Raw genomic sequence first — 54,693 nt, 5'->3', positions numbered from 1 at the left:
AAAAAATCTTCGAGATGGTGCACGAGGTAACTCTAAACACTTTAACAATGGGTCTTCAGCAGCGAAGCTCCGAACAAGGAGAACGTTCAACGACTATCCCGGAAGGGAGTAGGGATAAGTGTCCCGAAAAGGTAGGCTCTCTGTTTATAGATTTATGAATTTATAGATTTATAAATTTGCAGAGATGAAGATATAGTCTGCGCTCATACGAAAGTATGAGGAGTTCATGAGTGAAAGCTCTTAGAACCGGAGAAGAGTAGCGAACTTCTTTGAACATGCAAAAGACGAAGTAGTTCCAAATGTTTTAGTAAAACTTAACAATTCGAGCAGCACGCGGAAATGATGAAAATAAACATCTATCAAGAGCTATAGCAGAGCAGAATCTTTATGAGTTCAGGCAAGAACTGACTTATCAAGCAGAACGAAGAGGAATCAAGTTAGTGATAACCGATAGATTCTTTCCGAGTTCTAAGACGAGTTCTAAGACGAGTTTTAAGACGAATTCTCAGACGAATTCTCAGAATGGAAAGCGGAGTATTTTTATGTAGTTTTTCGGTGTGCTCGAATTTAAGCCTTAGGAATTATAACGTTTTTGCATCGGTGGCGACTTGTATAGCGAACTCAGGAAAAAAGGTGTTTTGACCGAAAGGGGAGAGGACGTTGGCCTGGATAAAAGCGCGGTTCGACTGCGTATAACCAGCGAGATTCAACCGTTATTGAATATCCTGAACCAAATTTAAACGGTATTCCTTGGTCTTAGAAAACCTTCCCTTGTAGCAGATGTGTCAAGCGTCAGGGAAAATGTCCAGTCGAATTATTCAGATCGAATTATTCAGATCAAATTATTCAGAAAATTCCCGGTGAGGCATTCAATACACGCCGGGAATTTGTTTCTGTCATTATGCCAATTTTTTTAAGTCGTTTTTTCCTACGGCGTTTTTCGACCCGAAATTTTGACAATGGGCAATGCCCTCCTTTGTCACGGAAGAATGCCCGTAAATCTGGCGATCCCTGCCCACGGGACAGACCATAGTACAAACGCCGCAGGGGTAGCGCAGTTCGTTTTTGAGCTTCTGATGATATTCCGCGCATTTATTCTTGTTCATATCCGCTACCACTGCCCGGGGGATTGTCGTGAAAGCGCCCACCGGGCAATTTTTTTTGCAGACGCCGCATTGAAAGCACAGATCTTTTTCGATCACTTTGTCCGGTGGCAGTTCTACATCCGAGAGCACTGAAACAAGTCTCACTCGGGGGCCGTACTCCGGGGTCAGGAGGGTGTGGTTGAAGCCGATGCTACCCAACCCCGCATACTTCCCCGCCAGAACGTGGGAGAAAGCAGCCTCCGGTTTTCGGACCAGCACCGAGATGTCGCCGTAACAGTCCCTGGGGAAAAAGAAAGCCCTGTGCCCCAACGTATTCAAGAAGTTCGCGAGTCGATAGGCGACCTCGTCCAGCAGCCGGTTTGTTGTGTTGTAAAGTTCGGAGTAAACTACCGAGGGCGTCGTCTCGATCATGGGAAGGAAAATTTGTACACCCATCACGATCACCACACGGCTCCAGGGCCAAATATCTGTTGGGAAAAAAGCCTGGTCCGTTTCCCGGTACTCCTCCCAGCGCTCCACGCTAGCCACGCCCACGAGGTTCATCCCCAACTTTTGGGCCTCACGCTTGATTTTTCGCTTTAGCTCTGATCGCTCACTTCCCGGCATAAAAAATCTGCTCCCTATATTCAAATTTTAAATTTTCTCCAAGGCCTGGGAAAAATCCTCGATAATGTCGTTTTCGTCTTCCAGACCGATAGAAAAGCGGAGCTGTCCCTGCGCGATCCCAGTTTTGTCCAGCTCTTCTTTGTCGTAGAAGCGATGAGACGTCTTGACTGGATAAGATACTGTGGTGGCAGTCCCGGCGAGGCTGGGAACAAAAGAAATCATGCTCAAGGCCTTGATCAGGGCGGATGCCTCCGCCACTCCGCCTTTCACGTCAGCGCTGAGCATTCCGCCGTAGCGCTCCTGGGCGAACTGACGCTTTGCCCGTTCATGCGACGGAGAGGAAGGAAGTCCAGGATAAAACACTTTTTCCACCTTGGGATGGAAGTCCAAGAACCGCGCCACGGCTAGAGCGTTTTTCGAGTGTTTTTCCACCCGCAGCTCAAGAGTGCGCAAACTTCTGGCCAGCAGCCAACAATCCATCGGGCTTGGCACGGCCCCGTACAGCACTTGAAATCTTTTGATCGTCTCGGCGAGTTCGGCGCGGGTCACCGCGACCCCGGCCGTGATGTCGCTGTGCCCCCCCAGATACTTGGTGGCGCTGTGCAAAACCACGTCCGCCCCCAGCGAGAGAGGTTTCACCAGCACAGGGGTCGCGAAGGTGTTATCCACCAACAGCAGAGCTCCTCCCTCGTGTGCTGTTTTCGCCGCCGCGGCGATGTCGGGAACCTCCATAAGGGGGTTGTTGATCGTTTCTGTGTAGAGTAGTTTCGTATTGGGGCGGAAGCTGGCAGCCAGATCCTCTCTCAGAAGATTGACAAAGGTGACCTCCACGCCAAAGCGAGGCAGCTCGTTGGCTAAATAATCGTACACGCCGCCATAGAGAACGTTGGACGCGATTATGTGATCTCCGGACTTGACGAAAGATAAGATTGAGGTCGTGATGGCGGCCATGCCGGAGGAGAACACGAGAGCCTTCTCTCCACCCTCCGCTGCGGCTAGAATCCGAGAAACCGCGTCCGCGTTGGGATTCGCCGATCTGGAGTAGATATAGCCATCCGCCTCTCCCTCGTAAATCGCGTCCACTGACGGCACGTCGTCGAAGGAGAAAACAGAAGTCAAGTAGATAGGGAACGTTTCGGGGACAGACGCGGTCTTCGCCAGCTCTTTACAAACCTGGCCGTCGCCGGTGTGTATCAGCTTCGTGGACAAATTTTGACTGTTCATGGTGTTCAACCATTCCGATCCTTTCAGCGTACTCATACCTACTTATAACCTAGCAGATACTTTTCGCATAGTATTTCTCGCATAGTATTTCATAGAAGGTTACAACTAGAAGGTCACAACTAGAAGGTCACAACCGTTCGGATAACTGGGTTAACAGCCACCGCACGGCCTTGGTTTTCGGCTATAACGTCAGCAGTTATTGAAACGCGTATGAATCATCTACCAGACTCTAGAAGCAATCGTCAAAAACAGAAAAAAACAGGTCAAAGAATCGTTCCGCCCCCCACAACTCGATCCTCGTCGTAAAGAACGACCGCCTGGCCGGCGGCGATGGCGCGTTGAGGTTCGTCGAACTCAACCCGTATTGTGTCCTCTCCGGTCCGCTCCACCGTAGCCCACTGTTCGACCTGTCTGTAGCGAGTCCTTGCTCGAACCCTCAGCGTCGATGAAGGCGGAGTGTAAATCCAGTTGAGCGAGTGAGCGAACAGGACCTTGGAGTACAAAAATTGATCTTCTCCCAGCGTCACCGTGTTCATCGCCGGGTCTTTGGCACAGACATAAAGAGGACGAGCAAAAGCGATGCCCAAGCCCTTCCTCTGTCCGATGGTATAACAGATCAATCCCTTGTGCCGCCCCAGGACGTTGCCCTCCAGGTCTACAAAGTTTCCTTCCTTGGAGGGGTTACCTCTGTAATGTCTGATAAAGTCCGTGTAGCTTTCCTTCGAGACGAAACAAACATCCTGACTCTCTCGTTTTCGCGCGTTGAGAAAGCCCTGGGCCAAAGCAATCTCCCGCACCTCTTTCTTCCGAAGCCCTCCCAGAGGAAACAGTGTATGGGCTAACTGCTCCTGGGTCATGGAGTAGAGAAAGTAACTCTGGTCCTTCGTATCGTCCAGGGCTTTCAACAAAAGGAATCGCCCCTCCGCGCCGTCCTTCTCGATTCGAGCATAGTGTCCCGTCACCAAGAAAGAGTACTCCAGCTCCTTGGCCCGCAGGAAGAGCTTTTCGAACTTGATATAACGATTACAATCGATGCAAGGGTTTGGAGTGAGGCCCTTCTCGTAAGCCTCCACGAATCTTCGGATCACCTGCTCGATGAAGTCTTTTGAAAAATTGAAGACATAGTGAGGAATCCCCAAGCGATAAGCCACACCGCGAGCATCGTCCGTGTCCTTCAGCGAACAACAGACGTCGTCTCGGTCGATCCCAATGTTCTCATTAGAGAACAGCTTCATTGTGACGCCAACGCAATCGAAGCCGTTCTCCTTCATTAAATGAGCAGCGACAGAACTATCCACGCCGCCGCTCATAGCGATCATCGCGTTTCGATTCATTCTTTAAAAAACGTTCTTTTAAAAAACGTTAAGTCACTCCGCGAACATGGGCGTTGAGAGGTAACGCTCCCCGGTATCCGGCAGCAACGCCACAATCGTCTTCCCAGCGTTTCCAGAGCGTTTGCCTACCTGGGTGGCGGCCCAGAGCGCTGCTCCCGATGAAATACCCACCAGAAGCCCCTCTGTTCTGGCAATCTCTCGCCCTACGTTGAAGGCGTCTTTGTCCTCTACGGCGATGATCTCGTCGTAGATGGAGGTGCTCAACACCTCAGGAATGAAACCTGCTCCAATCCCCTGGATCTTGTGGGCGCCGGGCGTCCCTTTGGAAAGCACAGGAGAGCCCGCGGGCTCCACGGCCACGATCTGTAGCTTCGGGTTCTTCGACTTCAGAAACTCTCCCGCTCCCGTGATTGTGCCACCCGTACCGATGCCAGAGACAAAAACGTCGATTTGGCCGTCAGTGTCCTCCCAGATCTCGGGACCGGTGGTCTCCCGATGGATGGCAGGATTAGCTGGATTGGTGAACTGACTCGGTATGAAGCCGCCAGGCGTGGACGCCGCCAGTTCATCAGCTTTGGCGATGGCCCCCTTCATGCCCTTGGCTCCCTCCGTGAGCACCAGCTCCGCCCCATAGGCTTTGAGAAGGTTGCGACGCTCCACGCTCATGGTCTCCGGCATAGTCAGGATGATTCGATACCCCCTGGCCGCGGCCACGGCGGCCAAGCCGATGCCCGTATTGCCGCTGGTAGGCTCAATGATAACCGCGTTGGGTTTCAGCAAACCCTTGGCTTCCGCGTCGTCGATCATGGCCTTGGCGATGCGGTCCTTGACGCTTCCGGCTGGGTTGAAATACTCCAACTTCGCCACGAGTCTGGCAGAAACTCCGTTTTGCGCTCCATACCTCGCCAACTCTAACAGCGGGGTTTGACCGATTAAATCCGTGATTTTAGAATATACTGGCATAAGAATAATCTCCTTTTGTCGCAACGACAGCAAATGCGGCTTTCATGATGCGCTCCAAACTAGAAAAATTAGAAAACTCATCCTTTTCGAGTCCTTCCTTCGAATCTTTCTTTCAGACCGCCCATTCAACAACATGGGGGGTGCCGGAAGCAAGGTCACCCGGACGACAACACCTTTGCCCGCTACAAAACCTGGATATTAACAGCTTTCGTAAAATACCCTGCATGCCGCCTTCCCTCGCTCTATGTATTTTAAACATATAAACTTAGTAAGATATAATAGGACTCTCTATGCTTCCTGTCAATGCCGCTAATATTGATGGATTTCGCATCGTTGGATTTCGCGTTGTCGCGACAAACGGCGGCCTCAGTGGCCTCATATGTAATATTGTCCACCATCTTGTTTGTGGTGTTCGTCTAGCATATCTTGGAGGGTGATGCCATCTAGATAGTCCGTGATAACCTTGCCTAATCCCTGCCAGACCTTCAATGTCATACATTCGTTGCTGCGGTTACAAACCTCGTCGTCTTCCACACAGGCCACGGGGGCCAGGCTGCCCTCTGTCAACCGAAGGATGGATCCCACAGTGTAGAAGTCAGGGGTTTTCGCGAGTTTGTAGCCACCTTGAAAACCTCGGGCCGTTTTCAAAACGTCGGCGTTTTTCAAAAGCGTTATAATTTGTTCGAGGTAATTTTTGGAAATGCCCTGTCTTTCTGCCACGTCCCTCAAAGCCACGAAATCGTCGTTTCCGTGCTCCGCCAAATCTAAAAGCATCCGCAGAGCGTAGCGGCCTTTCGTCGATATCCTCACGTCCATCACCCCTGCAAAAAAGTTAATAATAAGTTACATTATGCCATCGTTTTCCTAAAGATTCCAGATGAGAATCCAGGATCCGCGCGATGCTCGCGTTCTAGACAGGTAACGAGTGATGACTCGGAAGAAACCCTCGCCGCCCTCATGTATAATGGCAACGAGATGTGAGAGGTCGCGTTGATGGATTTCCGTCCGAGAAATACCGGAAAAAAGCGCGTGAATAGGGTGGAGAAAAGTGAATAGAAAATGAGACCGTTCGATCATTTGATAAAAGGAGGACTGTTCACATGAGTGTATCACCGCAAGCGGGAAAACCTGTTTCCCCGGAGATGTTGGTCAACATTCCTCGTCTCGTCAGCGAATATTACACGAACAGACCCGACCCCGCTGAACCGTCCCATCGTGTGGCGTTCGGAACGTCGGGTCATCGCGGGTCATCATCACGAAACAACTTCAACGAAGCGCATATTATGGCCATCGCTCAGGCGGTGGCGGAACACCGCAAAGCGGCAGGAATCACCGGACCCCTCTTCGTCGGCATGGACACCCACGCCTTGTCCGAGCCCGCCCTTCGCACCTGTGTAGAGGTGCTGTCCGCCCACAATGTGGAGGTAGTCGTCCAGAACAACCTCAGCTATACGCCGACACCGGTCATCTCTCGCGCTATTCTGGTCTGGAATCGGGAGCGCAAGGACAGCGGTACGGCCGACGGACTGGTGATCACGCCGTCCCACAACCCGCCAAACGACGGAGGTATCAAGTACGATCCACCCAGCGGCGGTCCCGCTTCTCCAGAGATTACGATGGCGATACAGAACCGCGCCAACGAGTTGATCGCCTCTGGAGAACAGATTCGCCGGCTGCCCTTCGAGAAAGCTCTTTACGCTCCAACGACCCGTTTTTACGATTATGTTCTCCCTTACGTCCATGACCTGCGCCACGTAGTGGACATGGACGTGATTCGAGAGTCGGACGTGCGTATTGGGGTCGATCCTATGGGTGGCTCTGGAGTAGGGTACTGGGAACCCATTTCCAGTATTTACGGGCTGAAAAACCTAGAGATCGTGAACAAAGGTGTGGATTTTACCTTTAGCTTTATGACCTTGGATCACGATGGCAAAATCCGTATGGACTGTTCTTCCCCCTGGGCGATGGCAAGTCTGGTGGCGATGAAGGACCGGTTTGACGTGGCTTTCGGAAACGACACTGACTTCGACCGCCACGGTATCGTGACGCCATCGGGTCTGATGAACCCCAACGCTTACTTGGCCGTGGCGATACAACATCTTTTTAAAACGCGCCTCGCCTGGAATAAGAACGCCGCGGTGGGAAAGACCGTGGTGTCAAGTTCGATCATTGACAAAGTGGCGAAATCTTTAGGGCGCCGACTCCAAGAGGTGCCGGTGGGCTTTAAGTGGTTTGTGGACGGGTTGTTGGATGGGACTCTAGGGTTCGGTGGTGAAGAAAGCGCGGGAGCTTCCTTCCTGCGCGGGGATGGAACCACCTGGACCACAGACAAAGACGGGTTTATCATGGATCTGTTGGCCGCGGAAATCACGGCGGTGACGGAGAAAGACCCGGCGCAACACTACGCCGACCTGACTCAGCTTTACGGGACGCCTTTTTATGAGCGCATCGACGCTCCCGCCACACCCGAACAAAAGGCAATTCTCAGCAAGCTCTCGCCTGAAATGGTGCGGGCGGACACTCTTGCTGGGGAAAAGATCCGAGCCAAATTCACTGAGGCCCCAGGCAACGGCGCCCCCATCGACGGACTAAAAGTCGTTACCGAGAACGGATGGTTTGCCGCGCGACCGTCGGGAACGGAAGATCTTTATAAGATCTACGCCGAAAGTTTTATGGGAGAAAATCACTTAAGACAACTGCAAAACGAAGCTCGACAAATTGTCGCCGACGCCATCGAGAGACATTAAGGCAGGTTTGACGAAAGCAGGTTTGACGAAAACCTGTAAACTCCCTTTCCCTCCTAAACGCAGAGGGAAAGGGGGTCGGGATTAAAATTGCTTTTATGGCATTTTCTGCTCGTCAGGCATAAGATTGAAAAACGCCTTGACGAACTTATTGTGCCGGGCGTAGAGATCGCCATCGGCGGGTAAGCTCCCAACTGACTCGCGAAGGCTATGTTCCTCGTCCACCAGTTTTCCCAACAGCCTCAGAGCCTCGGCTTTATACTGGACACGGGCTTCACTCTCGTTCGAGATCCTGCGGCGAAACTCCGCTATCTGAGTGGACATCTCGTCTCGTTCTTCCAGTACATGCTTGTAACGCATGCTCAAATGGTTGTATTGTTGCGTTATGTCGTTCAATTTCCGCGTCAGGTCCTCGCTCTGTCCCTGATTTGTTTCGATGGGTACTTCGATAGGTACAAGGCTAGGGAAGGATTCCACCTCCTGGGGCACGAGAATCCCCGCGTTCAATTCCTGCATTTCTTCTACAGTCAACATATGGCGACATCCTTTCCCGTTTTATGCCGTAAAACTATTAGTGATTTTTTAGTGTACTAATAACTACCTATAACTATTTAACCCTGCCAATAGGCTCGGTATTTTTTCAGAAAACCTATAGGGTTATAGGACTCCTTGGCCTGTCGGATCCCTGGAGAGCCCATGTCCTGTTCTCGGTTCACGGTATCAAAACCGGAGGTATGAGCCAGGAACATCTGATTGATGGCCTGGTACACACCCTTGTAGCTGTCCAAACCCTTTTCAAAGTGGATGACCACTGTGCCGTTGCCCAAGTCCTCGGCGACGGTGTAGGCGATCGTCTTGCCCTCGATCGAAAGGGAACCGCCCAAAATGCCGGGTAAGTTTTCCCATTGATCCAGGACCCGTGCGATCGCGATGTTTTCCGCTACCAAGCCTGGCGACTCCTCACAGCCTCGCCACTCGCACCACTCCTGCTGCATGTCACGTATGGCCCCGATACACTTGAAACAGATGGGGGAGTAGGTGTAGTTGTAGAGTTTTTGAAACTGGTTTAGCAGATTTTTCTTTTTGTGCATCTTATTGCCGGAGAGAGAGACCATTTTCTCGCAACTGTAAAGGTATTCCCACTCGGAGCGTTGCTCTTCCAGGTGGACGCGCCCTTGGAGCCGCTCTGTCCAAATGTCCGCCAGGCCCTGGGGAACACGCTCGAAAACTGTACCGGGAGCGACGGTGTTGTCGAGAACATCTGCCCAATCGGAACGGTTCCAGTCGCCCACCGGGGCCCAGTAGATGGGTTCCACGCCGTTGGCCAGTCGCAGCCAACAGAGGTCGTGATCGAACGCCCACTCATACCGCCGCTCTTCCGACCAGCCCCATATATTGATGAAAGAATAGTCCGAAGCTTTTTCACTGGAAAGCGCGAAGAGCGCGGAATATTCTTCTCTGCGGGCCATAGAAAGCGGTGTGAAACGTAACCCCGAACCGAGTCGAAAAGCCCCTGGCTCAATATTCAGCTTAACGTCCTGCCGAACGTCTTGCTGGACGTCTTGTTCAATGTCGATATCCATATTTTCGAGACTCCTCATTTGTGGGCTTTCGTACACTCGTAGAGAAAAGCGGGAGGAACGTTGCGCAGGACGAAAGATATTTTCACGCTTCCAAAACGTTTCTCAAAGTAGGGTTTCATGTGCCTGGAGTATTGATAAGCGACCAGCTTTCCGCCGGGCTTCAGGCATTTGTCCACAGCATCGAGAATGGAGGCCGTCACGCGCGGCGGCAGTACCGCGAAAGGCAAGCTGGAAACGATGTAGTCCAACTGCCGGATATTCCGTTCCTCCATGATCTCCGGCAATTTCTGGGCATCGTCGTAGACTTTGAGACTGTCGTGTTCCTTTTCGATGATGTTTCTCAAGGCCGGATCGATCTCGAACACCAACACGTTCCCCCCCGATTTCAGATTTCGCACGATGGCTCGGGTGAAAACTCCCGTGCCAGCGCCCAGCTCCGCTACATACCGTGCGTCGTCCCACACAATTCTATCCATCACCGCCCTTGTCAAAAAGGGCGAGCTGGGTATGACGCTACCCACTTGGCGCGGAGCGCCCACGAAACGCCGCAGGAAAACCACTCCTTCAGTCATCCGTGAAGTCAATACCTTGCTTTGCTTTTGCAATTTTTCATAATACCCTATCACTTCGCTGGAAACCTCCGCCTATTCGGAATGTATGGATAAATCGTAAGCGTTCAAACCTCATACCTTGGCACAATCAAAACTCCTTGGACTCGAACATTTACAATAAATCCTTATAGCATTATACTCCATTGGCGATCTTCTCCAAACTTGCCCCTGTATGATTGGGGTAATGCGCGGCAGCGCTCCCGATTGTCACCTGAGTCTTGCGGTGAAAGATATCGCTGTAGCCTTCGATGAGGTCTATGATGAGGTCTATGTGATATCATCAGCTTGCTTGAGTCCGTTGAGTCCGTTGAGTCCGTCCGTTGAGTCCGTTGAGTCCGTCCGTTGAGTCCGTTGAGTCCGCTCAGATAGTGTAGAGTGACAGAAAAACGGCATCGCCTACTTGTCGATAGGGGGGGTGAAAAAAATGCCAGTTAAAACAAGAAGTAATGTTCAGAAGATGGTTTTAAAAATGACAAATGACTATGTCATTCCGGCTGCTGAATCGACGCTATATAGAGATATATTCGGCAAAACTTCATATGAGATTATATTGCCAACCTATAGCCATCGAAACGGTTTGCTTTTTACTCACAATAGCGTTAGTTGGCTAAAAACAATTTATGATGAATCTATCGATGTGTTATTTGCCGATCCGCCATATAACATCAAGAAAGCCGATTGGGATAAATTTGATTCACAGGAAGAATACATTGCTTGGTCAATACAATGGATTAAAGAAGCCTCTCGTATTTTGAAGCCTGCCGGATCATTATATGTTTGTGGTTTTAGCGAGATCCTTGCCGATATCAAGCATCCCGCCATGAAGTATTTCGCGGGTTGTAAATGGCTTATTTGGTCTTATAAAAACAAAGCAAATATGGGAAATGATTGGGGACGTTCCCATGAAAGTATATTGCACCTTCGCAAGTCTAAAAACTATAAAATGAATGTTGACGATGTTCGGATTCCATACGGGGCACACACATTAAAATACCCGTCACACCCGCAGGCTGAAACGAGCCAATACGGAAATGGACGCAAAACCACAACTTTGTGGAGGCCGCACCCTATGGGAGCGAAACCGAAAGACGTTTTTGAGATACCCACAATCTGTAATGGGATGCCAGAAAAAACAAATCATCCAACACAAAAGCCAGAAGAACTTCTTAGGAAAATTTTGTTGGCATCATCGAATCCTTTCGACGTTGTACTGGACCCTTTTTCCGGATCTGGAACCACCTTAGTTGTCGCCGAGCAGTTAGGTAGAAAATGGATTGGTTGTGATAATAATTTTGAATATAACGAATGGGCTATTGAGCGGTTAGATAATGTCATGTATCGTTCTGTTGAGGAATGGATTGAATTTGATAAAGCCAACGCAAAAAGGAGAGAGTCGATCAGATGACTTTATCTCAAATTGTCCATTGGGCAGGCTGAATCCTCTCGACGGAGTTTATTACTGTGATATGCGCCCCAAACTGTGATATGCGCCCCAATATGAGAACTGATGGGATTTTGAAGAAGCATATCAAAACTCTCGACCATTTGCTTGTCGATGACATTTGGGCTTTCCGATGAGTCCGGATGAGTTCGGAGGTATGTCTCAATTGTATATCATTGTATATAATCCTGAATTCCAGATAATTTTTTAAAGAGGTAAAATAACGGGTATAGTCACGAATGCCGAAAAATTTTTTTGCATAGGTGCCCATCACGGCACAGGAGGTTGGGTTCATTTATGGATGTTCTGCAAAAGGTTTTCAATGAGGTTTTTAATCAAGACGATAGGGAGATCCACCGGAAGCACGAAACATTGAAAGAATATCTGTTCCAGTTGGGAAGCGTGGCCGTGGCCTTTTCTGGAGGTGTGGACTCCACTTTTTTGCTTAAGACGGCTCACGATGTGCTGGGTTCCCAAACTATGGCCGTTACGGCGCGCTCCTGTTCCTTTCCGGTTCGCGAACTCAACGAAGCGAAGGCCTTCTGCGAGCGGGAGAACATCACACACGTCATCTGCGACTCCGAGGAACTCGATATCGAGGGGTTCTCACAGAACCCCACCAACCGCTGCTACCTTTGCAAAAACGAGCTGTTCACGAAAATATGGGAGGTTGCGCGGGGACACCATATTGCCAATGTCGCCGAGGGTTCCAATATGGACGACAATGGGGACTACCGGCCGGGTTTGATCGCGGTTCAAGAGCAAGGAGTCAAAAGCCCCTTGCGCTACGCGGAGCTGGCCAAGGCAGAAATCCGCGCCCTCTCCAGGGAGATGGGGCTTTCTACCTGGAGCAAACAGTCTTTTGCCTGCCTTTCCTCCCGTTTTCCTTACGGGGAAAGCATCACCGAGGAGCGGCTGAAGAGAGTGGATCAGGCGGAACAACTTCTTCTAGATTTGGGACTCCGCCAGGTACGTGTAAGACATCACGACAACTTGGCCCGCATCGAAACCGATGAAGAAGGGTTCGGGGTTCTCCAAGATCGCGCGGTTCGAGAGACGTTGTACGCTCAGTTCAAACGGATCGGCTTTGCCTACGTCTCCCTGGACCTGCTGGGGTACCGCACAGGAAGCATGAACGAGACATTATCATTATAAAAAGATCGGTAATTGTTCAAGCTCAGGAGGGCGGAGCCCGTTGGTTCAGGGAGGGCGGAGCCCGTTGATTCAGAGAAGGCGGAGCCCGTTGATTTAGGGAAGGCGGAGCCCGTTGGTTCAGGGAAGGGCGGAGCCCGTTGGTTCAGGGAAGGCGGAGCCCGTTGATTTAGGGAGGGCGGAGCCCGTTGGTTCAGGGAGGGCGGAGCCCGTTGATTCAGGGAAGGCGGAGCCCGTTGATGAAGAAACTAAGCGATTCGCACAGCTCCTTCGTCGCTGGCTTTCTGCTTATCGGCCAAAAGCAGCCTCACTGGCCCCCCGATACCTCCCTAACAAGATCGTTTCAGAGCTCGCTGTTTTTTATATTCTCCAGGCGGCGGATTGCTTCCGTGGTGGAGCGCCCTGGAAGGAGGGGTAGAATAACGACTTCCTCCACCCATTGGCGTCCAGGAAGCTGGTCCGCCTTGTAATCTCCACCCTTGACCAAAAACTGAGGCTGGAGTTCGGACAAAAGTTTTTCCGGAGTGTCCTCATCGAAAACGACCACCAGATCCACGGCTCGCAGCGCGGCCAAAACGTGGGCTCGGTCTTCTTCTCTATTGATGGGGCGTTTTTCCCCTTTCAGAGCCTTGACGGAGCGATCACTGTTCAACCCCACGATCAATCGGTCGCCCAGTTCTCGAGCGCGCTCCAAGCTCTCCACATGTCCGGCGTGGAGGATGTCGAAACAACCGTTGGTAAAGACCACCCGTTTGCCCTCTTTTTTCCACTTTCGACAAATTTCGGCTGCGAACTCACGGGACTCACAAAAAATTTTGCTTCTTGGCGCGGCGAGCAAGTCGGTCGCGGCGATAGGATAGGTTCCTGCTTTGGTGACGACGATCTGAGCGGCCTCGTTGGAAAATCGTACCGCCTCATCCATGGTCAGTCCACCCGCCGCTCCAGCCGCGACACAAGCGATGACCGTATCCCCCGCGCCGCTGACGTCGAAAACCTCTACGGGTCGCGCTGGTACGTGGATCACTCCGGTTTCGCCGATCAGTGTCATGCCCTGAGAAGATCGGGTGACCAAAAGCCAGTCCAGAGCCGTTTTTCGTCGGATGTTTTCCCCAGCCCGGGCGACGGCCATATTTTCATTGGGAACAGGACCACAGACGGTGGCCAGCTCCGACAGATTGGGTGTAACAACAGTAGCGCCTCGGTACTTGCTCCAATCATCGCTCCGCGGGTCGACGAGCACCGGAATATTTCGGCTCCGAGCCGAGCGTATCGCCGCGGCGGAAAGCTGAGGCGTGCAAAATCCCAACCCGTAATCGGACAGAATGAGGACTTGTACAGCGTTTTCTTCCAGAAGGCTCTGGAGCCAGAACACCGCCTCCTCCACCATGTGATCGTCGAGGGGGTCGGGTCTCTCGTGGTCGAAACGCGCCACCTGTTGACCACCGCAGATTAGGCGAGCTTTGGTCAAGGTGGGGGAATCTCGCTCAAAAAGCCGGGATTGAATCCCTCCCTCCTTCAAGTGGTCGCGGATTCGCGCGGCTCCTTCGTCTCGTCCCACCGCCCCTCCCAGGAAAACGCGGCATCCCAGTCCTCTCAAGTTCATAGCTACATTGCCCGCCCCTCCCAGATTGTCCGTCTCCTCTTCGCAGACCACAACGGGAATGGGGGCCTCCCGAGAGACTCGTGTAGTGGAACCCGCTAGATAGCGGTCCAGAACCACGTCACCTAGTATCGCCACGCCCAGTTCTTTCACGCGACCGAAGCGTAACAGATCGAGGGCTCGCTCTGGAAGGTTCGACATGAGTTTTTAGTTTAGCTCCGTCGGACGACGGGCCGTCCGATGGAGTAGTAATCGAAATTCCTTCTCTTCATCTCGGGCAGAGAATAGAGGTTACGGCCGTCCACCACCACCGGCTCCTTCAGGAGTCGTCCAATTCGGTCGAAATCGGGCTGTTTGTAAACGTCCCACTCCGTTACCACCACCAACGCGTCAGCCCCGTTGACGGCGTCGTAGGGGTCATGTACATAAAGAAGCCCCTGACGCTCACCCAAGATCGCCCGCGTTTCCTCGATGGCGCGGGGGTCGTGAGCCTGAACCCGTGCGCCCTGATCCAGCAACCGGCGGATCAAGGTATGAGCTGGAGCCTCCCGGGTATCGGAGGTCTTGGGTTTGAAAGCCAGTCCCCAGAGGGCCATGGTGCGCCCCTCGATTCCTCCCGCGAAATGGGAGGTTAGCTTTTCGTACAATACCTCTTTTTGACGAACGTTGACCTCGTCCACGGCGGTCAGGATCTGGGAAATATACCCGGAGGACGCGGCGAAGTCGCGAATCGCCCGAACGTCTTTGGGGAAGCAGGATCCGCCGTAACCACAGCCCGCGTACAGAAACTTGTTACCGATGCGCGTATCCATGGCCATAGCTTGGCGGACACTGTCTACGTTGGCGTTCACACGCTCGCAAATGTTCGCCATTTCGTTCATAAAGGAGATACGTGTGGCCAGCATGGCGTTGGAGGCGTATTTCGCCATTTCCGCTGAGGCAATATCCATGTAGAGGATCTTTTCGGGCTCCACAAAAGAGTAAATTTCCTTCATCCGCTCTGTGGCGTCGAGGGATTCCGTGCCTACCACGACTCGGTCGGGTTCCACAAAATCACGGACCGCCGCGCCTTCGCGCAGAAACTCAGGATTCGACGCCATGCTCAACGAGAGATCGGTGGACCGTTTGTCCAGTTCCTCGGAGGCCCACGCTTTGACTTTGTCGTTGGTTCCCACAGGCACGGTAGACTTGACCACCACCAGAAGAGGACCTTTCATGACGCGGCCAATATCGCGGGACGCGGTCTCCACGTAGCGAAGATCCGCGCTTCCATCCGAGGCCGAGGGAGTTCCCACGGTGATGAAACAGGCCTCCGCGTTTTCCAAAGCCCAGGAAAGATCTGACGAGAACTCAAGGCGTCCCTCCGCCATGTTGCGGACCATCATGTCCGAAAGACCGGGTTCGTAAAAGGGGATCTCTCCTTTGCGCAGGGTTTCGACCTTATTTTCGTCCGTATCCACGCAGACCACGTTGTTTCCGAACCGCGCCAGACACGTCCCCGTGACTAGGCCCACATATCCCGAACCGATGACTACCAGTTTCATATACTCCACTCCTCCAGTTTTCGCCCGGCGTACCACAATAATTAAGACAAAACATCCACTGAGACAAAATATCCACAGCGAACACCATGCCTTCTTTCCTATATCACTTTCCTATATCACTTTCCTATATAATCTCCCCATATAACAGCTCAAACTGGGCTATTATAACGGATGAAGAGTAATTATACCTGTCTGAAAATCAAATTTTCAGTTATACTTTTTGGTATCTTACGATAAAGTGATTCTCATCCACCGACTTCAGCCGTTGGATGAGAATCGTAACGTCGCCAACGGTGGCGTTTGTTTTGTATTTGATTTCTTGCCATATATCTACTTTTATGTTAAACTCCTTTTATGGCTTATCAACGCGAGATGTGGGGCGGAACACGACCGGGATATTAATGCGGCTGTAAATATTCTCAGAGTGGGGGCATCCACTCTTAAAGGAAAAGACGTAAGGAGAAGACGTAAGACCGGTTTCAGTCGGCTGTCTTTGTCGATCTTAGAATCCCATGACTTTAGTTGTGGGAGTATGTCAATAAATTCTTGTTTTTTGGGGGTAATAAAGTTATGAAAAGCGTCAAAGGAACGAAAACAGAAGGTAACTTGATGAAGGCGTTCGCTGGGGAGTCACAGGCGCGCAACCGCTATACCTACTATGCATCGGTGGCCAAAAACGAGGGATTCAAACAAATCGAATATATTTTTACGGAGACGGCGGATCAGGAGAAAGAACACGCTAAACGCCTATTCCGCTTTATGGAGGGGCCCGGTGAAATTGAAATCACCGCCAGTTTCCCCGCCGGACCGGAACAGAATACTCTGACCAACCTCAAGGACGCGGCGGCGGGAGAAAACCACGAGCACGTCATCATGTATCCAGAGTTCGCGAAAACGGCGGAAGAAGAGGGTTTTCCCCAAATCGCAGCCGTGATGCGCGCCATCGCCGTGGCGGAGAAGTTCCATGAGGAGCGCTACTTGGGCTTGGCCAAAAACATCGCTGAGGGTAAAGTCTTCAAGAAGGACACGAAAATCCGTTGGCGTTGCCGCAACTGCGGATATGTTTTGGAATCCGCCGAGGCCCCCAACAAGTGTCCCGCCTGCGATCATCCTCAGGCCCATTTCGAGATGTTGAGCATCAATTGGTAAGAGCTTAATCGGTAAGAGTTTAAAATGGACGCCAACGCGCTCGTCCTCATTGATCCGCAAAACGACTTCTGTGATCGAAGGGGAAGTCTTTATGTGGAGGGGGCGGAAGCCGACATCGAGAGATTGTCGAGTTATATCGCCCAAGCGGACAAGGCGGCGATATCGGCGATTTTCGTCTCTCTGGATTCTCACGACGACGTGGCGATTTTTCACCCGACGTTCTGGATTAACGAAGCGGGGGAACGCCCGGCGCCTTTTACACAGATCGCGCCGGTGGGTTTCGGGTCAAAATGGAAGGTCGCCGCGCTAGAGAACGAACCTTTTGCCAGGAGGACCTTCGAGGTCATCGAGGCTAAAGGTCTTACGCTTATGATCTGGCCGGAACACTGCGTTGTCTCCACCTGGGGGCACCAGGTGGCAGAGCCTTTGCTGAAGGCGTTCAAAGGCTGGCGCGAGAGGACGAACTTTCCGATTCGCTACGTCTTCAAGGGAGAAAACCCCTATACGGATCAGTTTTCTGTTTTCGAAGGTGTGAACAGCGCGTACCCGGAGACTGCGTTCAATGAAAACTTTTTTGCGCGTCTCGCCTCCTTCGAGAAGGTGACGTTCGCGGGCGAGGCCCTCAGTCATTGCGTGGGGGAGTCGATTTTGTCCTACCGGCGTAGGTTAGCATTACAAGGGAAGATGGAACAAAGAGTTCGGCTGCTTGTGGACTGCGCCTCGCCGGTGGGAGGCTTTGATCGAGACGCGTCCCTCCGATTGCTCCAAGACGCCGGAGTGGAGTTTGTCACGTCCGAGAGATAGCAGTAACTTAACATACTCCCACGACTAAAGTCATGGGATTCTAAGATCGACAAAGACAGCCGACTGAAACCGGTCTTACGTCTTCTCCTTTAAGTCTCCTTTAAGGGTGGATGCTCCCACTCTGAGAATATTTACAACCGCATTAATATCCCGGTCGTGTTCCGCCCAGCATCTCGCGTTGATAAGCCATAAAAGGAGTTTAACATAAAAGTAAACATATGGTAAGAAGAACAGGAAATGACAAACGCGACTTTAGAGAGGAGATTTTTTATGTTTATTACATTAATACTGGAGATTGTGTCAGACTCGGAGGGAGTCTTGATACAGTAAATCAGCCTTCCTCCGAATTGCGGCCAAACACTACAATTTAGGAGGGTAAAGATGTATACAAACTTAAAGAAATATGGTCTTTCTGATCACTTCGAGCAGGAAGCGGCGATGTATGGTGGATTTGTTCTCGCAAGAATAACCGAACAGCACCGCGACATGTACAAAGCGGTATGCGAACAAGGCGAACGCGCCACCGTTGTTTCAGGTAAGCTGCGGTATGCATCCGACATTGCTTCAGATTTTCCAGCTGTCGGAGATTGGGTCATGCTCGACGACGCCGGCACCAATGTGAACGCCGTCATCCATCATATCCTGCGGCGCAAAAGCGTATTCGCAAGACAGGCGGCCGGGACAGGCAATAACGTGCAGATTGTGGCGGCGAATATCGACACCGTTTTCATTTCTATGTCGCTGAACGCCGATTTCAACCCACGGCGATTGGAACGTTACTTGACTGTCGCTTGGGATAGTATGGCCTTGCCGGTCATCGTCCTCACGAAGTCAGACTTATGCGAGGATTTGCCCAGCAGACTCGTAGAAGTTGAAACGGTAAGCGCAGGTGTTCCAGTGATTGTCTGTTCGTCCGAAAATGGTGATGGTTTTGAAGAGGTCAACGCTATGATAGGCACGGGAAAAACAGTCGCGTTCATTGGTTCATCCGGCGTGGGCAAGTCCACGATAATAAACCGGCTCCTTGGCGAGGAATTGCTTGCTACTCAAGCCATACGGGAAAACGATGACAAGGGCAGGCACACCACGACTCACAGACAACTACTGTTGCTTCCAAGCGGCGGCGTCGTCATAGACACGCCTGGTATGCGCGAGTTGTCGCTCTATTCGGGCGATGTTTCAAAAACGTTTGTGGATATTGAAGAACTCGCCATGCAGTGCAGATTCAACAACTGCAGCCATACGAAAGAACCCGGTTGTGCGGTTCGCAGGGCAATCAAGGACGGTTCTCTTTCCGAAAAGCGCTTCGAGAATTACCTGAAGCTCGAACGTGAGGTGAACTACGAGGGGCTAAACTCTCGCCAGCGCGAACAGGAGAAGTTGAACCGAATGTTTGGCGGTAAAAAGGCTCTGAAGCAGTTCCAAAAGACCCTCAAGAAAAATTGACCACTAGCAAAAACGGTGAATACGGTGGATGACGACTGAACTGTCGCCCATCCACCGTACTTCCGGCTATTTAGTGAGCAGAGCCTCGATGCTGGTGAGAGGCGCCACGGCTTCCCAGTCGAATCAGTCGAACCAGCCGGACTAGCGTTGCAGCTCCACGTTTCCGATCAGCAGGCGCTGGACGAACTGACGAGCTGTTCTGCCCGTGAAACTTCCTTTCTCTAGTTCCCAGCGCATAGCCAGTTTTTCCAGTTCCGCGCTGTCCATCGACAAGCCGGACTCTTCTGTCAGCGCGCGGACTATCTCCATATACTCTTTTTTACCTACCGATCCGTACCAGATGGTGATACCAAACCTATCCGCCAGAGAGAGTTTTTCCTGCATGGTGTCCCCTCCGTGCACGTCGTCGCTGGATTTCTTGCGGTCAGTCCAGATCTCCCGGACGATGTTCCGTCTGTTGGAGGTGGCGTAGATCACGGCGTTTTCCGGCTTGGGCTCAATACCCCCCTCGATGATGGCCTTCAAGTGCTTGTAATCCGTCTCGAATTCTTCGAAAGACAGGTCGTCCATGAAAATGACAAATCGATAGTTACGAAACCGCACCGCGTCCAGTATCTCTGGGATATCGGTGAACTGATCCTTGTGCACCTCAATCACGCGCAGACCCCGTCCCACGAACCCCGGCTCGTTCAAAAGCGCCCGGACGGAGGAGGACTTGCCCGTTCCACTGTCGCCAAAGAGCAACACGTTGTTGGCAGCTCTGCCGCTCAAAAAGAGTTCGGTGTTGTCCAGTAGTTCTTTTTTTTGAGCCTCGTAGCCGACAAGAGATATCAAAGCCAAAGGATCCAAGTCCTTCACTGGCGTCAAACCCCTCTCTCGCGACCAACGAAACGCCCTATTCAGCGCGTAGAGCCCTGAACCACAGGATCGGTAAAAAAAGACCAGCGCGTTGTACATTTCTTCCGGGCTACCGGCCTCCTTGAAGGCGGCCGATAGACGAAAAAGAGCGGAAAGAGCCTCATCACGGACTCCTGCGGGCTGAAGAAAAGGAATCCCCCCTTTCGAGGGGATGTAATCCTCCAATGAACGCAAATGCCGGAACTGTTCGTTTTGGCGGATCAAAGCCCGCAAAGCAGCCACCGTCCCGTGGAGACACCACAGCTCTTCCGAAGCGATGTTGACTAAAGACCCCAAGGGGGCGTCACCCAATTCCGAGGTCCAGCCCAGAGGGTTCTCGTCCTCGGCCAGAAGCAACGCGAAAAAGGCTTCCCAGAGATCTCCCTTTAGGGAATAACGCTCAGCCTCGGTTACGACCTCCGACGCGGCGGCGGTGATGAGCGCGAAAGCCTCGTCTTCTCTTCCCCCGGGCAGACTCAGAGCCTTCTCGAATTTGGCGAAGGCGTCGTATCTGTCAGATCGATTTTTAAAAAACAACACAGCGGCATCTCGCTTTCTTTTAATTTCAAACTCAATTCAGCAACATCTGGGAAAGCGACTCTCCAGCGGGGACGATGGGAAACACGTTCTCCAACTGTGGGATGGGGAAATGTACCAGCACCGGCCCTGGGATTTCAAGAGCCCGTTCTATCGCGCTTTCGATTTTTTCGGGCGAATCGACGGAAAAAGCCTCAACACCCATGCCCTCCGCTATTTTCACAAAATCCGGATGGCGCTGGTAAAGGGTATGCGAATAACGGCAGCCGTAAAACAATTGCTGCCACTGCCTCACCATTCCCAGACAACTGTTGTCGAAGAGCAGCACCTTGACGGGCAGATTATACCGCGCGTAAGTGTCCAGCTCTTGAATGTTCATCATCGCGCTGCCATCCCCCGCGACGCACACCACGGGCAGGTCAGGGCGCGCAAAGTGCGCTCCCATAGAAGCCGGGATACCAAATCCCATGGTCCCCAAACCTCCGGAGGTCACGAATCGCCTCGGATAAAGCGCTTTATGATATTGCGCCGCCCACATCTGATGTTGACCGACCTCCGTGGTGAGAATTAACTCACCCTTCGTCATCTTGTCGAGAGCCTCCAAAATCTGCCAGGGGTGGATTTTTTCATCTCCAGAGGAACGCTCCTGAGGTTCTTCGGTCTCCATCTTGCGAATTTTTTCCATCCACGTTCGTCGGGAGGTGATATTGTGGCCTCCAGCTTCCTGAGCCAACAGGTCGAGGATTTTGCCCGTTTCCCCGAGCAGCCAAACGTCAGCGTTGACGTTTTTGCCAATTTCGGAGTTGTCGATGTCGATGTGGAGAACGCGAGCGGATCGCGCGAAATCCTCGCTTTTGCCCGTGCTGCGGTCGCTGAAACGCGTGCCCACGGCGATAATTAGGTCCGCCGCCATGACGGCCCGATTCACCGCGGCGTTGCCATGCATCCCCACCATCCCGATGAAATTGGGGTGGTCGCTGGAAAACACTCCTTTGCCCAAAAGAGACGTCGCGCCCGGCATCTCCAACTTTTCGCAAAACAACCGTAGGGATTCGAAGGCCCACGAGAGGTTCACCCCGTTGCCAGCGATGACTAGGGGCCGTTCCGCGTGACGTATCAGCTTCACCGCCTCCTCGAATCGCGTCAGATCCTCCGGCGGGTTGGCGGAGTATCCGGGATAACCGCCCCCTGGATTAGAGGGGCGCCGATACTCCGCTGGAGCTTTCTGAATGTCTACTGGCAGGTCCACGACGACGGGACCGGGGCGTCCCGTGGAGGCAATGAAAAACGCGTCTTGCACCATACGAGGAATATCCTCCGCCCGCCTGACCTGCATACTGTGTTTCACGATGGACAGGGAAATACCCATCATATGCGCTTCTTGAAACGAGTCCGTTCCAATGGAACCCGTGGCGACTTGCCCCGTTATGGCCACCATTGGCGACGAGTCTCTGTGCGCGGTGGCTAAACCCGTCACCAAATTTGTCGCCCCGGGACCTGAGGTGGCGATGCAAACGCCAACCTCCTCGCCCACCCGCGAGAACCCGTCCGCCGCGTGGGCGGCCGCCTGCTCGTGACGCACGAGAATATGCTCCAGGGACGAATCGTAAATTGCGTCATAAAGAGGAATCACAGTACCACCTGGCAGGCCGAAAACGGTTTTAACCCCTTCGTCCTCCAGCGATTTGACCATGATCTGAGCGCCGGTCAGTTCCACTTCGACTTCTCCTCTAATACTCCGGAGCTTCTTTCTCTCCAAGCCAGGGCATCATTCCGCGCAGGTCCTTGCCCACCCGTTCGATCAACTGGCTACGCTCGTTGGCGACCCATTTCTTCATCCCAGGACGACCCGCCATGTTTTCCAGAATCCAGTTTTTCGCGAAGGTGCCGTCTTGGATCTCACTCAACAGCTTCTTCATGGTCTCGCGCGTGCGTTCGTCGATGACGCGCTTGCCCGATACGCTGTCTCCGTATTTGGCGGTGTCGCTGACGGAATAACGCATCCACGAAAGTCCTCCCTCGAAGACCAAATCGACGATCAATTTCATCTCGTGCAGGCACTCGAAGTACGCGATTTCCGGTTGGTATCCCGCCTCCACCAGCGTCTCGAAACCGGCCTTGATCAGTTCCGACAAGCCGCCACATAAGACGGCCTGTTCGCCGAAGAGGTCGGATTCCGTTTCCTCGCGGAAGGTGGTTTCTAAGATACCGGCTCTGCCCGCGCCGATGCCCGATCCATAGGCGAGGGCAATTTCCATAGCTTTTCCCGACGCGTTCTGATGAACGGCGACCAGAGCGGGAACTCCCTTGCCCTCTGTGTACATGCGACGGACGATATGCCCCGGTCCCTTGGGGGCCACCATGAAAACGTCGTGTTTTTGGGACGGAGTCACTTGGCCGAAGTGGACGGCGAAACCGTGGGCGAAAGCCAGCGCGGCGTCTTCCTTCATGTTGGGCGCCACAAGTCGATTGTAGACATCCGCCTGAAGATGGTCCGGGATCAGGAACATGACGATGTCCGCGCGAGAGGCGGCCTCCGCCACAGAATAAACCTCGAAACCGTCTTTGCGGGCTGTTTCACGAGATTTACTGCCCTCGTGCAACCCGATGACAACCGAAACTCCGCTGTCCTTCAAATTGAGGGCATGAGCGTGCCCTTGGCTACCGTAGCCCAGAATCGCCACGGTCTTACCTCCAAGAACCTTCAGATTCGCATCTCTGTCGTAGTACACTTTTGCCATTTTGACTCTCCTCTCATGAATTACGCATTGACTGCATGCGGGTAGGATTCTTGGGGTTGGCGCTCGAAGGCTCCCTCGGTCCGGAGTTCGGCGCGTCCTAGCGCCACGGAGCCAGAGCCAGCCGTTTCGATAATACCATAAGTGCGGAATGCCTCCGTGCACGCCTGAATTTTCGCTTCGTCGCCCGTGACCTCGAACGTTAAAGCGTCTGTGCCGAAATCGACGACGCGGCATCTAAAAACATCGGCTATCTGGAGAATGTGGGGTCGTGTCTCTAGCGTGGCTCTGACCTTAATCAGCGAGAACCACCGTTCGACGAAACGGCCTCTGTGGCTCAGGTTTTCCACGGAAATCACCTCCACGAGTTTGGAAAGATGTTTTTCGACCTGTTCGTGGGCCCATTCGTCCGCGTCGATCATGATCGTAAAACGCGAGAATCCCGTCTGATCCGTCTGACTGACGCTCAGGCTCTCGATGTTGTAGTTTCGCCGATAGAACAGACTCGCGATCCTCATTAACACTCCTGGGGCATCCTGCGTCACAACGCTGAAAGTACACCTCATTGCCGTTTCCTCCATTCAGGTTTCTTCATGTCAGGTTTCTTCATTACAGTTTTTTATTCAGATTTGCTCATAATAAAAAAACCGGGCCCTTTTCGGGTCCCGGTCTGGAGTTTTCTTTCGAATCACGGCACCTAAACGCCGACCACCCCAACAGAGGACCCGCGAATAAGTAACTCGATAATAACGACGAGGACAAGGCTAGCATAACTATATATAAATAACCTACTCATTCTACAGATTACCTCCTTTCAATTCAATAGCACACTTTAATAGCACACTTTAGCACACTTTTCAATAACATACTAGATAACGCACTAGATAGCGCACTAGAATACTATCTAAATCAATCTTGTGAAATTCTATCTCTCGATATCCGTTTTGTCAACCTCTGGCTTCCCTGTGCGGAATAAACGCATCAGGAAAAGCGTAAAGAATTGTATTTTAGATTAAAATGAGTTAATGAGTTATGTTATAATGCAAAAGATCATATATCGCGAGAGTGAGAGGTGATTTTTTTTGAATGAGATGGCTGAACGCATTGGCGTCTATGCGGCAAGCCGAGTATCCGCGCAATTGCCGGGTCTGATATTCCGAGAACAGAGGAGCGGAGATACCGGTTTGAACGCGCACTTGGAGATTACGGAGGACTTCCCCAAGATGGGAAAGTCGATCGGCCTTCAGATACGTTCAGATGAAAGCGCGTGGATGGAACGAGGCGCGCGGGGATATGTCTGCCGAGGGGAGATGTCACACCTGGCTTATTGGCTTCAACATACTATTCCCGTTCTCGTGATGATCTATGATCGCAAGAATGATCGTATTTTGTGGGAATTTGCCAGCGCGGATACGATCGAGGTCGATGGCCCAAAGTGGGAATTGGTGATCCCCAGTGACCAGGTGTACGGCCCCGAGGCTGTGCCCGCAATATCAGCTTTGCCCTGTTATAGTCCCTACCTGTCCCGTCTGGCTCTTGACCGACCTTGGATGGAGCTTGTGGAGGCAGGCAGAGACGTGACCCTCGAACTGGACGAGTGGATCAATAGACCCTCCACAAGAGGAGCATTGAGGCTTTGCGTCTGCAACGTGGACGGAACTCGCGAGGCTGTCTATGATTGGACGTTTCAAACAGACGCGGACATGCCTTATACGATGCGGTTGCCCGCGCTTTTTCCCTGGGCCAATTTATCCGTGGACGAGGAGTTTTACCGAGAAAAAGCCGTGGCAACGGGACGAGAAGAGGGCTTCTCCGCCGATTCCGCTCTCATACGCCCTTGGGTCATTGAAGCGGGGGAAATCGCCCATTTTTTCCTGAAACTCTCCTTGAACGAATTGGGGAAGGCGTTTTTGACCACCGAGCGCTTTTTGAGGCGCGGCGAGTTTCCCCGACCATCCATCATGGGCAAGATCGACGGCGGTTACGAGGAAGGCATTAAATATAAACTTCATAAAATACCCTAGAAAAACTGAAGGAACTTGGCGAAAATACACAAAAGATCGCCGGGGGAGAGACCGGCCACATGAAAGTCACACATAAACGATGCTTGTAGAATATTTTAGAATATTTCTACGAGCTTTGTAAGATTTAGCTTTTTTTGGGCTTTGTACTTGAAGAAATACTATGCGAAACCTACCTACTAGTTATAAGTAGGTATTAGTACGCTGAAAGGATCGAAAAAGGGATGCCCTCTGAAGATGAAGCCGTTCAGCGACCTCTAAAAAGACGCATCTCTATAGGTGAGTTAAGCGAATATACCCAGAGCACCGCCCGAGTAGCGGAGGATGTGCTTTCTTCAAGCGGGTCCATTCTTTTACCTTACGGTACGGAACTGAGTTCTTTGGCCGCCTCCGCTCACAATTTGGAAAAAATTTTGCGCGGCTGGGGAATTTTCTCAATCCTAATCACCCTTCAGAATGTTCTGGACATACATGATCTCGAAGAGATCTTGAAAAGCTCAGAAATCAACGTATCCACTGTTGATCCAGAGTTGGCCAAGCAAACGATTGAACAAGTAGCACAGGTTTATGGCCGTATTGCCAAGGGTGTGTGTGACCCAGAAGATATTTCTCATCTTATTATGCAGGGGCGGATCCTCGCTCAGGAGATCGCTCAGGCGCCACAAGTGATGTTGTGCCTGGGGCGAGTGCGCCGTTGGGATGAGTATACCTATGTGCACTCCTTGAATGTAGCACTTTTGGGAGGGTTTCTTGCTAGCCGGCTTTTTCCGGAGCAATCGGAGGTCGTGGAATGTTTGTCCGTTGGAGGGCTCCTCCACGACTTGGGAAAGGCACTTATTCCTCAGCAAATTTTGAACAAGCCGGGTCACCTGACGGATCAGGAATTCGAGATAATGAAAAAACACACCATTTACGGAGAGAAAACGGCCATTCAAAACGGTGTTTCCGACCGTCGGATTTTAGCGGTGATTCGCGGGCATCATGAACGCTACGGTGGGGACGGTTACCCTGACGCCCTGTTAAAAAAACGAATTGACATAGAGGCGAGAATAGCGGCCGTGGCGGATGTTTTTGACGCGCTTACGGCGAAACGGATTTACAAAGAACCCATGGAGAGCCGGAGCGCGGTTTCCCTTATGATCGGCAGCATGGAGTCACATTTCGATCCCTTTATAGTGCGCGCGCTTTTGGTTTCGATCGGCCTTTATCCGCCGGGAATGGGGGTGGAGCTTTCGGATGGAAGTCTAGGAGTGGTGGTTGGCGCGCGAGGTGACGATCTATTACGTCCCCAGGTTCTCTTGCAAATCGACCACCTGGGACACAAAGTCAACGGTCTCAAAATCCTCGATATGAGCACAAGCGATTCTCTTTTTGTACGACGATCCCTCCAAGACGTGGGTAAAGTTGCTTTTTGAACGAGGCTCTTCCCGCTCCGACTGTGTACTGTCTTCTTTTAATGTTTTTTGTAAATACCGTGAAAACATACGATTGCGCTGAAAGCGAATTGAGGGGAAAATACAGAAGATATAAAGACCGTTAAGGGGGTGTACGGCTGTTGGCAAAAAAATTTAAAGTGGGGGTCAATAGTGCGTGGTGTAAAGGATGTTCTTTATGCATTGGGGTGTGCCCTAAGTCCGTTCTGGAGTTGAGCGACCGTATGAAGTCCACTCCAGCGCGAGAAAGTGATTGTATCGGGTGCAGACAATGTGAGAACATATGCCCCGACTTCGCGATCACGATCAAGGAGGACGAACAGAATGTCTAATGTGGCCTTTTGGCAGGGGAACACGGCCTTGGCGCACGGCGCCCTCCTGGCCGGGTGCAATTTTTTTGGAGGGTATCCGATAACGCCATCCACGGAAATCGCAGAGGTCATGGCGGAGGAACTGCCCAAAATTGGCGGCAAGTTCATCCAGATGGAGGATGAGATCGGGGGAATCGCCTCGATTATCGGGGCGTCTATCGCGGGGGCCAAGGCTCTTACCGCCACTTCGGGGCCTGGATTTTCGTTGAAGCAGGAAAACTTGGGACTGGCTTACATCGCGGAGATTCCCATCGTTGTGGTGGACGTCATGCGTGGTGGTCCTTCCACGGGGCTTCCCACGAAAACGGCACAACAGGACGTGATGCAAGCTCGTTGGGGAACTCACGGCGACCACGCGACGATCTGTTATTCGCCCTCTTCCGTACAGGAGTGTTATGATTTGGCCATTAAAGCCTTCAATATGGCCGAGCGGTTCCGTCAGCCCGTCCTGATTCTTTCCGACGAGGTCGTCGGCCACATGAGGGAAAAAGTGACAAAACAGGATCCGAACAAGGTGAAAATCGTCAACCGGATTCGACCCACCGTGCCACCCAACCGCTTCACGCCCTATGAGGCGGACCCCATGACCGAGATTCCCCCTATGGCCTCTTTCGGCGACGGCTATTCCTGGCACGTGACGGGATTGACCAGCAACGACTGGGGTTTTCCCACCAACAACTCCCCGGAGATCGCGAAGAAAATGCTACGCCTCATGAACAAAGTCGAACGATCCCGAAAAGATATCGTCGAGTACGAAGCGGAGTACATGGACGGGGCCAACGTGGTGGTGGTGGCCTACGGTAGCGTCGGCCGCTCGGCACTGCGGGCCGTCCGGGACGCCCGATCAATGGGGCTCACGGCGGGGTTCTTCCGGCCCATCACCCTCTGGCCCTTCCCAGAGGAAGAGCTGAGAAAATTGGCCTTGGGCGCCAAGACCATATTGGTCCCCGAACTGAACTGTGGGCAGATGGTGTTGGAGGTGGAGCGCATTTTCAAGGGTAGGAGCGATGTCCGTAAAATGAGCCTGGTGAACGGGGAGCTTTTCAAGCCTTCGGAGATCCGGCGGGTTATCGAGGAGGTGGCGTGATATGCCGAGCACAGAAGTTCTGAGCTGGATCCGAACGCGGTTCATGCCGCATATCTGGTGTCCGGGGTGTGGTCACGGCGTTATTATGCACGCCCTTATCCGGGCGCTGGTAGCGTTGAAAAAAGACAAGACCCAGACGGTGGTCGCGTCGGGAATCGGTTGTTCCAGCCGTATGGCAGGATACATCAACGCCTGTACACTCCACTCCACCCACGGGCGTTCTTTGGCTTTCTCCACGGGCATTAAAATGCACAGGCCGGAGCTCACGGTGGTGGATGTCATGGGTGATGGTGACTGCTCCGCCATCGGAGGCAACCATTTCATACACGCCTGCCGGCGCAACATCGACATTACGGCGATCATCATGAATAACAATATCTACGGCATGACCGGTGGCCAGGCTAGTCCCACGACACCCGTGGGAGCGTGGGCTTCGACGACACCTTATGGGGCCATCGACCCTCCCTTCGATATCTGCAAGCTGGCGGAGGGGGCAGGGGCGTCCTACGTGGCGCGAACCACCATCGCCAACCCCAAGCAAGCGGAGACTTTCATTATGAACGGCATCCAAAAAAAGGGATTTGCGGTAGTGGAGGTTGTCACCCACTGCCACACCCAGTTCGGGCGTAAAAATGACCGCCGACTGCCGATGGATAACTACAACTTTTTCAAAGAAGCCTCTGTTTCCTTGGCTAAGGCCCAAACCATGTCTCCTGATGAACTCGTGGGCAAGATCCTGTGCGGTGAGTTCGTGGACAAAAACGTGCCGGAGTACACGGAGCAATACGGCAAAGTCATAGAAAACGCTCGAAAGGAGTAGGGGACAATGGCGAACGAAAGATTCGAGATTCGCATCGCGGGCTCTGGCGGCCAAGGGGTGATCCTCGCCACAGAATTGATCGGACAGGCCATCACCCATTACGAAGAGGGGCTCTACGTGGTCCAGTCTCAGGCCTACGGCCCGGAAGCCCGGGGCGGCAAATCGAAAGCCGAAGTGGTTGTCTCCCGGAACCTCATAGACTATCCCAAGGTGATGGCCCCGAACCTCCAGGTGATCTTAACCCAGGCCGCGGCGGAGGAATTTTCGTCCGATACAACCCCTGGGGGTCGGATTGTGTATGACGACTTTTTCGTCATGGACCTACCCGGAATGAACACGACCTACGGAGGCGGAAGCATGGAGGAGATGCGCAATATCGACGCCAGGGTCTACACCTTGCCCATCGTACGTACCGCGCGCGAGAAGCTGGGCAGGGAAATTGTCACTAACATGGTGGCTCTGGGCTGCGTGGGGCGCGTTTTGGATTTAGAAAAAGTCGCGTCGTCGGACTCGATCCGTAAGGCGATCCGCGACCATTTCCCCGCGGGAAAGATCGCGGACATGAACGTTCAGGCTTTCGACGAGGGTTACTCGATTTTCAAGCAAAGCCCCCTACCTTAAGCTAATCCGCGAAACGAACAACGAAACGAACAACAAAACAAACGATGAAACGAACTACGATGGAACGGGTGCTTACGAGCCGTAAGGTTTATGCAGGGCATATTTTGAGCCTGCGGGTCGATGAGGTGGAGATGCCCAGCGGGCGCAAAACGAAACGCGAAGTGGTAGAACACGGTCCGGCCGTGTGTGTTCTAGCTTTGACGAAAGACGGCGCGCTCCTGGTTCGCCAGTTCCGTTATGGGGTCGGGGAGGAGATGTTGGAGGTCTGCGCGGGTCTCGCGGAGGAGGGCGAAGACCTGAAAGAGGCTGCTGCTCGCGAGATGCAGGAAGAACTGGGGTATTTCCCCAGCGATTTGCGGGAAATAGGGCATTTTTACGTCTCCCCAGGCTATTGTACGGAGGAGCTGACGCTTTTCCTCGCCACAGATCTGCGGGCTTCCAGCTTGCCTCAAGATGACGACGAGGATGTCCAAATGGTGGAGGTTTGCTATGAGGAAATCCCCGCTCTTTTGGCGGAGGGCAGGGTAAGGGACGCGAAAACCCTTGTCGCTCTCTCGTGGCTCATGGCCTGGAAGGGATTGAAACCCCAAACACCTCTTTAATCAAAAACCAAACGCCTCTTTTAATCAAAAATCAAACGCCTCTTCAAAAAGAGTTTAAGGAAAAAGTTAAAATTAACCGTTCGGACCCTGACTGGCTTTCTCTTCACAGGACTCGAACGGTTTTTTACTTTTTACCTGAACGCTGCCTTTTTACCTGAACGCTGCCTTGAAATCCTCGTAGCTCATGGCTCTGTAGGGCTCGGCGGGCTTGCCGGGAACGTGCATGGCGCCGGTAGGGCAAAAACCCACGCAACGCTGGCACGACTCACAAACTTTGGGATTGATGACCGGTCCCGAATCCTCCATTAGGATGGCTTTTGCAGGACACTCGTCGATGCAACGTCTGCACCGAATGCATTTGGCAAAATCCGCCGCGATGGGGAAAATTTTGTAGAAAAAATCCCAGGGCTTTCGCGTCTGACCCAAGTTGTAGCCCAGGGAAGAGACAAGAGGAATACCCTCGCCCCATCTCCTTCCGCCTTTCAAAAGGTCGTAGGCGAAGGAGCGAGCTTCTAGTGTAGCTTTTTCGATGCGAGCGGTGTTCTTTTCGAGCAACAGAGTCTTGTTGTTGTAGTTTCCCGGCATGACAAAAATTCCGGCCGCTACAGGCTTATAACCTTTTTTTAGGAGAGACTTGCGCAGAGGACCCTGCATACCCACCGCAGCTCCCCCGCACGTGCCCAGCATGAAGACCTCGCGGCCCGCGCCCATCGGCATGGACTCCACGAAACGCCACACCGTCGGGTACGTGGAAAAGCAAGCGACGGGGAAAGCCAGCCCCACGGCGGATTCCTCGTGCAAGATGTCGGGACAGGGCGTATCCATACTACGCAGATGAACCGGCTTTCCTTCCTGTCTCAGTGTCTCCGCCACGGTCTGGGCGATCAAGAGGCTATTCCCCGTGCCCGTGAAGACAAAAAGCTCCACCGGGCTGCCATAGAGCTTTGCGGGCACGGCTTTGCCCTTGACCTTCACATCGAGTCTGTAGGGAATGGAGAATACCCCGTTACTTTCTTTTCGTGCCCCGCTGCGGACAAATCCGGCCCTCTCGTAAAAATTCGCCGCGCTATCGGTAGCGTAAACGGTCATGTACCTCGTTTTCGGCGCGATCGCCGCGCAACGCGCCACCGCCCGGGTGACCAACCGCGAGCCCAAGCCTTTATTAGCGTAGTTGGGGTGGATATAGAGCATGGAAATCCGGTCTGGCCCTCTCAGCTCGATCATTCCAACCAAAACCTCTGACACGTAGGCCAGCTCGTGAACATACCCCAAGCTGCCCCTGTGCTCCAACGCCTCCGGCGAGGCATAGCGATCCAGAGCCACCCGTCCCAAGGGGGTAAAGTCTTTTTCCTCTTGTTTGTCCAGGACTTGTTTGTCCAGGACCTGCCGTACCAGATCGCATACCGCCTCCCCCTGACCCGGCAGCATGTTTTTGAACTCCAAATTTTGAATGTCAGCCATTTTTAGCTCCCCTCACAAAAACGAACACGCGCCCCATTAGTGCTATTTCCAGTCAGGGCTTCGTTCGAGCAACGCCTCCACCTCGTGCCGCCAAGGCAGAGAGGGGTGAGCACCGAATCGAGTGCAAGCCAAAGCTCCGGACGCGGAGGCGAAGCGCGCTGCTTGTTCGAAGGACATTCCTTCTGACAGCCCCACGATCATCCCAGCGCAAAACGCGTCGCCAGCCCCGGTGGAATCTAGAGCGTCCACTTTGAACGGCGCGTAGGCAAAAGTTCTGTCCTTCGTCACGACTAGCCCTCCCTGAGCGCCGCGGGCTACAACAACTCCCTTTGTGCCCGCCTTCACCAGGCGTCTCGCGGCATCGGCCGTGTTGGCGCTGTCCCCCATTCCCTCTGCCTTCGAGGCGTAAAAAGCGAGTTCCGTTTCGTTTAACACAAGATAATCGACCATCGGCCAGAGCGAGGGCGGAAGGTCCGTGGCTGGGGCTGGGGTGAGGACTGTTTTACACCCCGTTTTTCGGGCAAAGGCCAACCCCGCCATCACCGCCGCGACGGGAATTTCTAACTGGAAAAGCGCCGCGTCGGCCTTTTTGAAAGTGTCGGAGGCGCGTTCGATGGTCTTCTCGTTGACGAGGGCATTGGCCCCCGTCGCCAGGACGATCGTATTATCCCCCGCGTCGGTCACCGTAATGACCGCCACGCCGGTCCCCGCTTCTCTCGATACCTCCAGATGGCTACAATCGACTTTCCCTTCCATGAGGGTGCTGCGCAATCTCACGCCAAAATCATCGTCTCCGACACAGCCAATCATATGGGACTCTGCTCCCAGCCTGGAACAAGCTAAAGCCTGATTGGACCCCTTACCTCCTCCTGTGGTCCCGAACGAGCGCCCCATGAGAGTTTCCCCCAAAAGCGGCTGACGAGGCGCACAAATGACCAGATCCATATTCAACGACCCGACGACCGCTATGACGGACACGTCTACCACCTTCTCCTATGATCCGAAAATATTATTATCTCTTCATGATACCATAGACGCAGAGTGCCCGACGCAAGGGTTTTGCGGACGAAGAGTTTTTGTTCGAGCTTGGGAGGTTGAAAATTTTTCAATGGATTACGCACAAACTCAAAAGATAACTAGTGGAAGTTTTCCCTACCGTAGAATAAAAAAAGTGGAATAAAAGAGGAGGTTCATGTACGATGGAACAGAACATCACAGAACGGTTGGTAGAATTTTTGCGAAACAAGAAGGTGGATTTTATTCTCCTGAGCGGATTGACCGCGCCATCGCCATTGAGAAAAGCGTTGGGGCTCAATAGTAAATCGAAGCCAAATGAAATAGAGAAAAACATTGGGCCGTATCTGGGGGAGAAGATTGAGATCCGAAAAAAGGGGAAGTCTCTTTATCTTTGCTTGGTACAGCCGCTTGATGAGACGGTTTTGCACGCGTTGAGCATCAAAGGCGGCGAGTCGGTTGGTCAATTTGGAAAAAAGGTTCCGATCAAAAAAGATATGTTACACGAACCCATCAATGTCTTGGTGGACAAGGGTTTAGTCCAGATCAAATTGAGCAAGACCCAGTTGCCCTGCCTGTACCGCGTGAGTGCCAAAGCGCCGCGGAACACAGAAGAACCAAAAGAAGAACCAAAAAACGAAGAACAAAGAGCCGAACAGTTCCACACGGCTTTTTGGGAGTTGGAGCGTGGGGAGGTCTTCGTGGATATCTATGTGTTACGCCGGCGCCTTGGCTGGTCTCGTGATGTTTTCGACACCATATTGCAGAAGCTGCGCAACGCCGGAACGATTCAACTGCATGCGGGAGATACCACGACCATGACGGCGGATGAGATCGCGGATGGTTTTGTCGATAAAAACGGCTTTCGTATGGGAACCATCACCTGGAAGAAGTGATTTAAGACGGGATCATCATGGATATTCGAGAAAAACTCATGGATATTCGAGAAGAAGTCATGTATATTGGAGAAGAAGTCATGGATATTCGAGAAGAACTGTTGAACAATAACCCATTTTCTTCTAACGCGGCGGCAAACCCATGGGACAACGCGTCGCCCGACATTTATTCCTTGAATAAAGACGTGTGCGACCAAGTTTTTCATCTTGTGCAAAACAAGGCGCAACATCTCCGAAATCCTATGGCCGGTTTGATTTTGGGGGAAGCCGGGTCTGGCAAAACGCATATGCTGAAGCGGATCCTCTCCCGGATCAAACAAAGTAATATCGACGCTATTTTTGTTTACGTTAGAGCTTTTGAGACGCCTGAAAGAGTGTTTCGAGAACTGTGGCGAGAGATTTTTCTCAATTTGAGACGAAGCTGTAACGACGGGATCAGCCAATTCGATTTCATCGTCAATAAGATGATGAACATCTACCGTGAGCACAATGTGGCAAAGGGGAGTTTGCACTTCGACAGCACGGAAGGCATTCAACATTTTCAGACGTTGCTGGCGGGTGTCCGTGTGGATTTTTTGAAAGCCCTTTTCGCCTATTATGATCCGCGTGACGAGGAGAGACGTCACGCGGCCGAAAGGTGGCTTCAGGGCAACATAGACGACGACCATCACAGTCTTTTGCGTGTGGAAGACCGCTACAACATGTCCCCTCGTGAGTTGGAGTGGGAAGCGCGGGAGCTGATTCTTTCTCTGGGCCTCGTTCTCGATTACTGCAAAATGCCCACGGTCATCTGCTTCGATCAACTCGATGGTATGGAGGATTCCGTTTTAATCAACGCATGGGGCAAGGCCGTCGCTTTTGTCATCAACGACACGTTTAGCCTGTTACCTTTGGCCTTTCTGAGGGATGCCAGTTGGAGACGGCGTTTCAAAATAAAAACGGAAGGCCTAGATGACGCCGTCGTGCAGCGTTTTGAAGGAAACAGGCTTTTCCTCGAAGGTTGTTCGTTGGAACAGGCGCGCGACCTAATACGGGCCCGTATAACCTCGCTATACTCAGAAAACGCGGAAAGCAAGGTGGAGTGGCTCCTCGAACGACTGGAGGGAAAACTGGAACGTGGTTATTCGCCACGAACGATTCTGGAACTCGCCAATCACGTCGTTATTCATCGAGGGGAAATCGTGCCAATGTCTTCTGTCACGGAAATTTTAGACAAGGCTTATCGGGAGGAATATGACAAAGTGGCGGCCGACTTTGACATGTGGCCTCCAGACGCTGGACGTCTTGTGTACGCTCTTGAGGCCTACTTGACTAATCACGCGTCCTTTGAAGGCATCAAGCGTCCGAAGGATCACAAATTTGTCTCTCTGATAGGGCAGTGTATCGAGGAAAACGCTAAAAAAGACTGCGCTTTTATTGTCAACACGGCGGAGCACAACCAGACGGTGAGAGCCGCTCTGAGACGAGGTGTTTCTTTTTTAGAAACGTATCCCGGAAGGGTTTGTTACTACATTAGCGACAGACGTTGTGTTTTTCGTGGTCCAGAGCGCTGGAAAACGGTGCATGATGAACTGGGAAAATTCAAACAATTGAAGGGTATCACGCTCTTTTTGGACCGAGGACAGGCGACGAGCTGGTACGCTTTGACCTCTCTTCGCTCCAAGCTGAACAATGGGGATGTCACCTTCCTGTCCTTTGACGGAGAGCGTACTGTCGGAAACGAGGAATTCTCACTGCATTTGAAACAGGCTTTTGATAAAAACCTTTTGGAACTCGACCCGATGGCGATGGATCCTTGGAGTAAAGAAAAAAGTAGAGGAAAAAATATCCAAACGAAAAAGGGAAAAAATGAAAATCTCCCCTTGTTCGACAGGACGATCTCTCCTCCCGAGGTGGATGAGTTGGTAGGAAGAATCCGGGAAAGTCTTCTCGACGTTCCCATGCATCTCATGAAAGTGGATCTCTTGTTCGGTCGTTTATCCGGCCAGAGTGTAGCGGTGACGTATGAAGGGTTGTTGGAGTTCATTCGGCAACAAAACGACGTCTTCGCTTTGTACTTGTCCGGTGATGGCAGTTTCGTACAGTTGTTGAGCGACTGAGCGTTTCCTGGCTGGAGCGTTTCCTAGCTGGATGGAGGAATCAAATGAACAAGAACGAGGTGGATGTTCTGACGGTCCTAAAAGCGACGGCGACCGAGTTGCACCTTTGTCAACGTTGTCCAAGATTGTTGGCCTATTTGAAAAATGGTCGACAGAACGCTTGGGCGGTGGGAATTAGGGGGAGCAACATCAGCTACGGGAAGCTGTTTCACAAGGCCATTACCGGCGCTTTTCACGCGAGCGCCGCGAGCCCCGACTCTCCTCAGCGCGCGGCGTTGGCGGAAGTTTTCCAGGACGCGTCTTCCGACTTGAACTTGAAAGAACGGCTGGAAAAAATGGTTCGCACGTATTATTTCAATCCTTTTCTGGCAAATAACAGCGCTAAGTTGCTCGACAAACAGATTATGGCACTTGCGAAGGCCACGGATCTCTGGGTCGGGTACTTGGCAAACTTTCTGTCATGTATTCCCTCGCTGTTCGCCTCTCCTGAAAAATGCATGGGCAAGGTGTTCCATCAGCCTGAAAAGACTTTGTACGCCACCTATCTTTATCCCGACGGACAGACGCTTTTGGTGAGCGGCCGGTACGACGGCCTGCTTTTCAATCCTGACGCGACTGAAACGGTTTTGTTCGAGTTCAAATGTTTCGAGTCCTCGGATGTTACGGTGGAGCTGTCGCAAACTCTAGTCTACGCATGGCTTGTCTTCGTCGCGACGAGCATCGTCCCCTCCATCAAGCTGATCTACTTGGAGGATGAAGCCCCTATCGACGTCGTCGCCTCAGATGTGAAAACGATGATGAATAACTTGCCCCCTCTTTTTCGCGTAACACGACAGGTGCTGGAGAAGCGCCTTCCCCTTCCAGTCGCGGCCGATTCTTTCTTGTGCCGGGACTGCCCCTACGACGCGCAGTGCGACAAAGACTGGGGAGAACGTCACGCCTCCAAAGCGCCGAGCTCCCCAGTGCCGAAAACGGAGCCATAGGATGAGGAGAAGACGGCGCGAGACAAAAGGCAAAAGCAAGGCAAAGGACAAAAGCGCATAACCCAACTGCTGGAAGCGCTGCGTCAGCATCGCCTCATCGTGATCGTGGAAGGCAAAGGAACATTAAAGGCCCACGTTTCATAGGACCTACAGGTTGCCGTTCCGTCAGACCCATTCAAATCTGTCTAAACAGATTCAAAGCTGACTTCCTGCTTCACTGAGGCCAGTTTCACCACCATCTCGTGACGATGGCCAGAGCTTTCCTCTCCACAAGCTAACACCGCGGAACTCACGGCGTAATTTCTTAAATTGATCGTTGCGTTCACGTCTCGGTCACGATGTACGCCGCATTGCGGACACGTCCACTCCCGAAGCAATAGCGACAACTACTCTAATTTATTCATAATTATGTATATTAACATAGATTCAGTCATATTTCAATCGAACTGTTTACACCCTTGCCTTACCCTCTGCCTTACCCTCTCCGTCGCTGATTCAGGCACAGAGCGATTATGTCAGCGTGGACGTGCCCCGAAGCGTCCGTCAACCCCTGAGTTTGGTCGATTTGGTCGATATGATGAAAATGGCCGCTCCGACTCGCCCGAAATCCGAAGCCACGTTTCTCCTAGGCTTGGACATCGACGGCAGGGTCTTCTGGGTGGATCTGGCCGAGCCGCCGGGATACACCTGATTCTGGTGACCCAGCGCCCCGACGCCAAGGTGGTAACAGGCATAAGGCGAATCTGCAACTACGCGTTGCGTTGAAGGTGACCAGCCAAGCCAACAGCCAGATCATTCTGGGAGAGGGAGTGGGGCAGGCGCAATACCTTCTGGGACACGGCGACCTGCTGGTGGGAGGCAGCGTTCCCCTACAACACCTTCAAGCTCCTCTGGCCTCGGCGGATATGCTGAGAGCGGAGTACTGGAGCCAACAGGGCTAAGAGATATCTCACTGTCCGCTACGGATCAGGCATATCACGCGCGATTTGTTCTTCTACGGTTGTTTTCGTTCGCAAGAACGCCTTGCGCGTGTTTTTTATTAACACTTCGACAACACTTCGACGGTTTTCATATTGATGATTTTTACTTTAGGGCAACATCGTACCGTTCCGGACAATGGATTTCCCGTCTCAAAACAATTTCTCCAACAACCTCGTCGCTCGTCGTGACGTTTTTTGCCGATCACTATGGGGCAGAGGCCGTAAAAGTGTAGCCGCTTTCTGGGTTGGGGGTAATCTCTCCTACGCCGGGGTAGGGAACGTGCATTCCCGCCACGGGAATTTTTTCCTCCGAGACGTATTTCAGAACGGTCAACCGTGAGGCCACAGCTTCCTCTGGGTTAACGTCGTATGTCATAGCCACCTGTGGCACGGGCATCTGAATCGCCATAGCATGAGTCAGGTCCCCCCAAATCAGAAGCCTTACCCCATCGGACTCTATCATATAAAGCGTGTGACCAGGCGTATGACCAAAAGCCGCGATGGTTTTGATGCCGGGCAGAAGAAACTCCGGTTCGACATCGATCCCACGGGGGTCGAAGGTCTGTACGGCGTTGCCATAGGCCGTTAGCGCTTTTTGGCTGTTCTGAAAACCACCCTGCCGGTCTTCCGGGAAGGTCTTCATGATTTCCTCGCTGGCCCAGTAGTCGCGCTCCTGCCGCGCCAGGTAGAGTTTGGCATTGGGAAAGGCGAGTTTGTTCTCCTCGGTCAACAAGCCGCCGATGTGGTCGCCGTGCATGTGAGTCAATAAAACAGCGTCGATCAATTCTGGCTCTACACCGACGCTTTTCATGTTTTTGAAAAGCTCTCTCCCGAATCCTGTGTCGATGAGAACTACCCGGTCCGGCGTGCGAACGAGAAAAGTGTTGACCGCCGTAGGGTAAGTCCCGCTGGGCATGTATTTTTTCATCATTTCATCGTCGGTTCCGATGAGGGTTCCGCCGCTTCCCTGGGACTGCCCCTCGGACAAAAGAATCACTTCAAAGGCTCCGAGCTGGTATTTGTATACATTGGGAATATCCGCCGCAAACGCCTGCGTGTTCATCGAAAACAGAATAATCGCCACCGCGCACCACATAAAAACACCACTAAATTTCATGTTACAACCGACCTCCCTTACTGTTATATATTCAATATTATATACTTTTCATCCGCCGAGCGAAGTCGTCGATGAGCTTTCGTGAGATGCTGAGGGCTGGTGGGATGTCGGGGAACTCGTTGGGGGCGAACCAGCCAGCGTCGTCCAACTCCACACCATCGGGGCACAAATCCCCGTTCTTCCATCGTGCGGTGAAACCTAACATCAGCGAGCAAGGAAAAGGCCACGGCTGGCTTCCAAAATAGCGAACATCCTGGACTTCTATCCCAACCTCCTCCATAATCTCCCGCCGCACTGTCTGTTCCAGAGACTCACCAGGCTCAACAAACCCCGCAATGACGCTGTAGCGCCTCGATGGCATACGGGTGTTGTGGGCGAGAAGGAGCTTTCCGTCGCGTTCCACGGCGACGATCACCGCCGGGTGAAGGGGGGCGTAAATCACACGGCCGCAGTTCTCGCACCGCAACCCTCGCTCTTCCTCCTTCGGTGACAAGGGGGCGCCGCAACTGGAGCAGAACCGAGAGTGTCGCAGCCAGTTCATGTATTGATAGGCCGTTCCTGCCCGAGCAAAGGTCTCCTCCCCCCACCTCTGCCAGACATCCCGCAGGTCCACCCATTCATTTTCGCACACTAGGTTCTCTTCCCATTCCTTCACTTCGCACCAAGTGGGTAAGGATAAGTCCTGCCAAGCAGGTGGAAGCTGACGGGAATCTCTCACCACGTTCGAGGTTGGGCTCTCCAGCTCACAAAAATCACCCTGCGCCAACAGCTTGTCTCCCTTGAACACGAACACCGGCTCTACCGTCCCTTCACGACGCGGATATCTCCCACCCGGCGCGTGTGGCCCTGGGAGTCGAAGTACTCCAGAATAGGAAGGATAAACTTACGGCTACTGTTTGTGGCGTCGCGAACGGCGGCGAGGGTCACATCGCTTTCGATTTTTCTCAAGACTTCTATCATGTTATTTTCCACCTCATTTGTCAACAGAAACTCGCCTGGCAACAGCACAAGCCTGCGGGTATTTTTTAAATCTTGATTTTTTAAACTTTGAATCAAAAGAGAGAAAGCGCGGGGGTCCATTTTCAGCTCCGTCCGGGCCTCTTCCAGCGTGGGTGGTTGAAAGCCCTTTCTCCGGCAGTAAGCGAAAAGAGCTTCTTCGTTTTTGCGCAAAACCTCATCGTCCCTGGGCGTGAAATCAGGCAGACGCGCCCTGCCGTTTTCCAGGACAACGATTCCTTTCTCCACCAAGAGAGAGATTAGGGAGCGCGCTGCCTTACCATCTCGCACTTTTTTGAGAATAAGTCCCGACAACACCAGTTCGTCGAAAAGCATTCCATCCTTCGAACTGTAAGTTTTATGATAAGCTCTCAGAATATCCCTCGTCGTCGAGATCAGTTCCTCGAAAAAAGACGGGGACAGGTAGATGGGCTTGTTTCCTTTCAGCTCCAGGACCTCGTCCTTTTTCAGAACCCGACCGGCTATGGTGGACAATTCGGCCGGAGACTCCTGAACTAGCACCGAGGCGCGGTCGAAATCCAGGATCCCAGCTTGCCCGACCAAGAGCGAAAACCGTTCCTCGATGGAGGTGGAGACTCCCAGAGCTCGTATCCGGCGCGACATCAGAGCGCGGGCCGCGGTACCTCTAGGTTTGCATCCGTAGGGAAAGACCACTCGACCGCCGCCGATGGTGACGAGGGGACTGTAAAACCGGACGATGAATCGTTGATTCGCGATGCAGACCACATTCTCCTCCAGCACTAACTGAGCCGGAGCCTCTTCGCCGGGCAAGATACGCTTGCTTTCCAGAAGGGAAACCCGCGCCAGTACATCGGAGGTCCCGATGTAGACGCGAACCCGTTGCCAGTGCTTCACGGGCTCCACGGCAGAGGGCAGAATCCTCAAAATAGCGTCGAAACAACGCGTGTCCAGGTAAATGCCCTTGCGGCAGATCACGTCACCTCGAGCCAGGTCGTCCACCGCGATGTTGGATAAGTTCGCCGCCACACGCTGTCCGGCATAGGCCTCTTTCACTGTTTGCCCATGAACTTGAAGGCTTCGTATCTTCGCCTCCCGCTTCTTCCCGTTTTTTCCATCTCCACCGGTGGGAAAAACCTCCACCTCATCTCCCGGATGGACGACGCCGCGATAAGCCGTCCCCGTCACCACCGTGCCGAAACCCGATATGGGAAACGCTCGATCAATGGGCAAAAACAGCGCTCCTTTTCGCGGGCGCGGGTGTACCCGATTCACCAAGGTCATCAGCTCCTTTTGGAGAACATGGAGGTTCTGTCCTGTCACGGCCGAGAGTGAAACAATTTTTTTTCCCTGAAGGAAGGTCCCCTTGACAAACTCTTCCACGTCTTCCTCTACCAGCTTCAACATTTCGGGTTCGACCCTGTCCGATTTAGTGATGGCGATTAGACCGTCTTTGACGCCCAAAAGCTCCAGAATCGCTAGGTGCTCTCGCGTCTGAGGCATGACGCTCTCGTCCGCCGCCACCACCAACAACACGGCATCCACGCCCGACGCGCCCGCTACCATCTGGCGGATGAAGCGCTCATGACCTGGGACGTCGATGACGCTGATGACGCGACCGTCTTCAAGGCGTAATGGAGCGAAACCCAGCTCGATCGTGATGCCTCGCTTCTTTTCCTCCAGCAGCCGATCGCAATCCACACCAGTCAAAGCGGCTACCAGCGCCGTTTTGCCGTGGTCGATGTGGCCGGCCGTGCCGATAACCAAAGATATTTCCCGTGATATTTCCCGTTCTTCGCTCATCTTGCGTTTTGTCTTTCAGGGGAGTTTTCTTTGTTTTCTTTGTTTTTTTCGTTTGACATCGCGTTCAGCTCGTCAAAGGCTCGCAAAATTTCCCTTTCTCCTTCCGCTTCTTTTTCTCCTTCTCCTGCTGCATGCAGAGTCCGCATGTGGATCACCAGGGCATCCTCCCGAGCCCCGCACAAGATGGGGATCTCTCGGTCGCGCAGGAGTTTTTGCAAATGTCCGGCGTTGCCCCTAGGGTGTTTCGTCACAGTGACGCCCCAACCCATCAGAGGCAAGGCAGGGCAAGAACCACCTCCCACCGCGTCTTCTACGGCTATGACCAAAATTTCGGCTTGGGGTCCAATTACTTTGCGAAGTTTCTCAGCCAGGCGCTCCGCTTGGTTTTTCATGGATTCTGGAGTCCGGCGCAGCATGGCCAGAGTGGGTATCCTGTCGTAGTCGCCCTTTCTATAAAGGCGTAGGGTAGCCTCGAAGGCCGCCAAGGTCAATTTGTCCACGCGAAGGGCCCGTAGCAAAGGGTGTTCCCTCAACCGGTCCACAAAGTTTTTCTTGCCGACGATACCGCCGATCTGGGGGCCACCCAGTAACTTGTCTCCGGAGAACGTCACCAAATCCACGCCCTCTCGGAGGCAGTTTTTCACGTCCGTTTCCCCTTCGAAAACCGGACCCAGGATTTGTTTCTCTACCAGAAGCCCGCTACCAGCGTCCTCCATGAAGATCAACCCTTGTGTGTGAGCCAAGGCGGCCAGTGCCTTTCTCTCTGGAGCCGCCGTGAAACCCTCCATTCTGAAATTAGAAGGGTGAATCTTCAGCAGTAGGGATGTCTTTTCCGTAATGGCCTTGGTATAGTCCTCCAAGTGCGTTCTGTTAGTGGTTCCCGTCTCCACCAGGATGGCACCGGAGGACACTATAATGTCGGGGATGCGGAAAGAACCGCCGATTTCCACGAGTTCGCCTCGCGACACAACGACCTCCAACCCCTGAGCCAGGGCGGAAAGACAGAGCAACACGGCCCCTGCGTTATTGTTAACCACCAGGGCAGCCTCTGCGTTCGAAAGTTCGCAAAGGAGTGCTTCCACGTGATCATTCCGGTTTCCCCGTGTTCCCTCCTCTAGGTCGTACTCCAGATTGCTATAGCCCTGGGCGACCTCCCGCATCGCCTGAATGGCGTCCTGGGCCAGACAAGAACGTCCCAGGTTTGTATGCACCACCACTCCCGTAACGTTAATGACTGGCCTCAGATGTCGACGCGCCTTGACCCTCAAAAGAGACTCAAGGGTTTTCATCAATGTATCCATCAATGTATCCATCAATGTATCCGGCGAGACATCCGCGTCATTTCCCGCCAGAAGGCGCTGCCGGACACGCGCCAGTTCTTCGTTAAACGTTCGCTTGACCGTATCCCGCCCCAGCTCGTTCTGCCATGGGATAGTCCATTCTTTTTCGAGAAGAATGTCCATGCCTGGGATCATGCGCATCTTTCGTTCGATTCCATCAATTTTTTCGTCATTATTTTTTTCATCATTATTGCCGCTCATTATCGATGCTCCTCGCCAATTCGATAGCATAATACAATCGAAGTTCTCTTGATTGTCGCTCTCACTTCGATCGTTCTATAATAAACCCAAATGATAAAATCACGCGGAACATCACATGGAACAGCAACAGGAATCCCAACAGGAACAGCAACAGGAACACCAACAATATATTTGGGAGGAACGAGCAGAATGAAGAAAATCGACGCGAGAGGTAAACAGTGCCCGGAACCAGTCATCATGACCAAGACCTGCGTGGATCGGGGCGAGGAGGAGTTGGAGGTCCTGCTGGACAACCCGGTCTCGGCCACCAACGTGCGGCGCTTTCTGGAGAGCAAGGGTTTTGGGGTTCAACTGAGAGACGATGAGGGGCAACTCACGATTTCGGCAAGGAGACAAGTAGAGCAAGCGCCATCAGAGCAACCCGACCAGGCTTTAATTGAGACTGCGGCGGCTGCGGTTGCCCAAGCCTCCGGTGACTGGCCTCTTCCGTCTCGTGCAGAGTTCGCTCCCTGTCCCTCGACGAAAGAAACCTTTTCCGTCCTCATCACCTGCAATATCCTTGGGCGCAACGATCAGCAGTTGGGAGAAGTCCTGATGAAAAGTTTTTTGGGGACTTTGTCGCAGTTGGACGAGCCGCCTTGCGCGGTGGCGCTCATGAACGAGGGAGTCAAGCTGGCCCTTTACGATTCCTCCTCCTGCGATCACTTGAAGAACTTAGTAAAGAAGGACGTGATTCTCCTCGTCTGTGGAACCTGCGTCAGTCACTTCCAGATCGCCGAGCAGATTGGAGCCGGAACAATCTCCAACATGTTTGAAATCGTCGAGACCTTGAACAGAGCGAACAAGATTCTCACACTGTAGAAATCGTGAGTGTGAGTTATGAGGATAATTAAAGAGCGCGATGTGTAAAACGGCCTGAATGCTGAGAAAATAAAAAGGGTTTTTCGAGAGCAAGAAAACGTTTCTTCCTCTCGAAACCCCTTCTTCTTCTTCAACATCAACATCAACATCAACATCAACTTTCCAGAGGATTATCGCCGATTACTGAATTGATGTTACAAATGTTCTTTGAACCACTTGATAATCTCTTGGAGCCGTGCCAGACGAGACTTGGGACGACCTCCGCGGCTGAGTTCATGGTTTTCGCCCTTGAAGACACAAATCTTGCTCTCCACGCCGTTACGCTTCAGCGCCGAAAACATCTGGAGTCCCTGGGATACCTCACAGCGATGATCCTCGTCGGAGTGAATAACCAAAGTAGGAGTCTTGATCTGATCGGCGTACTTCAGAGGAGAGTGCCACCACAGCTTGTCGACATCGCTCCAAACGTCAGCGGCCTGCTGATCCGCCACGAAATAATGGCCGATGTCGGAAAGTCCCGTCATCGAAACCCAGTTGCAGATACTGCGCTGGGTAACCGCCGCCCGAAAACGGTCCGTGTGTCCCACGATCCAGTTCGTCATAAAACCTCCATAGGAGCCCCCCGTCACTCCCATCCTATTCTTGTCCACGAAAGGCAGCGTCTCCACCGCCCAATCCGTGAATAGCATCAGGTCGTCGTAGTCGATGGTGCCGTACTTGCCTCGGATGTCGTCGAACTCATTGCCCTTGCCGTCGCTGCCTCGCGGATTACAGAATAGCACAACGAAGCCCTCCGCGGCCCAGCACTGCATTTCGTGGACGAAAACGTCGCCGAACGTCATCTTAGGTCCGCCGTGTATGTGGAGTAGAGTCGGATATTTTTTGCCCACCTCGAAGCCCACGGGACGCATATACCAGCAGTCAAGTCCCCAGGGTGTTCCATTTTCCAGGTGAACGTACTCGGGAACGCTGAGTTCGCGACTGGCTATCATTGCGCGGTTGAAGTCAGTCAGGCGACGTTCTCGACCGTTTTCCACCAGATAGAGTTCCTGAAGAAAAAGCCCCTCCAAACCCACCACCGCGGCGCAATCTCCTCGCACGTCGAAATCGTCTACGCTGCGAAGCTCCTGCGTGACTTGCTCAATGCTCCCATCGGCCCAAAGCCTGTGGAGGCGCGCGTGATAATCGTCCGTGGAAACGAACCACGCGCTGGGGGAAGAAGCACTGGAATCGACCCAGAACGCCAGGTTCATGTCGGTGAGTCCGTAGCGGCAATCACAGATGACGGAACTTCGCAGTCCCCTGTCCAGTTCGGGAGTTAAACAGTCGAGTTTTTCCTTGGTTTCTTCTTTGAGGTAGAAACGGGCGTTCTCGTTTTTACCGTAATGTTTCATGTTCGTGCCCGTCGCCAAAACCCCACCTCCAAAAGGAGCGGCACAGAACCAAGCGAAGGATTCCTGAGGCAAAAGGGCGGTCACGGCTCCGTTTTCCAGGTTGAACTCCCACACACCGCTGGTCTCCGGCATCACGTCCTTGTAGACCATTCCCACCGCCAAGGCGCGTTTACGATCAGTGGAAATTCGCGTCTGTCCCACGGCCATGTCCTCGGGAGAGAGGTGCCGCAAGTCCGCCGTGGAAATGGCGTAGGAGGAAAGGGCCGCACGTTTCTGGCCCGTGAAACCCTTTCCGTTGGAGCAGAAGGGGATCTGAGTAAAGATCATGTAGTCCGCGTCCTCAAATCGAGGTTCATCGGGGTCTGCGACGGTTTTCAAAAGCAGCTGGTCTTCACCCAGAGCCCACAGCTCGGTGACCGGCTCCGGTATCTGGGCTAAGAGTAAAGCCTCGCCACCCTCGACAACAATGGAGTAGAGTGCCGCTTTTTTCTTGTTTTCCTTTTCTTTTGGATCTTTCAGGCCACGTTCGCTGACTAAGAGAATTTTCGTTCCGTCCACGCTCCAACAGAAGGCTTTTTCAGATCCGGAGGAAGTGAGCTGCGTCGCCCTCTCCGACGCGAGGTTATAGATCCAGAGGTTGGAGAAATAGCGATTTTCTTTCAGATCTGCCTGATGGACCAAGAAAGCAATCTTCGCTCCGTCTGGAGAAAAACGTGGAGAGGACAAAAAACGATAGTTCAAGACATCGTGGGGATTGATGTGTTCATTCATGGTTGTCGCCTCCTGACAACGTGGATTCCGCGGCTATCGCGGAGAGAGCGATGGAGTTGAGTTTTTCCTCGGCGCTGGAAGCACGGGAGGTTACGACGATGGGGATCCTGGCTCCGACGACAATACCCGCCATTTGTGATCGGGCGCTAATGGTCAAACTTTTACCCAACAGGTTACCTGTCGTCATATTGGGAAGTATCAGCACGTCAAAATTTCTACAGTGCTGATTTATAGCCTCCAGAACATACTTATCCTCTGCCCTTGCCACGATGCCGTGCCGGCGCCGAGAAATATCCTGAGCCTTTCTTATCAGTTCATCGAAGTTTCTGTACTCCATCGCCCATTCCCTCCTCTATTAAAAACTATAACATGTAGTATGGTAGGATGCCAAGCTACACGTCCATTCTCGCGTGTAGGCCGCAAAGAAAAAACAGAAAGAATTCGGAGTCTATTCTGATAAAAATCCTCATAGCGACAAGTTTGCTCTACTAATGGACTCAATAATTCAGTAATTAGCTGAATAGACAAATTTTAATGTTTATGGGTAGAGTGTTTTCGCCTCCTCATGCGTTCCTCTATGCTCAATTGCAACGATGCTGATTCATGCTAAAATCAGTCTGGAGAGAGGTGGGTCTTATCGATAGGATCATCTTCGTAGCGCTTTAGTCGAGAAGAAATAACAATGGTCTATCCACCGGACCCTGCGGTGATTGACTACTATTTCTAGATCGACGGATAGTTTCCCGTGGGGACGCCCGTTCTGATAGCATATTGTGTTTGGCGTTTGTGACCCAAAGCGACATTGCCGTGGTGCAGGGAATAAACAAAAAAGGGAATAAACAAAAAAAGGAGGAAAGCAAACTTTTGGGCATTTTCGACCCGTTGGGCGCAAAGCTCGCGTGATAAAAAAACTTCCCGAAGGACACTGGCGACATCTTAGCATTATTTAGACGTCTATTCCGAGTGCATAGGGTTTGAACGATTACATTCTTTCAATACAGAGGCTTTTCTTCTCTAACTTTACTATACGAAAACTTTAAACTCTCAAGAATTTTAAAAGAGGTGAGGATTGTGCATTTGACTCTGCAATTCAATTCGCGGGAATCGAATGTTTTAAGGCTTCCTGCCGTCAACCTGCATCTTTTTCAGGCCCTTCTGTATAAGCTGTTGCCACCGGAGTTCTCCGCATTTCTTCACGACGAGGGCTACAGGGTGGACGGGAGACCGATGAAGCTTTTCGCGATGAGCTGGCCGATTTCCGCGACGCGACCGAGAGCGCGCGAGGGAAAGATTGAGTATGACTTGCCGATACGTCTCGTCGTCTCGACCCCTATCACCAACGCGCTGGATGGATTTGTCGGCGGAGCTTTCAAGAATGAGGATCTGCGCATCGGCAATACCTCGATTGTATGCGAGGGTGTGGAGGTGGTTCCTCTCACTGTGACGTCGGAGGAGCTTCACGTGAAAACGCTTTCTCCGATAACGTGCTACACGCAGATGCAACGAGGCGATGGGAGAAAGTATACCGTTTACTTCCACCCTTCCTCACCCGACTTCTCCGAATCAATCCACAACAACCTCGTCAAAAAATTCCGCGCGTTCCACCGCGCGCAGGAACCTCATCTGCCGGAGGGCAAGGTAGAGATAAGACCAGTGGGGAGGGTTCAGGAGCAAGTGGCCAAGTTCGACGAGAGAAGCAACTTTCCCATCAAGGGCTGGGAGGGAGAATTTGTGTTGAAAGGCCCGATTCCCCTACTGCAAATGGGCATCGATTGCGGGCTGGGAGCAAAAAATAGTGGCGGCTGGGGATGTGTGAGATTATTTTAGCAAATCGTGTTTTAGCAAATCGCTTGATTTTTCATACATAGCATAATAAAATCTATACCATCGATCAAAGATCAGAATTCCCCTTAAGGGGATGGAAATTTATGTTATGTGTGGATCGATGCATCATGCAATTCCTGTTAAGGGATTTAAATTTCAAGAAAGGGGGTGATGTCTTGGGCTTCTTAAACGCGGTGAAAGAATTGGGGCAGCTAGAGCTGGAGCGTTATTCTGGCGATGGCGAATTTGCGGATATTGATTCATTCCTTGAAATGCCGATGGGTATTATTGAGGCATCTCCAGGCGCGGAAGACGACAAAAAACAGCAGGGGCATTTGCGAGGAAAAGAAATATGGGTCTGTCTCGACGTCACGGATCCACAGGCGGAGACTTTGGAAGTGCAAGGCGTCAAAAAAATCGAGCTTGCCGATTTTTGGAGTGGGGCATCGGATGACTTGGATGACAGAAAAATGAAACGTCGATATTTATACCGAGATCCCCCGGGCAATAATACGACATGGCACTTTTCTCCAGTGCATAAGCTGGGTAGAGGCGTGAAAGATGGGCGCAAAGAACTGCTAGGGAAAGGAGGTGATTGGCGTTCCGATAAAAATAGTCGGTTTTATAAATTTTATAAATCTACATTGAAGGATTTTGAGGAAAGGGCAATTTTTTCGTATGGAGCTGTGGATAAAATCATGGATGATCTCGTTGAACGAGTGGATGAACTGGCCTCTCTCTGGAGCGAGAGTAAATCATCTTACCTACTTATCGTTTCGCCATGCGACGGAGATCATTTTCTTTATCCCGTCGAAGTTAAAAGTTACCTTGGCTATTTTCGTTCGCGACTGGCCAAGTCGACATCGAAATCCGCAAAGTCTGGCGCTAAGTTAAAAAAACATGAAGCAACAAAGGCGCACGAGTGTGCTATTTGTCATTCTTATTCGGAGAGCGGACTTAATCTTGATAAGGTTTTTGCCTTCGCGACTTTCGACAAAAAAGGTTTCTTGCCGGGCATGAATAATTCCGATGCGGCAAAGTCGAAAGTTTTTCCTGTGTGTGACCAATGTTACAAGTTGCTTTCCGAAGGGCGTAGCGTTATCGACAGAAAATTTTTGGACACCCAGTCCATCAGAAACGTCAGAATTTATCTTATTCCCGAGTTGCTGTCGAATAACGCCAACCTGAAGAGGGCGTCCAAAAACGTTGTCAATTTTCTTCAGGTAGGGTTGAAAAACGAATCCTTTGTTTCGGAGAAAGTTTTGGAACAAGAGGACGAGATTGTTTTCCATTTTGTCTTTTGGGAGCAAAATCAGGCGCAGGAGCGGTTGCTACTTATGGTCGAGGACGTTCCGCCGTCTAGACTGAAGCGTATTGAGGAACTATGGAAAGATTCGGTACAAGCGACAAAACGCTCCGATGTCGGAGATTCGTTGGGAGACGAGGGGCATGAGCGTCCGAATCGTTCCACGTTGGCGGTGGCAATCAGCTCAACCACAATGGCGATCACGTCACTTGCGGGTAAAAACGAGGGTGACAAAAAAGACAAAAGAGATAAGGGCGAGACGCTTGTGATGAAAGATTTTTTGCTGGATATTGTTGGCCGGCTCCTGAAAGGAGACAACATCGACGTATATACCGTGAAAAGCCTTGTCACGTCGCGGTTGCAAGGATTATTTGCGGACAGTGATTGGGTTGCGAAGTATGGAGCGCTCAGTATGAGTAGACTGCAACGTGTTTCAGATTTTTTTTACCGTGTCAATGAGGGGTGAATACGATGAATATAGATTTTTTTAGTGATTTCAAGGATCCTTACCTTCAGACCGACGAAGGGAAGGGAATATTTCTGGCGGGAATAACCTTGGGAATATTGGCAAAAAGTCAAATCGCCACTGGAGAACCTATCGATTCCGCTCCTTTATACAAACAGATTCGCTTCGGTCGACTTCAGAAACGTAACCTCATGGCTCTTTGGGCTAAAGCGCCGATACTGATAAGAACAACGCTCCATGAAACAAAAGTAGGGTATGCGGGGATGATAGAGTCTCTTTACGCTAAGTCCGGCGAATTGATTATCCGAGGCGGAGAGACAGGACTTGGCGTAAATGGCAATTTCGCCTTTTCCGTAGCGTTTTTGAATGCTTCCGATTATTTCTTTGGAAAAATTTTCGAAAAAAAAGACAATAAAAAAGACAATAAACAGGAGACTCCTAATAATCCTGGCAACGAGGGGGAAATTTGATATGGCTTTCGAGAACCGTAGAGAGATACTGTTTGTTTATAGTGTGAAGGATGCAAACCCCAACGGCGATCCGTTAAACTCAAACCATCCTAGATATGACGACGATAGCGGTCGAATTCTCGTTTCTGACGTTCGCGTTAAACGCACGATTCGCGATCAGTGGATCAGGGAAGGAAAGGATGTGTTCGTTGACGGCGAAACCAAGACATTAGAGAAGCGGGTCAATGAACTCAAAGCGAAATTTAGAGTGGATAGCGGGAAAGAGGCTCTTGCCAGGTGTGTGGATACAAGACTTTTTGGTGTCACTTTCGCCCTGGGCAAAGACGATAAAGATGACAAAGAGGGTAAGAGCAAGAGTAAAGGAGAAGCTTTCGCGTGGACAGGACCGGTCCAGTTCAAATGGGGGCGTTCGCTCCATAGGGCTGAAGTCATGATGATTCAAGGAACGGCGGCTTTTGCGACAAAAAAAGCAAAAAAAGCAAAAGATGAACAAGATGAACAAGATGAAAAAAAGCAGCGTTCTTTTCGCAACGAATACATCGTTCCCTTTGCGTTGATCGCCGATTACGCAATCGCAAACCAATACGCTTCTGTCACAACCGGAGCCACAGATGAGGACCTGGATTTTTTGTTCGATTCGATATGGCGGGGCACGGCGAATCTCATAACACGCAGCAAAGTCGGACACCAACCGCGTTTATTGATGGAAATCAACTACAGGGAAAAATTCGACGGAATCATCGGGGCATTGGACGAGAAAATTTCACTCCGTGGAAAAAATGGAGAGGAACTCTCCAGTGATCAGGAACAGTGCCTGAGGTCGTGTGACGAATTGTCGATCGATATATCGAAACTGCTGAAATCCATCGATCGTGTCGATCCAGAAATCAAGGCAGTTAGGTTGGTTCATGATTCTGATCTTAACATTGTTCAACTCAATTTGCTGGAGCAAAAACTCGGCGAAAGGCTGAAAAAGGAAGAGCGGTGAACACTCATGTCCGTCGTTTTTGATTGTTCGTCGGACATTGCGATGTTCAGAAAGCCGTATACCACGACTTCCTCGGTGTCGTTCGCGTTTCCTCCTCCGACCGCTGTAGCGGGATTGATTGGAAGTATCGTCGGTCTGGACAACAATGCCTCGGAAAACGCCTCTAACGCCGCTTATTGGAGCGCTTTTTCTGGAACGAGCGTCGCGATATCCATCAAAAAATCCGTTCAATGGCTGAGGGCCGCAATCAATTTCTGGAATACGAAAGACCCTCAAAAGTCACCCCATATTCAGGTAAAACACCAATTTGTGTTTCACCCCGAATATAGGATTTTCGTAAAAAACGGCATAGAATCACGTCTACGCGAGAAACTAGAAAAAAGCTCCTTTGTCTATACTCCCTATTTAGGAGTTGCCTATGCTCTTGCCGAGGTGTCTTACGTAGGTTATTTCGAAGATTTTCCGATTTCCGAAAAAGTGATTTCCGTCGGAACGGTACTTCCGTTTTGCGATGATGTTCAATTGGATTTTGCCGCCAAGTTGACTCGAGTATTCAAAGAAATCGTGCCTTTCAAACTTAGCGAAGATAGAGCGTTTTTGGAAAGCAAAACGGTTTTGTACTCCGATATTGGCGATAACAAACTCATTCTGAAGAATCGAGGATCGGTCAATGTCACTCGAAGCATGGACGAATTTGTTGCATGGTTCCCTGAGTGGTGATCTGGAGAGCCACCAAGGGAAAAAATTATACGATCATCTGCTTCAGTCGGCGTTATTTGCGCAAGATTTATTGCGTCATCATGAATTGATCGAACTAGAACAGCAAATGTTTCTTGCCGCCTGTACACACGACCTAGGCAAAGCTGACCCAGATTTTCAAAAAAAGCTCAATGGCGGAAAGGCGAGAGTGGAGCATTCCGCTCCCTCCGCCTATTTTACACTATCATGTGGGGAAGAACTTGATCTTTTCAGCCTCTTTCTCTGTGCCGAGGCTGTTCGCCGTCATCACTCCCATATCGAGAACTGGGAGGAGATCGCTACCTATTGGTTTTCTAAGCACAAATGTCTGGATAACATACACGACGAGATGAATGCGTTGCTACCCAAATGGCCAAGCGAGATAGAAGAAGACCGCTGGGAAAAACTTTTGGATATTATTGATGAGATCGACCCCAGTGATGGGCAAATGCAGAAAATTTGGTTCGAGTTGCGTACAATTTTGTCTCTACTCGTCGCTGGAGACAGGATGGACGCAATCAATGTCGAGCGCGTCCATTTCGAAGATTTCTCGAAATATAGAAAGCAGACTTTTCCGCAACGCAACGAAATGGACGCATGGCGCACAAAAGTTACGGAGACCTGTCTACAAAACGCATATGAGATCGACTCGTCTGGAATATTCACCCTGACGTTGCCGACGGGTTCGGGAAAGACCAACATCGGACTCAGCGTCGCTCATGTCATCGCTGAAAAATTGGACTACAAAACAATAATTTATGCTCTGCCTTTCATTAGTATTGTCGAGCAGAACGCCGACTTTGCCAAACACGTTTTCGGCGATACTGTGGTGCAAGAAGATCACAGTTTGATGCTGGCGGAAGATGAGGGCGAAAATATTCAGGACAATGGCGATAATTGGAAACGAATGTGCCGTTTGTTTAGATATTGGAACTCTCCAGTTGTCATTACAACTATGGTGCGCCTTTGGGAAACAATTTTCAACCCCAAAGCCTCGGCAACGATGGATTTTCATAGGTTAAGTAGAGCAGTTGTCATTCTGGACGAACCACAAGGAATAGCCCCGCGTCTTTGGCATGAGTTTGGAAAGGCATTGAAATATATCCACGAAAGATGGCACACGGTGTTCATTCTCATGACGGCTACTCAACCCGCAATCATAAACGAAGCCTGGCGTCGAGAACTCGCCCCACCGATAAAGTTTCCCTTTAAACGCCACAGATATCAATTTTTGCCGGGGAAATACACTGTCTCTGATCTGCCTGGCTTGTTGAGGGAACATGGGCTCCTGTCAGGTAAGTCCGGGCTTATTGTCATGAATACCAAAAAATCAGCGCTCGATGTCTTTAAGCTCCTTACGAAAGAATTGAAAGACGCTAAGGTCTATATGCTGTCTCGATGGATGTCGCCTCAGCATAGGCGTAAAACGCTCAAAACAATCAAACAATATCAGAAAGCCGGAGAACTTCATTATCTGGTGTCGACTCAGGTTGTGGAAGCAGGGGTTGACCTTGATTTTGATTGGGTTTTTAGGGATTTCGGGCCTCTCGACAGCATCATCCAAGTTGCGGGAAGGTGTAATCGCAGCTTGCTTCGTGGCGAAGGATTGGTCCTTATTGCTGAATTTTTCAACAAAGAGGGAAGCGGCGCCAAATCTTTTGCCGGTATGGTGTACGACGATGTTCCTCTGCGCTTCACCAAGGAAATTCTCGACAAAACATCCACTTTTGGAGATGGAGATGTCCAAAACGTCGTTGCTGATTATTACAAAAAACTTCTAGAGCGGCTTCATTCATATAAGATATGGGAAAAAATCAGACGCGGCCAGTGGGGAGAATACACTCCACTGATTAAGGAAAATAATTACGACGTGCCGGTCTACGTGGATAGAGATGGAACGTTAGATGAGTTGATCTATAAATTGAAAGATATGGACAAGTCTTTGCAGAATCGTGAAGATTTCAAAAGACTTCAAAACAAGTTGCAGCAACATGCTATAGAAGTCTCAAAAAAATATTTGACCGCATGGAGCGATAAAATTGGTAATTTTGTCACGAAGGGCAGTGAAAAAATGGAGTTCTTCGGCGATGATTACTGTATAATCCGCCCCTCTGGGATTGGGGAAAGCGAAGAGCATATCTATATCTATCATTCTATTGCCGGTTTTCAACCTCTCACAAGGGTTTCACAAGAGGACGAGTAGTCATGGTCACAATGGGAAGTGTTTCGATTGCCTTTCTCTGAGAAAGCGCGTATAGGCGGTACCTTAGTTTGGTATCATTCTATTTGCCAGAGGCAGGTTTGGCTAATGTCCAGAAGTGTTGCTCCGAATCCGGATAACGACTACCTTGCTCTCGGACGCTTGATAGACCAGAATACTTTTACTCGCGAAAAACACCAAATCACTTTTGGCGATAATAAATTCGACTTCGTTCAAGACAAAGACGGGGCGCTAATCGTGTCAGAAGTAAAAAAGAGCAGCCGTGCGGAAAGGTCCGCACTATTGCAGCTCGCTCACTATCTCTATGAGTTGAGAAAAGAAGGCATCGAAGCAAAAGGAGTGCTGCATTTC

The 54,693-nt window shown here is 51.6% G+C and carries 47 protein-coding genes and 1 pseudogene; 25 read left to right on the top strand and 23 right to left on the bottom strand.

The features are described 5' to 3' along the window. Window positions 1-899 precede the first annotated feature (899 nt). From LBJ36_10400 to LBJ36_10380, 5 genes are all read right to left on the bottom strand, one after another. Window positions 900-1,712 carry a 4Fe-4S binding protein gene (locus tag LBJ36_10400; protein MDR1379444.1) on the bottom strand — a complete coding sequence of 271 codons (813 nt, stop codon included), beginning with the start codon at window positions 1,710-1,712 and terminating at the stop codon, window positions 900-902. 27 nt (window positions 1,713-1,739) lie between these two features. Next, window positions 1,740-2,972 carry an aminotransferase class I/II-fold pyridoxal phosphate-dependent enzyme gene (locus LBJ36_10395; protein ID MDR1379443.1) on the bottom strand — a complete coding sequence of 411 codons (1,233 nt, stop codon included), beginning with the start codon at window positions 2,970-2,972 and terminating at the stop codon, window positions 1,740-1,742. A 227-nt stretch (window positions 2,973-3,199) separates the two neighbouring features. Further along, window positions 3,200-4,270 carry a tRNA 2-thiouridine(34) synthase MnmA gene (gene mnmA / locus LBJ36_10390; GenBank protein MDR1379442.1) on the bottom strand — a complete coding sequence of 357 codons (1,071 nt, stop codon included), beginning with the start codon at window positions 4,268-4,270 and terminating at the stop codon, window positions 3,200-3,202. Window positions 4,271-4,303: 33 nt separating this feature from the next. Further along, a complete protein-coding gene (gene cysK / locus LBJ36_10385) occupies window positions 4,304-5,233 on the bottom strand; it encodes a cysteine synthase A (GenBank protein ID MDR1379441.1) in 930 nt (309 codons plus the stop codon). Window positions 5,234-5,608: 375 nt separating this feature from the next. Then, on the bottom strand, window positions 5,609-6,043 hold the full coding sequence (locus tag LBJ36_10380; protein MDR1379440.1) for an Rrf2 family transcriptional regulator: 435 nt from the start codon (window positions 6,041-6,043) through the stop codon (window positions 5,609-5,611). 290 nt (window positions 6,044-6,333) lie between these two features. Here LBJ36_10380 and pgm point away from each other — a divergent pair, with 290 nt between their 5' ends. Further along, window positions 6,334-7,980: a phosphoglucomutase (alpha-D-glucose-1,6-bisphosphate-dependent) gene (gene pgm, locus LBJ36_10375; GenBank protein ID MDR1379439.1), complete on the top strand. Its 1,647-nt coding sequence runs from the start codon at window positions 6,334-6,336 to the stop codon at window positions 7,978-7,980. Window positions 7,981-8,073: 93 nt separating this feature from the next. Here the strand turns inward: pgm and LBJ36_10370 are convergent, their stop codons facing one another. From LBJ36_10370 to LBJ36_10360, 3 genes are all read right to left on the bottom strand, one after another. Then, window positions 8,074-8,511: a hypothetical protein gene (locus LBJ36_10370; protein ID MDR1379438.1), complete on the bottom strand. Its 438-nt coding sequence runs from the start codon at window positions 8,509-8,511 to the stop codon at window positions 8,074-8,076. A gap of 77 nt (window positions 8,512-8,588) precedes the next feature. Beyond that, window positions 8,589-9,560, bottom strand: coding sequence for a phosphatidylglycerol lysyltransferase domain-containing protein (locus LBJ36_10365; protein MDR1379437.1), 972 nt, complete (start codon window positions 9,558-9,560; stop codon window positions 8,589-8,591). Window positions 9,561-9,574: 14 nt separating this feature from the next. Further along, window positions 9,575-10,144: a methyltransferase domain-containing protein gene (locus LBJ36_10360; protein ID MDR1379436.1), complete on the bottom strand. Its 570-nt coding sequence runs from the start codon at window positions 10,142-10,144 to the stop codon at window positions 9,575-9,577. Between the two features lie 451 nt (window positions 10,145-10,595). Between LBJ36_10360 and LBJ36_10355 the strand changes: the two genes are divergently transcribed. Together LBJ36_10355 and larE are read left to right on the top strand one after the other, a co-directional pair. After that, window positions 10,596-11,576: a site-specific DNA-methyltransferase gene (locus LBJ36_10355; protein ID MDR1379435.1), complete on the top strand. Its 981-nt coding sequence runs from the start codon at window positions 10,596-10,598 to the stop codon at window positions 11,574-11,576. A 333-nt stretch (window positions 11,577-11,909) separates the two neighbouring features. Further along, window positions 11,910-12,767, top strand: a complete 858-nt coding sequence (gene larE, locus LBJ36_10350; GenBank protein ID MDR1379434.1) for an ATP-dependent sacrificial sulfur transferase LarE — start codon at window positions 11,910-11,912, stop codon at window positions 12,765-12,767. 340 nt (window positions 12,768-13,107) lie between these two features. Here the strand turns inward: larE and rfaE2 are convergent, their stop codons facing one another. Together rfaE2 and LBJ36_10340 are read right to left on the bottom strand one after the other, a co-directional pair. Continuing rightward, window positions 13,108-14,565, bottom strand: coding sequence for a D-glycero-beta-D-manno-heptose 1-phosphate adenylyltransferase (rfaE2, locus tag LBJ36_10345; protein MDR1379433.1), 1,458 nt, complete (start codon window positions 14,563-14,565; stop codon window positions 13,108-13,110). An 11-nt stretch (window positions 14,566-14,576) separates the two neighbouring features. Next, a complete protein-coding gene (locus LBJ36_10340; protein ID MDR1379432.1) occupies window positions 14,577-15,908 on the bottom strand; it encodes a UDP-glucose/GDP-mannose dehydrogenase family protein in 1,332 nt (443 codons plus the stop codon). 570 nt (window positions 15,909-16,478) lie between these two features. Between LBJ36_10340 and LBJ36_10335 the strand changes: the two genes are divergently transcribed. From LBJ36_10335 to rsgA, 3 genes are all read left to right on the top strand, one after another. Then, the gene (locus LBJ36_10335; GenBank protein ID MDR1379431.1) at window positions 16,479-17,057 is read left to right on the top strand and encodes a rubrerythrin family protein; all 579 of its coding nucleotides are present in this window, start codon (window positions 16,479-16,481) and stop codon (window positions 17,055-17,057) included. Window positions 17,058-17,081: 24 nt separating this feature from the next. After that, window positions 17,082-17,861, top strand: a complete 780-nt coding sequence (locus LBJ36_10330; GenBank protein MDR1379430.1) for a hypothetical protein — start codon at window positions 17,082-17,084, stop codon at window positions 17,859-17,861. Between the two features lie 438 nt (window positions 17,862-18,299). Continuing rightward, window positions 18,300-19,307 (top strand): ribosome small subunit-dependent GTPase A, encoded by a 1,008-nt coding sequence (gene rsgA / locus LBJ36_10325; protein ID MDR1379429.1) that lies wholly within the window; start codon window positions 18,300-18,302, stop codon window positions 19,305-19,307. 141 nt (window positions 19,308-19,448) lie between these two features. Here the strand turns inward: rsgA and LBJ36_10320 are convergent, their stop codons facing one another. From LBJ36_10320 to ilvN, 4 genes are read right to left on the bottom strand one after another with little or no spacing between them, the layout of a single operon-like run. Next, entirely contained in the window at window positions 19,449-20,744 is a 1,296-nt protein-coding gene (locus LBJ36_10320; GenBank protein MDR1379428.1) for an ATP-binding protein, read from the bottom strand. 31 nt (window positions 20,745-20,775) lie between these two features. Next, a complete protein-coding gene (ilvB, locus tag LBJ36_10315) occupies window positions 20,776-22,458 on the bottom strand; it encodes a biosynthetic-type acetolactate synthase large subunit (GenBank protein MDR1379427.1) in 1,683 nt (560 codons plus the stop codon). 13 nt (window positions 22,459-22,471) lie between these two features. Further along, window positions 22,472-23,503, bottom strand: coding sequence for a ketol-acid reductoisomerase (gene ilvC / locus LBJ36_10310; protein ID MDR1379426.1), 1,032 nt, complete (start codon window positions 23,501-23,503; stop codon window positions 22,472-22,474). Continuing rightward, window positions 23,503-24,045 carry an acetolactate synthase small subunit gene (gene ilvN / locus LBJ36_10305; protein MDR1379425.1) on the bottom strand — a complete coding sequence of 181 codons (543 nt, stop codon included), beginning with the start codon at window positions 24,043-24,045 and terminating at the stop codon, window positions 23,503-23,505. The genes ilvC and ilvN overlap by 1 nt, the downstream gene beginning before the upstream one ends. Window positions 24,046-24,570: 525 nt before the next feature. Here ilvN and LBJ36_10300 point away from each other — a divergent pair. The 7 genes from LBJ36_10300 (at window position 24,571) to LBJ36_10270 (ending at window position 30,434) form a co-directional block, all read left to right on the top strand. Then, window positions 24,571-25,503: a DUF4365 domain-containing protein gene (locus LBJ36_10300; GenBank protein MDR1379424.1), complete on the top strand. Its 933-nt coding sequence runs from the start codon at window positions 24,571-24,573 to the stop codon at window positions 25,501-25,503. Window positions 25,504-25,724: 221 nt separating this feature from the next. After that, window positions 25,725-26,915 (top strand): HD-GYP domain-containing protein, encoded by a 1,191-nt coding sequence (locus tag LBJ36_10295; protein MDR1379423.1) that lies wholly within the window; start codon window positions 25,725-25,727, stop codon window positions 26,913-26,915. Window positions 26,916-27,055: 140 nt separating this feature from the next. Then, entirely contained in the window at window positions 27,056-27,265 is a 210-nt protein-coding gene (locus LBJ36_10290; GenBank protein MDR1379422.1) for a 4Fe-4S binding protein, read from the top strand. Next, window positions 27,258-28,391 carry a 2-oxoacid:acceptor oxidoreductase subunit alpha gene (locus LBJ36_10285; GenBank protein ID MDR1379421.1) on the top strand — a complete coding sequence of 378 codons (1,134 nt, stop codon included), beginning with the start codon at window positions 27,258-27,260 and terminating at the stop codon, window positions 28,389-28,391. The genes LBJ36_10290 and LBJ36_10285 overlap by 8 nt, the downstream gene beginning before the upstream one ends. Window position 28,392: 1 nt before the next feature. Continuing rightward, window positions 28,393-29,211, top strand: a complete 819-nt coding sequence (locus LBJ36_10280) for a 2-oxoacid:ferredoxin oxidoreductase subunit beta (protein ID MDR1379420.1) — start codon at window positions 28,393-28,395, stop codon at window positions 29,209-29,211. Window positions 29,212-29,217: 6 nt separating this feature from the next. Further along, window positions 29,218-29,832, top strand: a complete 615-nt coding sequence (locus tag LBJ36_10275; GenBank protein ID MDR1379419.1) for a 2-oxoacid:acceptor oxidoreductase family protein — start codon at window positions 29,218-29,220, stop codon at window positions 29,830-29,832. A 44-nt stretch (window positions 29,833-29,876) separates the two neighbouring features. Next, complete coding sequence (locus tag LBJ36_10270; GenBank protein ID MDR1379418.1) at window positions 29,877-30,434, top strand: NUDIX hydrolase; 558 nt, start codon at window positions 29,877-29,879, stop codon at window positions 30,432-30,434. Between the two features lie 150 nt (window positions 30,435-30,584). Here LBJ36_10270 and LBJ36_10265 read toward each other — a convergent pair whose 3' ends face one another. After that, window positions 30,585-31,895: an EFR1 family ferrodoxin gene (locus LBJ36_10265; GenBank protein ID MDR1379417.1), complete on the bottom strand. Its 1,311-nt coding sequence runs from the start codon at window positions 31,893-31,895 to the stop codon at window positions 30,585-30,587. Window positions 31,896-31,937: 42 nt separating this feature from the next. Further along, window positions 31,938-32,873 (bottom strand): ribokinase, encoded by a 936-nt coding sequence (locus tag LBJ36_10260; GenBank protein ID MDR1379416.1) that lies wholly within the window; start codon window positions 32,871-32,873, stop codon window positions 31,938-31,940. A 221-nt stretch (window positions 32,874-33,094) separates the two neighbouring features. Here LBJ36_10260 and LBJ36_10255 point away from each other — a divergent pair, with 221 nt between their 5' ends. The 3 genes from LBJ36_10255 to LBJ36_10245 are packed head-to-tail and all read left to right on the top strand — an operon-like array spanning window position 33,095 to window position 36,887. Beyond that, complete coding sequence (locus tag LBJ36_10255; GenBank protein ID MDR1379415.1) at window positions 33,095-33,805, top strand: hypothetical protein; 711 nt, start codon at window positions 33,095-33,097, stop codon at window positions 33,803-33,805. A gap of 17 nt (window positions 33,806-33,822) precedes the next feature. Next, entirely contained in the window at window positions 33,823-35,904 is a 2,082-nt protein-coding gene (locus LBJ36_10250) for an ATP-binding protein (GenBank protein ID MDR1379414.1), read from the top strand. Between the two features lie 44 nt (window positions 35,905-35,948). Then, window positions 35,949-36,887 (top strand): PD-(D/E)XK nuclease family protein, encoded by a 939-nt coding sequence (locus LBJ36_10245; GenBank protein MDR1379413.1) that lies wholly within the window; start codon window positions 35,949-35,951, stop codon window positions 36,885-36,887. Window positions 36,888-37,072: 185 nt separating this feature from the next. Here LBJ36_10245 and LBJ36_10240 read toward each other — a convergent pair whose 3' ends face one another. After that, window positions 37,073-37,264, bottom strand: a complete 192-nt coding sequence (locus LBJ36_10240) for a transposase (GenBank protein MDR1379412.1) — start codon at window positions 37,262-37,264, stop codon at window positions 37,073-37,075. Window positions 37,265-37,413: 149 nt separating this feature from the next. Between LBJ36_10240 and LBJ36_10235 the strand changes: the two genes are divergently transcribed. After that, the gene (locus LBJ36_10235) at window positions 37,414-37,578 is read left to right on the top strand and encodes a hypothetical protein (GenBank protein MDR1379411.1); all 165 of its coding nucleotides are present in this window, start codon (window positions 37,414-37,416) and stop codon (window positions 37,576-37,578) included. Between the two features lie 70 nt (window positions 37,579-37,648). After that, window positions 37,649-37,828 carry a hypothetical protein gene (locus tag LBJ36_10230; protein ID MDR1379410.1) on the top strand — a complete coding sequence of 60 codons (180 nt, stop codon included), beginning with the start codon at window positions 37,649-37,651 and terminating at the stop codon, window positions 37,826-37,828. A gap of 244 nt (window positions 37,829-38,072) precedes the next feature. On the opposite strand, the gene LBJ36_10225 is transcribed toward LBJ36_10230, so the two are convergent. From LBJ36_10225 to selA, 4 genes are read right to left on the bottom strand one after another with little or no spacing between them, the layout of a single operon-like run. Further along, window positions 38,073-38,984, bottom strand: a complete 912-nt coding sequence (locus LBJ36_10225) for an MBL fold metallo-hydrolase (protein MDR1379409.1) — start codon at window positions 38,982-38,984, stop codon at window positions 38,073-38,075. 37 nt (window positions 38,985-39,021) lie between these two features. Continuing rightward, the gene (nudC, locus tag LBJ36_10220) at window positions 39,022-39,777 is read right to left on the bottom strand and encodes an NAD(+) diphosphatase (GenBank protein ID MDR1379408.1); all 756 of its coding nucleotides are present in this window, start codon (window positions 39,775-39,777) and stop codon (window positions 39,022-39,024) included. A gap of 5 nt (window positions 39,778-39,782) precedes the next feature. After that, window positions 39,783-41,762, bottom strand: coding sequence for a selenocysteine-specific translation elongation factor (gene selB / locus LBJ36_10215; protein MDR1379407.1), 1,980 nt, complete (start codon window positions 41,760-41,762; stop codon window positions 39,783-39,785). Continuing rightward, entirely contained in the window at window positions 41,759-43,303 is a 1,545-nt protein-coding gene (selA, locus tag LBJ36_10210; GenBank protein ID MDR1379406.1) for an L-seryl-tRNA(Sec) selenium transferase, read from the bottom strand. Before selA ends, selB begins: the two co-directional genes overlap by 4 nt. A 189-nt stretch (window positions 43,304-43,492) precedes the next feature. Here selA and yedF point away from each other — a divergent pair, with 189 nt between their 5' ends. Then, window positions 43,493-44,164, top strand: a complete 672-nt coding sequence (yedF, locus tag LBJ36_10205) for a sulfurtransferase-like selenium metabolism protein YedF (GenBank protein MDR1379405.1) — start codon at window positions 43,493-43,495, stop codon at window positions 44,162-44,164. A gap of 194 nt (window positions 44,165-44,358) precedes the next feature. On the opposite strand, the gene LBJ36_10200 is transcribed toward yedF, so the two are convergent. Both LBJ36_10200 and LBJ36_10195 read right to left on the bottom strand, forming a co-directional pair. After that, window positions 44,359-46,329, bottom strand: coding sequence for a S9 family peptidase (locus LBJ36_10200; GenBank protein ID MDR1379404.1), 1,971 nt, complete (start codon window positions 46,327-46,329; stop codon window positions 44,359-44,361). Next, entirely contained in the window at window positions 46,322-46,666 is a 345-nt protein-coding gene (locus LBJ36_10195; GenBank protein MDR1379403.1) for a hypothetical protein, read from the bottom strand. The genes LBJ36_10200 and LBJ36_10195 overlap by 8 nt, the downstream gene beginning before the upstream one ends. A gap of 734 nt (window positions 46,667-47,400) precedes the next feature. Here LBJ36_10195 and cas6 point away from each other — a divergent pair. The 6 genes and pseudogenes from cas6 to LBJ36_10165 all read left to right on the top strand — a co-directional run. Then, window positions 47,401-48,156, top strand: a complete 756-nt coding sequence (cas6, locus tag LBJ36_10190; GenBank protein MDR1379402.1) for a CRISPR-associated endoribonuclease Cas6 — start codon at window positions 47,401-47,403, stop codon at window positions 48,154-48,156. A gap of 125 nt (window positions 48,157-48,281) precedes the next feature. Next, a pseudogene (locus LBJ36_10185) lies at window positions 48,282-50,395 on the top strand (TM1802 family CRISPR-associated protein). A 1-nt stretch (window position 50,396) separates the two neighbouring features. Further along, a complete protein-coding gene (gene cas7b / locus LBJ36_10180) occupies window positions 50,397-51,383 on the top strand; it encodes a type I-B CRISPR-associated protein Cas7/Csh2 (GenBank protein ID MDR1379401.1) in 987 nt (328 codons plus the stop codon). Window positions 51,384-51,389: 6 nt separating this feature from the next. Further along, entirely contained in the window at window positions 51,390-52,103 is a 714-nt protein-coding gene (gene cas5b, locus LBJ36_10175) for a type I-B CRISPR-associated protein Cas5b (protein ID MDR1379400.1), read from the top strand. Beyond that, window positions 52,054-54,324 carry a CRISPR-associated helicase Cas3' gene (gene cas3, locus LBJ36_10170; GenBank protein MDR1379399.1) on the top strand — a complete coding sequence of 757 codons (2,271 nt, stop codon included), beginning with the start codon at window positions 52,054-52,056 and terminating at the stop codon, window positions 54,322-54,324. The genes cas5b and cas3 overlap by 50 nt, the downstream gene beginning before the upstream one ends. Window positions 54,325-54,342: 18 nt before the next feature. After that, window positions 54,343-54,693 (top strand): CRISPR-associated protein Cas4 (locus tag LBJ36_10165; protein ID MDR1379398.1); only part of this gene is annotated, 351 nt, incomplete at its 3' end.

Source organism: Synergistaceae bacterium (assembly GCA_031267575.1).
In the GTDB taxonomy this organism is placed as follows: domain Bacteria; phylum Synergistota; class Synergistia; order Synergistales; family Aminobacteriaceae; genus JAIRYN01.
Note: the sequence above shows the minus strand (reverse complement) of the source record. Positions and strands in the feature narration are given on the sequence as shown.

What these genes read in the sequence shown, in the direction of transcription:
- LBJ36_10400 (MDR1379444.1), bottom strand. Translation starts at nt 1,712, where the DNA reads ATGCCGGGAAGTGAGCGATCAGAGCTAAAGCGAAAAATCAAGCGTGAG.
- LBJ36_10395 (MDR1379443.1), bottom strand. Translation starts at nt 2,972, where the DNA reads ATGAGTACGCTGAAAGGATCGGAATGGTTGAACACCATGAACAGTCAA.
- mnmA (MDR1379442.1), bottom strand. Translation starts at nt 4,270, where the DNA reads ATGAATCGAAACGCGATGATCGCTATGAGCGGCGGCGTGGATAGTTCT.
- cysK (MDR1379441.1), bottom strand. Translation starts at nt 5,233, where the DNA reads ATGCCAGTATATTCTAAAATCACGGATTTAATCGGTCAAACCCCGCTG.
- pgm (MDR1379439.1), top strand. Translation starts at nt 6,334, where the DNA reads ATGAGTGTATCACCGCAAGCGGGAAAACCTGTTTCCCCGGAGATGTTG.
- LBJ36_10370 (MDR1379438.1), bottom strand. Translation starts at nt 8,511, where the DNA reads ATGTTGACTGTAGAAGAAATGCAGGAATTGAACGCGGGGATTCTCGTG.
- LBJ36_10365 (MDR1379437.1), bottom strand. Translation starts at nt 9,560, where the DNA reads ATGGATATCGACATTGAACAAGACGTCCAGCAAGACGTTCGGCAGGAC.
- LBJ36_10355 (MDR1379435.1), top strand. Translation starts at nt 10,596, where the DNA reads ATGCCAGTTAAAACAAGAAGTAATGTTCAGAAGATGGTTTTAAAAATG.
- larE (MDR1379434.1), top strand. Translation starts at nt 11,910, where the DNA reads ATGGATGTTCTGCAAAAGGTTTTCAATGAGGTTTTTAATCAAGACGAT.
- rfaE2 (MDR1379433.1), bottom strand. Translation starts at nt 14,565, where the DNA reads ATGTCGAACCTTCCAGAGCGAGCCCTCGATCTGTTACGCTTCGGTCGC.
- LBJ36_10340 (MDR1379432.1), bottom strand. Translation starts at nt 15,908, where the DNA reads ATGAAACTGGTAGTCATCGGTTCGGGATATGTGGGCCTAGTCACGGGG.
- LBJ36_10335 (MDR1379431.1), top strand. Translation starts at nt 16,479, where the DNA reads ATGAAAAGCGTCAAAGGAACGAAAACAGAAGGTAACTTGATGAAGGCG.
- LBJ36_10330 (MDR1379430.1), top strand. Translation starts at nt 17,082, where the DNA reads ATGGACGCCAACGCGCTCGTCCTCATTGATCCGCAAAACGACTTCTGT.
- rsgA (MDR1379429.1), top strand. Translation starts at nt 18,300, where the DNA reads ATGTATGGTGGATTTGTTCTCGCAAGAATAACCGAACAGCACCGCGAC.
- ilvN (MDR1379425.1), bottom strand. Translation starts at nt 24,045, where the DNA reads ATGAGGTGTACTTTCAGCGTTGTGACGCAGGATGCCCCAGGAGTGTTA.
- LBJ36_10300 (MDR1379424.1), top strand. Translation starts at nt 24,571, where the DNA reads ATGGCTGAACGCATTGGCGTCTATGCGGCAAGCCGAGTATCCGCGCAA.
- LBJ36_10295 (MDR1379423.1), top strand. Translation starts at nt 25,725, where the DNA reads ATGCCCTCTGAAGATGAAGCCGTTCAGCGACCTCTAAAAAGACGCATC.
- LBJ36_10285 (MDR1379421.1), top strand. Translation starts at nt 27,258, where the DNA reads ATGTCTAATGTGGCCTTTTGGCAGGGGAACACGGCCTTGGCGCACGGC.
- LBJ36_10280 (MDR1379420.1), top strand. Translation starts at nt 28,393, where the DNA reads ATGCCGAGCACAGAAGTTCTGAGCTGGATCCGAACGCGGTTCATGCCG.
- LBJ36_10275 (MDR1379419.1), top strand. Translation starts at nt 29,218, where the DNA reads ATGGCGAACGAAAGATTCGAGATTCGCATCGCGGGCTCTGGCGGCCAA.
- LBJ36_10270 (MDR1379418.1), top strand. Translation starts at nt 29,877, where the DNA reads ATGAAACGAACTACGATGGAACGGGTGCTTACGAGCCGTAAGGTTTAT.
- LBJ36_10265 (MDR1379417.1), bottom strand. Translation starts at nt 31,895, where the DNA reads ATGGCTGACATTCAAAATTTGGAGTTCAAAAACATGCTGCCGGGTCAG.
- LBJ36_10255 (MDR1379415.1), top strand. Translation starts at nt 33,095, where the DNA reads ATGGAACAGAACATCACAGAACGGTTGGTAGAATTTTTGCGAAACAAG.
- LBJ36_10250 (MDR1379414.1), top strand. Translation starts at nt 33,823, where the DNA reads ATGGATATTCGAGAAAAACTCATGGATATTCGAGAAGAAGTCATGTAT.
- LBJ36_10245 (MDR1379413.1), top strand. Translation starts at nt 35,949, where the DNA reads ATGAACAAGAACGAGGTGGATGTTCTGACGGTCCTAAAAGCGACGGCG.
- LBJ36_10225 (MDR1379409.1), bottom strand. Translation starts at nt 38,984, where the DNA reads ATGAAATTTAGTGGTGTTTTTATGTGGTGCGCGGTGGCGATTATTCTG.
- selB (MDR1379407.1), bottom strand. Translation starts at nt 41,762, where the DNA reads ATGAGCGAAGAACGGGAAATATCACGGGAAATATCTTTGGTTATCGGC.
- selA (MDR1379406.1), bottom strand. Translation starts at nt 43,303, where the DNA reads ATGAGCGGCAATAATGATGAAAAAAATAATGACGAAAAAATTGATGGA.
- yedF (MDR1379405.1), top strand. Translation starts at nt 43,493, where the DNA reads ATGAAGAAAATCGACGCGAGAGGTAAACAGTGCCCGGAACCAGTCATC.
- LBJ36_10200 (MDR1379404.1), bottom strand. Translation starts at nt 46,329, where the DNA reads ATGAATGAACACATCAATCCCCACGATGTCTTGAACTATCGTTTTTTG.
- LBJ36_10195 (MDR1379403.1), bottom strand. Translation starts at nt 46,666, where the DNA reads ATGGAGTACAGAAACTTCGATGAACTGATAAGAAAGGCTCAGGATATT.
- cas7b (MDR1379401.1), top strand. Translation starts at nt 50,397, where the DNA reads ATGGCTTTCGAGAACCGTAGAGAGATACTGTTTGTTTATAGTGTGAAG.
- cas5b (MDR1379400.1), top strand. Translation starts at nt 51,390, where the DNA reads ATGTCCGTCGTTTTTGATTGTTCGTCGGACATTGCGATGTTCAGAAAG.
- cas3 (MDR1379399.1), top strand. Translation starts at nt 52,054, where the DNA reads ATGTCACTCGAAGCATGGACGAATTTGTTGCATGGTTCCCTGAGTGGT.